50 protein-coding genes and 5 pseudogenes (1 of these 55 cut by a window edge) are annotated in these 56839 nt (G+C 70.8%); 29 read left to right on the top strand and 26 right to left on the bottom strand.

Going from position 1 to position 56839, the window contains the following annotated elements:
- Positions 1-1233 carry the 3' portion of a sensor histidine kinase gene (locus tag LN042_RS28775; RefSeq protein ID WP_230054329.1) on the top strand. Its footprint begins 162 nt before the window's first position, so only the last 1233 of its 1395 coding nucleotides appear in the window; the start codon falls outside the window, past its left edge; it ends in the stop codon at positions 1231-1233.
- Here LN042_RS28775 and LN042_RS28770 read toward each other — a convergent pair.
- On the bottom strand, positions 1173-1910 hold the full coding sequence (locus LN042_RS28770) for a response regulator transcription factor (RefSeq protein WP_230054328.1): 738 nt from the start codon (positions 1908-1910) through the stop codon (positions 1173-1175). The two genes, LN042_RS28775 and LN042_RS28770, sit on opposite strands and share 61 nt — an antisense overlap.
- A 154-nt stretch (positions 1911-2064) precedes the next feature.
- Here LN042_RS28770 and LN042_RS28765 point away from each other — a divergent pair, with 154 nt between their 5' ends.
- The gene (locus tag LN042_RS28765; RefSeq protein ID WP_230054327.1) at positions 2065-3321 is read left to right on the top strand and encodes a CaiB/BaiF CoA transferase family protein; all 1257 of its coding nucleotides are present in this window, start codon (positions 2065-2067) and stop codon (positions 3319-3321) included.
- Positions 3318-4367, top strand: coding sequence for a bile acid:sodium symporter family protein (locus LN042_RS28760; protein WP_230054326.1), 1050 nt, complete (start codon positions 3318-3320; stop codon positions 4365-4367). The genes LN042_RS28765 and LN042_RS28760 overlap by 4 nt, the downstream gene beginning before the upstream one ends.
- Positions 4368-4399: 32 nt before the next feature.
- On the opposite strand, the pseudogene LN042_RS28755 reads toward LN042_RS28760, so the two are convergent.
- A pseudogene (locus tag LN042_RS28755) lies at positions 4400-4687 on the bottom strand (BlaI/MecI/CopY family transcriptional regulator); the annotation flags it as partial.
- Between the two features lie 257 nt (positions 4688-4944).
- On the opposite strand from LN042_RS28755, the gene LN042_RS28750 reads away from it, so the two are divergent.
- From LN042_RS28750 to LN042_RS28735, 4 genes are all read left to right on the top strand, one after another.
- Entirely contained in the window at positions 4945-5589 is a 645-nt protein-coding gene (locus tag LN042_RS28750) for a phosphatase PAP2 family protein (RefSeq protein WP_230054325.1), read from the top strand.
- A gap of 359 nt (positions 5590-5948) precedes the next feature.
- On the top strand, positions 5949-7619 hold the full coding sequence (locus LN042_RS28745; protein ID WP_230054324.1) for a penicillin-binding transpeptidase domain-containing protein: 1671 nt from the start codon (positions 5949-5951) through the stop codon (positions 7617-7619).
- A 227-nt stretch (positions 7620-7846) separates the two neighbouring features.
- Positions 7847-8386 (top strand): Chromate resistance protein ChrB, encoded by a 540-nt coding sequence (locus LN042_RS28740; RefSeq protein WP_230054323.1) that lies wholly within the window; start codon positions 7847-7849, stop codon positions 8384-8386.
- Between the two features lie 33 nt (positions 8387-8419).
- The gene (locus LN042_RS28735) at positions 8420-9031 is read left to right on the top strand and encodes a cation diffusion facilitator family transporter (RefSeq protein WP_230054322.1); all 612 of its coding nucleotides are present in this window, start codon (positions 8420-8422) and stop codon (positions 9029-9031) included.
- Positions 9032-9278: 247 nt separating this feature from the next.
- On the opposite strand, the gene LN042_RS28730 is transcribed toward LN042_RS28735, so the two are convergent.
- Together LN042_RS28730 and LN042_RS28725 are read right to left on the bottom strand one after the other, a co-directional pair.
- Positions 9279-9503 carry a hypothetical protein gene (locus LN042_RS28730; RefSeq protein ID WP_230054321.1) on the bottom strand — a complete coding sequence of 75 codons (225 nt, stop codon included), beginning with the start codon at positions 9501-9503 and terminating at the stop codon, positions 9279-9281.
- A 60-nt stretch (positions 9504-9563) separates the two neighbouring features.
- Positions 9564-9767, bottom strand: coding sequence for a hypothetical protein (locus LN042_RS28725; protein ID WP_230054320.1), 204 nt, complete (start codon positions 9765-9767; stop codon positions 9564-9566).
- A 315-nt stretch (positions 9768-10082) separates the two neighbouring features.
- Between LN042_RS28725 and LN042_RS28720 the strand changes: the two genes are divergently transcribed.
- The gene (locus LN042_RS28720; protein WP_230054319.1) at positions 10083-12203 is read left to right on the top strand and encodes a transglycosylase domain-containing protein; all 2121 of its coding nucleotides are present in this window, start codon (positions 10083-10085) and stop codon (positions 12201-12203) included.
- Between the two features lie 103 nt (positions 12204-12306).
- On the opposite strand, the gene LN042_RS28715 is transcribed toward LN042_RS28720, so the two are convergent.
- Positions 12307-12825: a MarR family winged helix-turn-helix transcriptional regulator gene (locus tag LN042_RS28715; RefSeq protein ID WP_230054318.1), complete on the bottom strand. Its 519-nt coding sequence runs from the start codon at positions 12823-12825 to the stop codon at positions 12307-12309.
- A 245-nt stretch (positions 12826-13070) separates the two neighbouring features.
- Between LN042_RS28715 and LN042_RS28710 the strand changes: the two genes are divergently transcribed.
- From LN042_RS28710 to LN042_RS28685, 6 genes are all read left to right on the top strand, one after another.
- Positions 13071-14462, top strand: a complete 1392-nt coding sequence (locus LN042_RS28710; protein WP_230054317.1) for a SulP family inorganic anion transporter — start codon at positions 13071-13073, stop codon at positions 14460-14462.
- A 116-nt stretch (positions 14463-14578) separates the two neighbouring features.
- The gene (locus LN042_RS28705; RefSeq protein ID WP_230054316.1) at positions 14579-14968 is read left to right on the top strand and encodes a BlaI/MecI/CopY family transcriptional regulator; all 390 of its coding nucleotides are present in this window, start codon (positions 14579-14581) and stop codon (positions 14966-14968) included.
- 4 nt (positions 14969-14972) lie between these two features.
- On the top strand, positions 14973-15908 hold the full coding sequence (locus LN042_RS28700; RefSeq protein WP_230054315.1) for a M56 family metallopeptidase: 936 nt from the start codon (positions 14973-14975) through the stop codon (positions 15906-15908).
- A gap of 182 nt (positions 15909-16090) precedes the next feature.
- Complete coding sequence (gene lgt, locus LN042_RS28695) at positions 16091-16948, top strand: prolipoprotein diacylglyceryl transferase (protein WP_230054314.1); 858 nt, start codon at positions 16091-16093, stop codon at positions 16946-16948.
- Positions 16945-17784 (top strand): phosphatase PAP2 family protein, encoded by an 840-nt coding sequence (locus tag LN042_RS28690; protein ID WP_230054313.1) that lies wholly within the window; start codon positions 16945-16947, stop codon positions 17782-17784. The genes lgt and LN042_RS28690 overlap by 4 nt, the downstream gene beginning before the upstream one ends.
- Positions 17781-18200 carry an arsenate reductase ArsC gene (locus tag LN042_RS28685; RefSeq protein ID WP_230054312.1) on the top strand — a complete coding sequence of 140 codons (420 nt, stop codon included), beginning with the start codon at positions 17781-17783 and terminating at the stop codon, positions 18198-18200. The genes LN042_RS28690 and LN042_RS28685 overlap by 4 nt, the downstream gene beginning before the upstream one ends.
- A 223-nt stretch (positions 18201-18423) precedes the next feature.
- On the opposite strand, the gene LN042_RS28680 is transcribed toward LN042_RS28685, so the two are convergent.
- On the bottom strand, positions 18424-19872 hold the full coding sequence (locus LN042_RS28680; RefSeq protein ID WP_230054311.1) for an MFS transporter: 1449 nt from the start codon (positions 19870-19872) through the stop codon (positions 18424-18426).
- Positions 19873-20043: 171 nt separating this feature from the next.
- On the bottom strand, positions 20044-20217 hold the full coding sequence (locus LN042_RS28675; protein ID WP_230054310.1) for a hypothetical protein: 174 nt from the start codon (positions 20215-20217) through the stop codon (positions 20044-20046).
- A gap of 108 nt (positions 20218-20325) precedes the next feature.
- Here LN042_RS28675 and LN042_RS28670 point away from each other — a divergent pair.
- Positions 20326-20622, top strand: a pseudogene (locus tag LN042_RS28670) (IS982 family transposase); the annotation flags it as partial.
- A 135-nt stretch (positions 20623-20757) separates the two neighbouring features.
- On the opposite strand, the gene LN042_RS28665 reads toward LN042_RS28670, so the two are convergent.
- Positions 20758-21198 (bottom strand): nuclear transport factor 2 family protein, encoded by a 441-nt coding sequence (locus LN042_RS28665; protein ID WP_230054309.1) that lies wholly within the window; start codon positions 21196-21198, stop codon positions 20758-20760.
- Positions 21199-21321: 123 nt separating this feature from the next.
- Between LN042_RS28665 and LN042_RS28660 the strand changes: the two genes are divergently transcribed.
- The gene (locus LN042_RS28660; RefSeq protein ID WP_230054308.1) at positions 21322-21894 is read left to right on the top strand and encodes a TetR/AcrR family transcriptional regulator; all 573 of its coding nucleotides are present in this window, start codon (positions 21322-21324) and stop codon (positions 21892-21894) included.
- A 168-nt stretch (positions 21895-22062) separates the two neighbouring features.
- Here LN042_RS28660 and LN042_RS28655 read toward each other — a convergent pair whose 3' ends face one another.
- From LN042_RS28655 to LN042_RS28650, 3 genes are all read right to left on the bottom strand, one after another.
- On the bottom strand, positions 22063-22698 hold the full coding sequence (locus LN042_RS28655) for a class I SAM-dependent methyltransferase (protein ID WP_230054307.1): 636 nt from the start codon (positions 22696-22698) through the stop codon (positions 22063-22065).
- A 30-nt stretch (positions 22699-22728) separates the two neighbouring features.
- Positions 22729-22860: a hypothetical protein gene (locus LN042_RS37435; RefSeq protein ID WP_283843938.1), complete on the bottom strand. Its 132-nt coding sequence runs from the start codon at positions 22858-22860 to the stop codon at positions 22729-22731.
- Positions 22861-22953: 93 nt separating this feature from the next.
- Positions 22954-23421, bottom strand: a complete 468-nt coding sequence (locus tag LN042_RS28650; RefSeq protein ID WP_230054306.1) for an OsmC family protein — start codon at positions 23419-23421, stop codon at positions 22954-22956.
- A gap of 758 nt (positions 23422-24179) precedes the next feature.
- Between LN042_RS28650 and LN042_RS28645 the strand changes: the two genes are divergently transcribed.
- From LN042_RS28645 to LN042_RS28630, 5 genes and pseudogenes are all read left to right on the top strand, one after another.
- Positions 24180-24671, top strand: a complete 492-nt coding sequence (locus tag LN042_RS28645) for a beta-class carbonic anhydrase (protein WP_230054305.1) — start codon at positions 24180-24182, stop codon at positions 24669-24671.
- A gap of 426 nt (positions 24672-25097) precedes the next feature.
- Positions 25098-25268 (top strand): annotated as a pseudogene (locus LN042_RS37430) (universal stress protein); the annotation flags it as partial.
- Positions 25242-25730, top strand: coding sequence for a universal stress protein (locus LN042_RS38105; protein ID WP_372495840.1), 489 nt, complete (start codon positions 25242-25244; stop codon positions 25728-25730). The pseudogene LN042_RS37430 and the gene LN042_RS38105, both read left to right, overlap by 27 nt.
- A gap of 420 nt (positions 25731-26150) precedes the next feature.
- A complete protein-coding gene (locus LN042_RS28635; RefSeq protein ID WP_230054303.1) occupies positions 26151-27695 on the top strand; it encodes a Na+/H+ antiporter in 1545 nt (514 codons plus the stop codon).
- A 1009-nt stretch (positions 27696-28704) separates the two neighbouring features.
- Positions 28705-29910 carry a YVTN family beta-propeller repeat protein gene (locus tag LN042_RS28630; protein ID WP_372495838.1) on the top strand — a complete coding sequence of 402 codons (1206 nt, stop codon included), beginning with the start codon at positions 28705-28707 and terminating at the stop codon, positions 29908-29910.
- 41 nt (positions 29911-29951) lie between these two features.
- On the opposite strand, the pseudogene LN042_RS28625 reads toward LN042_RS28630, so the two are convergent.
- Positions 29952-31534 (bottom strand): annotated as a pseudogene (locus LN042_RS28625) (multicopper oxidase family protein).
- A 358-nt stretch (positions 31535-31892) separates the two neighbouring features.
- Between LN042_RS28625 and LN042_RS28620 the strand changes: the two are divergent.
- Complete coding sequence (locus tag LN042_RS28620; protein ID WP_230054302.1) at positions 31893-33275, top strand: SulP family inorganic anion transporter; 1383 nt, start codon at positions 31893-31895, stop codon at positions 33273-33275.
- A gap of 549 nt (positions 33276-33824) precedes the next feature.
- Here the strand turns inward: LN042_RS28620 and LN042_RS28615 are convergent.
- A complete protein-coding gene (locus LN042_RS28615) occupies positions 33825-34064 on the bottom strand; it encodes a DUF6296 family protein (RefSeq protein ID WP_230054301.1) in 240 nt (79 codons plus the stop codon).
- A gap of 328 nt (positions 34065-34392) precedes the next feature.
- Between LN042_RS28615 and LN042_RS28610 the strand changes: the two genes are divergently transcribed.
- Positions 34393-35691, top strand: a complete 1299-nt coding sequence (locus LN042_RS28610) for a chloride channel protein (RefSeq protein WP_230054300.1) — start codon at positions 34393-34395, stop codon at positions 35689-35691.
- Between the two features lie 224 nt (positions 35692-35915).
- Here LN042_RS28610 and LN042_RS28605 read toward each other — a convergent pair whose 3' ends face one another.
- Both LN042_RS28605 and LN042_RS28600 read right to left on the bottom strand, forming a co-directional pair.
- Entirely contained in the window at positions 35916-36404 is a 489-nt protein-coding gene (locus LN042_RS28605) for a nitroreductase family deazaflavin-dependent oxidoreductase (RefSeq protein WP_230054299.1), read from the bottom strand.
- 79 nt (positions 36405-36483) lie between these two features.
- A complete protein-coding gene (locus tag LN042_RS28600) occupies positions 36484-38175 on the bottom strand; it encodes a chloride channel protein (RefSeq protein ID WP_230054330.1) in 1692 nt (563 codons plus the stop codon).
- Between the two features lie 1205 nt (positions 38176-39380).
- Here LN042_RS28600 and LN042_RS28595 point away from each other — a divergent pair.
- On the top strand, positions 39381-39905 hold the full coding sequence (locus tag LN042_RS28595) for a hypothetical protein (RefSeq protein WP_230054298.1): 525 nt from the start codon (positions 39381-39383) through the stop codon (positions 39903-39905).
- A gap of 157 nt (positions 39906-40062) precedes the next feature.
- Here LN042_RS28595 and LN042_RS28590 read toward each other — a convergent pair whose 3' ends face one another.
- From LN042_RS28590 to LN042_RS28560, 7 genes are all read right to left on the bottom strand, one after another.
- Positions 40063-40704 (bottom strand): vitamin K epoxide reductase family protein, encoded by a 642-nt coding sequence (locus tag LN042_RS28590; RefSeq protein ID WP_230054297.1) that lies wholly within the window; start codon positions 40702-40704, stop codon positions 40063-40065.
- A 20-nt stretch (positions 40705-40724) separates the two neighbouring features.
- Positions 40725-41510, bottom strand: a complete 786-nt coding sequence (locus LN042_RS28585; RefSeq protein ID WP_230054296.1) for a thioredoxin domain-containing protein — start codon at positions 41508-41510, stop codon at positions 40725-40727.
- Positions 41511-41656: 146 nt separating this feature from the next.
- The gene (locus tag LN042_RS28580; RefSeq protein ID WP_230054295.1) at positions 41657-42313 is read right to left on the bottom strand and encodes a hypothetical protein; all 657 of its coding nucleotides are present in this window, start codon (positions 42311-42313) and stop codon (positions 41657-41659) included.
- Positions 42314-42413: 100 nt separating this feature from the next.
- Positions 42414-42962, bottom strand: coding sequence for a DUF5134 domain-containing protein (locus tag LN042_RS28575; protein WP_230054294.1), 549 nt, complete (start codon positions 42960-42962; stop codon positions 42414-42416).
- Positions 42963-43108: 146 nt separating this feature from the next.
- Positions 43109-44059, bottom strand: coding sequence for a cytochrome c oxidase assembly protein (locus LN042_RS28570; RefSeq protein ID WP_249801600.1), 951 nt, complete (start codon positions 44057-44059; stop codon positions 43109-43111).
- Positions 44060-44381: 322 nt separating this feature from the next.
- Positions 44382-45050 carry an SCO family protein gene (locus LN042_RS28565; RefSeq protein ID WP_230054292.1) on the bottom strand — a complete coding sequence of 223 codons (669 nt, stop codon included), beginning with the start codon at positions 45048-45050 and terminating at the stop codon, positions 44382-44384.
- A gap of 201 nt (positions 45051-45251) precedes the next feature.
- On the bottom strand, positions 45252-46007 hold the full coding sequence (locus LN042_RS28560; RefSeq protein WP_230054291.1) for a hypothetical protein: 756 nt from the start codon (positions 46005-46007) through the stop codon (positions 45252-45254).
- A 252-nt stretch (positions 46008-46259) separates the two neighbouring features.
- On the opposite strand from LN042_RS28560, the gene LN042_RS28555 reads away from it, so the two are divergent.
- The 3 genes and pseudogenes from LN042_RS28555 to LN042_RS28545 all read left to right on the top strand — a co-directional run bounded on the left by LN042_RS28555 (position 46260) and on the right by LN042_RS28545 (position 48812).
- Positions 46260-46901 (top strand): thioredoxin-like domain-containing protein, encoded by a 642-nt coding sequence (locus tag LN042_RS28555; protein WP_230054290.1) that lies wholly within the window; start codon positions 46260-46262, stop codon positions 46899-46901.
- A 74-nt stretch (positions 46902-46975) separates the two neighbouring features.
- Complete coding sequence (locus LN042_RS28550) at positions 46976-47488, top strand: MarR family winged helix-turn-helix transcriptional regulator (RefSeq protein ID WP_230054289.1); 513 nt, start codon at positions 46976-46978, stop codon at positions 47486-47488.
- Between the two features lie 104 nt (positions 47489-47592).
- A pseudogene (locus LN042_RS28545) lies at positions 47593-48812 on the top strand (PP2C family protein-serine/threonine phosphatase).
- Positions 48813-49654: 842 nt separating this feature from the next.
- Here LN042_RS28545 and LN042_RS28540 read toward each other — a convergent pair.
- Positions 49655-49822: a hypothetical protein gene (locus LN042_RS28540; RefSeq protein ID WP_230054288.1), complete on the bottom strand. Its 168-nt coding sequence runs from the start codon at positions 49820-49822 to the stop codon at positions 49655-49657.
- 439 nt (positions 49823-50261) lie between these two features.
- Between LN042_RS28540 and LN042_RS38100 the strand changes: the two genes are divergently transcribed.
- Together LN042_RS38100 and LN042_RS28535 are read left to right on the top strand one after the other, a co-directional pair.
- Positions 50262-51164 carry a DUF2752 domain-containing protein gene (locus tag LN042_RS38100; protein ID WP_372495837.1) on the top strand — a complete coding sequence of 301 codons (903 nt, stop codon included), beginning with the start codon at positions 50262-50264 and terminating at the stop codon, positions 51162-51164.
- 628 nt (positions 51165-51792) lie between these two features.
- Positions 51793-52842 (top strand): beta family protein, encoded by a 1050-nt coding sequence (locus LN042_RS28535; RefSeq protein WP_230054287.1) that lies wholly within the window; start codon positions 51793-51795, stop codon positions 52840-52842.
- A 54-nt stretch (positions 52843-52896) separates the two neighbouring features.
- Here the strand turns inward: LN042_RS28535 and LN042_RS28530 are convergent, their stop codons facing one another.
- From LN042_RS28530 to LN042_RS37420, 3 genes are all read right to left on the bottom strand, one after another.
- The gene (locus LN042_RS28530) at positions 52897-54030 is read right to left on the bottom strand and encodes a hypothetical protein (protein WP_230054286.1); all 1134 of its coding nucleotides are present in this window, start codon (positions 54028-54030) and stop codon (positions 52897-52899) included.
- Positions 54031-54345: 315 nt separating this feature from the next.
- Positions 54346-55491 (bottom strand): site-specific integrase, encoded by a 1146-nt coding sequence (locus LN042_RS28525; RefSeq protein ID WP_230054285.1) that lies wholly within the window; start codon positions 55489-55491, stop codon positions 54346-54348.
- A 730-nt stretch (positions 55492-56221) separates the two neighbouring features.
- The coding region (locus tag LN042_RS37420; protein ID WP_283843937.1) for a tyrosine-type recombinase/integrase at positions 56222-56839 on the bottom strand (618 nt) is incomplete at its 5' end.

Genomic DNA, 56839 nt, shown 5'->3' with positions numbered 1-56839 from the left:
GGTGCGGTGGTCCTGCTGCAGCGGGACGCGATCTGGGTGGCGGCGAAGCTGGGCTCACGGCCGACGCTCGGCCCAGAAGCGTTGGCAGGCTTGGAGGAGCTGTCGCACGGCGTCGCGGTCGGCTTGTACACGCCGGTCGGCCGGCAGGTCGCGGGAGACGGTCCGCCGGCCTCGCCAGTCGCCGCGCGGGCCGGGGACGGCGGGTTGCACCAGGGGATCGAAGCGGGTCACCTGGCGGTCGCGGCACCGGTCATACGCGGCAGGCGGGTCGCGGTGACCGTGCGGGTGTGGATGCCGTGGGACTCGGTGACCGACCGCCGGACGCGGGCGTGGCTGCTGCTCGCCTCGCTGGGTACGGTGGTGGTCGCGCTGTCGGCCGTCCTGGCCTGGCACCTGGCGCGGCGGGTCGCGGTCCCACTGGAGCGGCTGACCGGGATCGCCCGCGCCCTGGGGGAGGGCGACTTCACCGTTCAGGCGCCCCGGACCAGGATCCGCGAGGCGGACCTGGCCGGGCAGGCGCTGGCGGCGACGGCACGACGGCTGGGAGCGGTACTGGAGCGGGAGCGGCGGTTCACCACCGCGGTCTCACATCAACTGCGCACCCCGCTGACGGCCCTGGTGCTGGGGCTTGAAGCGGCCCAGACGGCGCCGGAAGGGGTTCGGCGGGAGGCGGTGGCGACGGCGCTGCGGCGTGCCGAGCACCTCGCCGAGACGGTGGAGGAACTGCTGCGACTGGCGAGGGAGACGCACCATGGCGGCATCGCGGTGGACGCGGCGCTGCTGGCCGAGCGAGTGGCGGACCGTCACCGCGCCGCCGTGCTGGAGGCCGGACGACGACTGATCGTGCGGTGCGAGGACGGGCTCGCCCCGGTCCGGGGCTCGGAGGCGGCCATCACACAGATCCTCGGCACCTTGCTGGACAACGCACTCACGCACGGCCACGGCGAGATCCGGCTGACCGTCGCCGACGTGGGCGCCGGTGTGGCGATGGAAGTCGGCGATGACGGACCCGGCCTGCGCGCGGGCGACGAGGCAGCCTTCACCGGGCGGCTGCCCGGCGCCCGGCACGGCATCGGGCTGCCGCTGGCCCGCTCACTCGCGGAGGCCGAGGGAGGGCGGCTGGTGCTGCGCCGGGCCGCGCCGCGCCCGGTGTTCAGCCTGCTGCTGCCCGTTCATGACCCGGACGGTGACGGGATGCGCACCGCCGTGGGGGAGGGGAGCGGCAGCTCGTAGCGGTAGCCCCGGCCGCGCACGGTCGTGATGACCTGGTCGGCGTGCGGGACGGCGTCGGCGAGCTTGCGGCGCAGGGCGGAGACGTGGACGTCGAGGGTCTTGGTGGAGCCGAACCAGTGCTCGTCCCACACTCGTGCCATCAGCTCCTCCCGGGAGACCACGGTTCCGGCCTGCTCGGCCAGGGCCACCAGCAGGTCGAACTCCTTCGGGCGCAGGGCGACTTCGCTGTCCGCGACGTGCACGCGGCGGGCGCGGGTGTCGATCTGGGCGGATCCGATTCGGATGACCGGCACCCCGGAGGTGGCTTCGCGTCGACGCAGGTGGGCGCGCAGGCGAGCGAGGAGTTCGGTGAAGCGGAACGGCTTGGTCAGGTAGTCGTCGGCGCCGGCGTCGAGGGCGACGACCACCTCGAACTCGTGGGTGCGGGCGGTGAGTACGACGATGACGCTCTCCACGGGCAGCAGGGTGCGCAGGCGTCGGCACAGCGCCACGCCGTCGATGTCCGGCAACCCCAGGTCGAGCAGGACCAGGTCCGGCCGGTGGTCGAGGACATGGGTGAGGGCGGCCGAGCCGCTCGCGGCGACGACCGCTCGGTAACCGTGGCCGGTGAGCGCCTGGAGCAACTCGGCGGCGATGTCCGCGTCGTCCTCCACCACCAGCAGATCAGCAGGAGCCATACCCGCATTACACAGCGTCCCGGCGCAGAAGCCGAAAGTTAACGACCTCTTACGCTCCGCTGAGTGTCCGCTCGCCGCGCGCTCCGTAGGTTCGTGGACACGCCTTCGTCCACCCCCGGCGGCGTCCGGGGCCTGACACCCACCGGGGAGACCGATGGACACGAATGCAACGGACACGGAGAAGGCCGGCCTCCAGCCCGGGCCGTTGAGGGGCTTGCTCGTCCTCGACCTGTCGCACGCGCTGGCGGGCCCGCAGGCGGCGATGATGCTGGGCGACCTGGGTGCCCGGGTCATCAAGGTCGAGGCGCCGCGAGGCGACGAGACCCGCGGCTGGGGGCCGCCGTTCGCCCGCCCGGCCCGCCCCGACGCGGCTGAGGAGTCCACCTACTTCCTGTCCTGCAACCGCAACAAGGAGTCGGTCACCGCCGACCTCAAGAGCGACCAGGGCCGTGAGTTGGTCGAACGCCTGATCCGCCGCGCAGACGTGCTGGTGGAGAACTTCCGCCCCGGCGTCCTGACCCGGCTCGGCCTCGGCAGCGAGCGGCTGCACGAGCTCAACCCCTCCCTGGTCGTGCTCTCCATCAGCGGCTTCGGCCACGACGGCCCGCACGGCGACCGTCCCGGATACGACCAGATCGCCCAAGGCGAGGCCGGACTGATGAGCCTGACCGGCGAGCCCGGCGATCCGACCAGGACCGGCGTGCCCATCGCCGACCTGCTCGCCGGCATCTTCGGCGTCTGCGCCGTCCTCGCCGCCCTCATCGAGCGCCAGGCCACGCGGCGCGGGCAGACCGTGCGCACCTCCCTGCTGTCCGCACTCGTCGGCATCCACAGCTTCCAGGGCACCCGCTGGACCGTCGCCGGCCAAGTCCCCGCCGCCACCGGCAACCAGCATCCGGCCATCGCCCCCTACGGCCTGTTCCACTGCGCCGACGCCGACATCCAACTCGCCGCCGGCAGCCAGAACTTGTGGCGCGCCCTGGCCGCCGTCACCGGCCTCGACCCCGACGAACCGCACTACGCGACCAATGCCGACCGGGTGCGCAACCGCCACCTGCTCGAAGCCGACCTGGAGAAGCGGCTCACCCAGGACCCCGCCGACACCTGGCTCGAACGCCTGGCGGCGGCCGGCGTTCCCGCCGGGCGAATCCGCACCCTCGACGAGGTCTACCGCTGGGAGCAGACCCACCAGCAGGGCCTGCTCGTCGAAGTCGACCACGCCACCCTCGGCCGCATCACCCTGCCCGGCCCACCCTGGCACTTCGACCACCAAGCCCCCACCCAGCACACCGCACCCCCCACGCTGGGCCAGCACGACCAGCCGGTCCGCGCCTGGCTCGACCGACTCGACCGGCACGCCCCGACGGCGGTACCCGTGCCCACGACGCAAGCGCAGGGAGCCACCCGATGAGCAACCCGCCAGCTCCCGGCGCCGACAAGCCGGCACGCCGACGCCTGCCGCAGGCCGTCGACCCCTATCTCCTGGCCCTCACGGGCTGCGTGGCCCTCGCAGCCCTGTGGCCCGCGACCGGCCGCGCCCAACAGGAGGTGAACCGCGCGGCCGACGCCGCGGTCGGGCTGCTGTTCTTCCTCTACGGCGCACGCCTGTCCGCGCAGGAGATGATCGCGGGCCTGCGCCACTGGCGCCTGCAACTCGCCATCGCCGCCAGCACCTTCGTGCTCTTCCCGCTCCTCGGGCTGCTCATCTACCCGATCCTGCCCGCACTGGTCGGACCGCGCCTGGCCACCGGCGTCCTCTTCCTGTGCCTGCTGCCCTCCACCATCCAATCCTCGATCGCCTTCACCTCGATCGCCCGCGGTAACGTGCCCGCAGCCGTGTGCGCCGGCACCTGCTCCAGCCTGCTGGGCATGCTCCTCACCCCGCTGCTGGCCGCGACCGTGCTGGGTACGGCCGTGCACTTGGACACCACGCGCCTGGCCGCGCTGGCCACCCAGATCCTGCTGCCGTTCGCCGCCGGACAGGCCGTCAACCGCTGGATCGGTCCCGCCCTCGCCCGCCACCGGCGGCAACTGCGCCATATCGACCGGGGGTCGATCCTGCTCGTCGTCTACACCGCCTTCAGCCACAGCACCGCGAACGGCCTGTGGCAATCCCTCACCCTCGCCCACCTGCTGGCCCTGCTCGCCGTTGACGCCGTCCTCCTGGCCACCGTCCTGCTCACCATCGCCACCACACTCGGCAACATGCCCACCTTCGACCGCGCCGACCGGATCGCCCTGGTCTTCGCCGGCTCGAAGAAGAGCCTCGTCAACGGGATGCCCATGGCAGCGGTCCTGTTCGGCGCGAGCGCAGGCGCGATCGTCGTCCCGGTCATGCTCTTCCACCAGACGCAGTTGCTCGTCTGCTCCGTCATCGCCAAGCGGTGGTCGCACCCGCACGACCCGCCGCTTGCCGGCTTCCGAGCCTCAGTTTCCGCGCCCGTCAGCAGCGGCTGAGTCGACCAGCAGGTGCATCACCGGCATACCGGTCAACACCGGTCCGGCAGTTCGGCGCCGAGGAGCCGGCGCAGCAGCCGCTCGTCGGTGGGGGACAGGTCTTCGAGGTGCCGGGTCAGTACGGTTCGGCGGTCGTGATCGTCCTCCAGCACCTGCCGCATGCGCCGTGCGTGAGCTCGTAGGAGTCGGTCACCGGGGGCGCGCGTAGGCGCGGCCCTGGCAGCGCGGGAGAGCACGTCCGTGTCGTGAAGCCGGGTCAGGACGGTCACCACCGGGCTGTAGGCGAGGTCGGTGCTCAGATGCTTCCGCAACTCGGCTGGGACGAGCGGACGGTGCGTCTACATCAGCAGGTCGAGGGACTCGGCCTCCAGGCGTCGATGGCGATGCGCCCGTCGTCTGTAGGTGGTTCGGCGTTCATGGTTGGGCTCTCCGGCGTTCATCGTCTACAGTCCTGTAGACACATCTACAGCGTGTAGAAGTTGGCGAGCGACGAAGGTCCTGGCTTCGACTTCTACGTGACTGTTTACGAGCCTCCTGGCCCCATCGGCCACCCCATTCACCCAGGGACGCCCACGCGATGACCGCTGCCCAGACCACGCTTGCCTTCGACGGCTCGCGCATCGACGGTGCGCTGTTCACCACCGTCACCGACTTCGCCCGCGACACGAAGTGGCTCAACACCCCGCTCATGCTGTGGACCAACGCCGGTCTCGGCGTGTTCGCCGTGCTGATGCTGATCGGCTGGTGGAACGCCCGCCGCAAGGACAGCGTGACCATGACCCTGGCGCTGGCCACCCCGGTGGCCGTGATGGTGGCATTCGCGGTCGCTGAGGTGGTCAAGAAGATGGTGGGTGAGCTGCGGCCGTGTCACTCGATGCCGCAGGACTACTTCGTCGACTCCTGCCCCGCGCCCAGTGACTACGCGTTCCCCAGCGGCCACACCACCGTCGCCGCCGCGACGGTGGCCGCACTGTGGCTGCTGGACCGGCGGTTGTCCGCGATCGCCGCCCTGTTCGCCGTCTTCGAGGCCTTCACCCGCGTCTACGTCGGTGCCCACTACCCCCACGACGTGCTCGGTAGCGCGATCCTCGCACTGCCCGTCGGCCTGCTGATCAGCTGGCTGCTCGGCCGTTTCGCTCCGCCGTTGGTGGCCAGGTTGCGCACCGGTGCGCTCAAGCCGCTGCTGACCGCCGAGCCGGCGGGCGCGCACGCCGCCCGCTGACCCCACCGTCCTGCCCGAGGGTGTCTCGCTGGCCGTTGTCATCATCGTGCCCGTCGTTGGCGCACCCATTCGGTCCAGTCGCGCCACGCGACCACGAGCTGCGGGCAGTAGCCGGTAAGGGCCTCGCTCAGCTCATCCTCCAGCCGTGATCGGTGGATCAGCGCAGAGGCATGGTCAATTCGTGAGCCCCGCTCGGTTCATCGACTGCTGGCGGCCAGACCGCCCCCGTGTGTAGCAACCACGTCACAAAGGACCGAGCGCTCCCCGGTTGGGGCGGGATGCTCATGCTGGACCCCTAATCTGCTCGCTAGCAGAGATATTCGGATGCAGAGCAGTCGGCTGCCAACAAAGGGGTACTGGTGCGCAAGAGCGTCGGGGTCGGCATTGCGGTCGTGTGTGGCGCGGCAGTTGCGGGGGCGGGCTATGCGGCGTACGGCCTGACCGGCGGGAGCGGGGCGACCCCTTCGGGGAGCCGGCCGGCGGCCACACCGCCGCGGACGGTACTGGCGACGCCGCCCACCGCCGCCCAGGCGTCCGCCGGCGCCAAGGCCTTCCTCGACGCCTGGGCCTCCGGCGATCCGCAGCAGGCCGCCGCGCTGACCGATGATCCGACGGCGGCGGCCACCGCGATCGCGGCCTTCCAGGACAAGGTCAAGCCCAGTTCCCTCGCCTTCGCCCCGGGTGAGTCCCCTGCCGTCGCTTCGGCTTCTCCTTCCCCGCAAGCCTCGCCCGCGGCCGACCAGCCCGGGGCGGTGCCCTTTCGTGCCACGGCTCAGTTCGCCCAGGCCACCGGGCCCTGGCAGTGGAACGGCACCCTCGACATGGAGGCGATGAGTGACGGCACCGCCGCCGTGCACTGGGCGCCGAGCGTGATCAACCCGCAGTTGAAGCCGGGGACTTCGATCTCCGTCCAGCCGGTCGCGGCACCCGCGACTGGTGTCGTCGATCGCAACGGCAAGTCGCTGGCCGGATTCCCCTCGCTGGCCCCGCTGATGGGCCAGTTGAAGGCAGCCGGGCCAACTCCTCCGGGAGACACGGGCAGTGCCGTCGAGATCACCGACGACAGCGGCAAGAGCGACCCGGTCACGCTGTTCGCCGTCACCCAGCCCAAGCCGCAGCCGGCGCTCAAGCTCACCCTGGACGCCACCTTGCAGGCGGCGGCGGAGAGCGCGGTGCAGCAGCAGTCGCAAGGCGGCACCCGCCCTGCATCGCTGGTCGCCGTCGAGCCGAGCACCGGGAACATCCTCGCGTTCGCCGACTCCCCCTCCAACGGCCTGAACCGGGCATTCCTCGGCGCCACCGCGCCCGGCTCCACCATGAAGGTGGTCACGGCCACCGCCCTGCTGGAAGCCGGTGACACCCCCGACACCACGGTCGCCTGCCCCAGCCAGACCACCGTGACCGGCCTGCCGCTGCACAACGACTTCACCGACGCCCGGCCCGACTACAAGCTCCAGGACGACTTCGCGCAGTCCTGCAACACCGCCTTCATCAACGAGAGCACCCGGCTGCTCAAGCCCCCCACCCTGCCCTCGGTGGCCAAGGACGTCTTCGGGCTCGGCCTGGTGTGGAAGACCGGCATCCCGAGCTTCGACACGTCGATCCCGCTGACCACCGACACCGCCAGCGCCGCCACCGAGTACATCGGCCAGGGCAAGGTGCAGACCAACCCGCTGGCCATGGCCTCGGTCGCGGCCACCGTGGCGAGCGGTACGTTCCGGCAGCCGATCCTGGTGCCCGGTCTCCCGCAGGTCCAGGCCGCACGCCAGCTGTCCGCCAACGTGCTGACCGAGCTGCGCTCGATGATGAACTACACCACCCACACCGGTACCGCCTCCGCGATCCCGGGCATTCCCGGCGACGTGGGTTCCAAGACCGGCACCGCCGAGGTGGACGGCAAGACGGCCAACAGCTGGTTCACCGCCTACCGCGGCAACCTCGCGGTCGCCTGCGAGGTCGAGGGGGCGGACTTCGGAGCGCAATCCGCAGGACCGGCCGCCGTCCAGCTCCTGAAGATCGGCAACAACTGACCCGGTACGGTGCGGATCGGCCCTGGAGAGCGCGATCGCTCCCATGCTTTCTGCGGTGCACGCTGGGCTGGCGGAGAAAGGGCCGTTCAGCCCCCACGGCTGAGTCCTTCCGACCGGGCGCGGGGGCGCCGGCGGGAGTTGTATGAAAAGAGAGGCCGAAGACCGGCGAGCGGTCGCCGGACGGTCCCGGGCACGGCAGGGGCCCTGGGCAGGGGCAGACTGTGCGCATGGCGGATGCGATCGAATGGCTGCTGCTCAGCTACCGGATTCCCACTGAACCGACTCGGCTGCGCGCTGGAGTGTGGCGCCGACTCAAGGCTCTGGGGGCGGTGTACCTGCAGAACGCGGTGGCGGTGCTGCCCGCCTCTCCGGAGGCGGAGCGGGCGCTGCGGGTGCTGCGCAACGACATCGGCGAGATGGGTGGCACCGCCCAATTGTTGCGGGCCGAGGCTCTGGCAGGGCAGGACGAGGTGGCGGCCGCCTTCAATGCGGCTCGGGACGAGGAGTACGCCGAGGTGCTCGGCCGCTGCCGGGACTTCCTGGCGGAGATCGAAGAGGAGACCGCAGGCGGGCACTTCAGTTACGCCGAGTTGGAGGAGAACGACGAGGACCTGGCCAAGCTGAAGTCCTGGCTCGACAAGATCCGCGCCCGCGATCGGTTCGGCGCCACCCGTCAGGAGGAGGCTGCTGAGGCTCTGAAGGCATGCTCGGCTGCCCTGGAGGGCTTCGCCGAGCGCGTTTACGCAACCGAGACCGGCCAGATGTGACAGTGGAAAACTAACGACCGTTACTCTCATGGCGTGACGAAAGATTCATTCGAGATCGTCGGGGCGCCCCGCGTGGCGCTGCTGCGTCGGGGCTTCGCCCTGGAGTACGCCACGCTGCTGTGGAACGTGGTCGGCATCGTTGTCCTGGCCGTCGCGGCGATCGGTGCGCGGTCGGTGGCGTTGGCCGGCTTCGGCCTGGACTCGCTGATCGAGATCGGTGCGTCCACCGTCGTGATCTGGGAGTTGTCCGGCGCTGGTGAGGAGCGTCAGAAGCGCGCGCTGCGGCTGATCGGTGCCGGCTTCGCCTTGCTGGCGGTGTACCTGATGGTGCAGTCCACCTGGGTGCTGGTCAGCGGCTTCCGCCCGCACCACTCCACGCTTGGGATCGCCTGGACGGCGATCACCGCGGCGGTGATGTTCGCTCTCGCCTTCGGCAAGGCCCGAACTGGCGCCGCCCTGGACAATCCGGTGCTGAAGACCGAGGGGCGGGTCACCCTCATCGACGGCTTGCTGGCCGCCGCCGTCCTGCTCGGCCTCGTCCTGAACACCAGCCTGCAGTGGTGGTGGGCCGACCCGGCCGCCGGCTATGTCCTCGTCTACTACGCGGTGCGCGAGGTGAAGGAGATCTTCGCCGGCGACCACTGAGCCCCGAACGCGGCAGGTGGGCCGCGATCGCCATGGCATCTCTCAGTCATGCGTCAACGACAGCGGGAACGACGCCATGCCAGCCGCCATGCCAGCCGCCATGCCGGCCGGCATGGCGGCGGTGTTCTTGGACCCGTGTATGTCCGGCCAGGTGAAACCGACATCTGGGCAAGGCAGATCAGGCCCCGGTCGCCGGTGGAGCGGGCGATTTGGCCGTCGACAGCCCACCACGCTGGCGTGTGTGGGTTCAGTGGCCGATCAACAACGCGAGTCCGAAGAGGGCGGCCCCAGCAAGGACCATGCAGGGCAGCGCCACGATCACGGCGAAGACTACGAGTTCACCGGCACGTACGACGGCTGCCGTGAGCGGATTCCGTGCGGTCGACGTCGCGGGCTGCTGCACCGCTCTGCGGGTGCGGGTGCGGTGAGCCGTTCTACCGGAGGCCTGGGAACCGTTGGTGGGCAGGGGCATGGAGGGCCTCCGGAAGGCGACGCGGCGCCGCCGGGCGCGCACGGGTGTGGGGCCTCGGGCTCAGATGCGTCCGAGTGCGAATATCAGGCAGGGCAATGCGGCGAAAGCCACGGTCATCGCGGCGGTCAGCAGGGGGCGGCTGATCTGGCGCCGCACGGTAGGCGACAGCACCCCGCCGACGAGGGCGAGATCCGCCATGGCGAGTAATGCCTGGAGCGTGATGGATGCGTCGGCGTCCAGCAGGTGATGGGTTGGCGGGATCACTGCGCGCTCCACTCGGGCGTGACGGCGGGGTAGGGGCGGGCTCAAGCTACTACATGCTGTAGAACTTGAATCCGACACCATGACGGGCCGTGCCGCCTCGGACTTGAGGCTGTGCGGTCGCGGAACTGCCGATGCGTTCGATGGAGGTGGACGGGATGTCATCTTCTACAGCATGTAGAATTTCGACGCGACTGTAGACGCTGGTCCGTCGGCAACGCAATGGCAGCCGTGCGGCGTTGTCCAGATGACCCAGCGCGGCCTGCGCTTCGGCGGGCCGCCGCTCGGTGACGGCACTACGGGTGGGGAGAAACGCATATGGCACGACGTCAGGGGCGCTCGACCGCGGGCGGATCGGCGCGGCGGTCGCCGGTGGCCCGGGCGGCGCGGGGGCTCAAGTTCGGGGTGCAGTTCCTGGGGGCCAGCAGTCTGGCCGGGGTGGTGGTGGCGGGGATGGCGCTGCCGGCGGTCGGCAGCGTCGGTGTGGGGGCGAAGTCGGCCGCGCAGGGCTTCGACAGCATTCCGGACGACTTCAAGGCGCCGCCGCTGTCCCAGGCGTCCACGATCTACGACGCCTCGGGCGGTGTGATCGCCAGCGTCTTCGACCGCGACCGCACGGTGGTTCCCAGTGACCAGATAGCCCCGGCCATGAAGTCCGCGCTGGTGGACATCGAGGACAACCGGTTCTACCAGCACGGGGCGATCGACCCGAAGGGCGTGCTGCGCGCACTGAAGAGCAACGCGGCGGCGGGCGGCACGGCGCAGGGCGCCTCCACTCTGACGCAGCAGTACGTGAAGAACGTCTTCGTGGACGAGGCGGGCAACGACCAGCAGAAGGTGCTGGAGGCGCAGCGGCAGACCATGGGCCGCAAGCTCCAGGAACTGCGGTACGCGATCGGTGTGGAGAAGACCCTCACCAAGGACCAGATCCTCACCAACTACCTGAACATCACCTTCTTCGGCGAGCAGGCCTACGGCATCGAAGCCGCAGCCGAGCGCTACTTCAGCGTCCACGCGAATGATTTGACGTTCAGTCAGGCCGCCTTGCTGGCGGGCATGGTGCAGTCGCCCACCAACTACGACCCGATCCTGCACATGGACGCGGCGACGAAGCGCCGGGACACCGTGCTGCAGAAGATGGCGCAGTACGGCGCCATCACCCAGGATCAGGCGAAGCAGGCGATCGCCGATCCGATCAAGCTGCACGTGACCGGGGTGCAGGAGGGGTGCATCACGGCTCGGCAGGGCGAGGGCTTCTTCTGCGACTACGTGCACCAGATCGTCCTCAGCGACCCGGCGTTCGGGCGCAGTCAGGCCGAGCGTCAGGCTTTGTGGAGCCGGGGCGGTCTGCAGATCCACACCTCGCTCGACCCCAAGGCGCAGCAGGCGCTGCAGGATTCGGTCACGCAGCACGTCTACCCGGGCGACCGGCCGGCCACCGCGATGACCGTCGTGCAGCCGGGCACCGGGAAGATCCTCGCGATGGCGCAGTCCCGTCCGTACGGCCTCGGCGCGCATGAGACGCAGCTCAACCTCAACGTGACGAAGGCGATGGGCGGTGGGAACGGCTTTCCGACCGGTTCGACCTTCAAGCCGATCGTCGCCGCGGCGGCGCTGGAGAACGGCATCGGCCCGGACCGCAGCTACCCGGCCCCGGCCAGCATGCCGTGGCCGGCGATGACCACCTGCCAGGGCGGCAAGCTCAGGGAGCAGGGCGAGGTGCGCAACGACAGCCCCGACCAGAAGGGTCCGTTCGCGATGCCGCAGGCGATGGCCGACTCGGTGAACACCTACTTCGCCGCACTCGAGGCCGACGCCGGGCTGTGCACGGTGGTGCAGACGGCCAACAAGCTCGGCATCACCGAGCAGGCCGACGGCTCGCCGATCGCGCAGGTGCAGTCGATGACGCTCGGCAGCAACAACCTGACCACGCTGGAGATGGCGAACGTCTACGCGACCTTCGCAGCCCACGGCACGTACTGCTCACCGGTCGCCGTCACCTCGGTCACCGGGCCGACCGGCAAGAGCCTGGACGTGCCGAAGGCCGACTGCCACTCGGTGATGTCGACGACGACGGCCGACACCATCACCGCCATGCTGCGCGGCGTGGTCCAGGACGGCACGGGCCAGCAGGCCGGCCTGACCGACCGCGACAGCGCCGGCAAGACCGGTACCACCAACAACGGCGCGCAGGCCTGGTTCGTCGGCTACACCCCCGATCTCGCCGCCGCCACCGTGGTCAGCGACACCGACAAGTACAACTCCCTGGAAGGCCAGTCGATGGGCGGTCACCGCATCGACCAGGCCTTCGGCGGGCAGGTCGCCGGGCCGATCTGGCGCGACGCCGTGGAGGGCGCCCTGGCCGGCACGCCCGCGAGCACATTCACCGCAGTCCAGCTGCCGCAGAGCCCTTCACCGAATCCGACCGCCACTCCATGACGACGGCCGTCGCTGACCTGCCGGTGCCATCGAGTCGGTAGCGGCATCCCCTCGAAGCACCGGAGCCGCCGACTCGGTGGGCTCCGGTGCTTCGAGGGGTTTCTCAATCCCGGCTGGAGGCCGGTGCGGGGAGCGCGAGTTCGCCGTGCAACTCTTCGACGAGGGCGGCCATCGCGGGCAGTGCGGCGCGCAGGGCCGCCCGCTGCTCGGGCGCCAGGGCGTCGAGGGCGGTGCCGATCCGCCGCTCGTGGGCGTGCTGCCAGGCCGCCAGCGCTTCGACTCCCGCCGTGGTCAGGCGCACGGCGGCCCGACGCCGGTCGGTGGCGTCCGTGCCCCGGTCGACCAACCCCGCCTCCAGCAGCCGACTGATCAGCCCCGAGACCGTGTTGGGCGCCAAGCGCAGGCGCTCGGCCAACTCACCCGCACGGGCCGGCTGCGCCTCGCCGAGCGACTGCAGGACCTCGACCTGCGCCATCGGGAGGGTCTCCCACGGGTAGTCGGAGCGTATTGACGCGCGCAGGGCACGGCGCAGCCCGGTGATCGCCTCCGTGAGCAGCCGGGTGTCCGAGCCCTGTTGTTCAGCGGTCGTGGCGGTGGGGGTAGGGATCGACGGGCTTGCCATGCACCAACCCTAATGCCCCCGCAAACCCGGGAAGTTTGCCTGCGGGGACACGACCTGGCTAGGGCGCATGTAGGGCATTCCGGTCGGCGACACGCCACGGACCGTCTGTCGCCACTCGAACGGCCCACGCCGAGCGGGGTCAGCGTGGCGAACCGCGCGGTGCTTCTGGTGACCTGGAGGGCGGTAGGCCGCCGGCCCTGACGGGTCGTCGGCGGGTTCGACACCGCCGTCCTGGGAGGCGCGAGGTGGATGATCTCGATGCGGATCGGGTGGAGACGGGCAGCGCGCGCATCCCGGCGGCGAGGGTCGCCGGCGACGCGGCGACGCCCGGCGAGGCGGCCGGGCCCGCCAACAGTCGGCTCGGGTGGCTTCCGCGGCTGAGCATGGCGGATGTGGCGGCCGGGCTGATCACGGCGCTGTTCAGCGTGCCGGAGGGGATGGCGTACGCGGCGATGGCGGGTTTCCCCCCGGGCTCGGGGCTGTACACCGGGGTGTGGCCGGCGGTAGTGGGCTCGCTGCTCGCCCAGACACCGCTCATGGTCACAACGCTGACCAGCGCCATCGCCCTCACGTCGCGCGGAGCGCTGCGGCACGCCCATGTGGATCCGGCGCTGCCGGGCAACGTCGCGGCGCTGACGCTGATGGTCGCGCTGGCCATGGCGCTGTTCGCCCTGCTGCGGCTGGGCTCGGTGCTGCGGCTTGTTTCGGCCGGGGCGATGACCGGGTTCACGGTGGGCATCGCGCTCCAGATCATCACTGGGGCCCTGCACGACGCGACCGGCTTCCGGGCCCACCACCACAACCGGCTGCTCCGCGTGCTGGTGTGGGCCGCGCATCCGGGCGGGTGGTCGGTGGCGGCCACCGCGGTGGCGGTGCTGACCATCGTGATTTGGGCCTTGGCACACGCGCTGCCGGGTGCGCACTCGCTCGCGGTGCTGGTCGCGCTGGTGGTCGCCACCGCGCTGGTGCACGCCTGCGGGCTGGCGGTGCCGCTGGCCGGCTCGCTCGGCCGGATCCCGGACGGTCTCCCGCCGTTGACGGTGCCCGCCTGGCACGTGATGCCCCATCTGGTGGGTGGGGCCTGCTCGGTGGCGCTGGTCGCGCTCGCCCAGGCCGCCGGGATCGCCCCGGTACGTCCGGCCGCGCCGGGCGGGCCGGCGGCGGGCCGGGCGCGGGACATGCTGGCGCAGTCGGCGGCGAACGCGGCTGGTGCGTTCTGCCATGCGCTGCCGGCCGGCGGCTCGCTCTCCCGCACCGCCGTGTCCACCAGCGCGGGCGCCCGCACCCGCTGGGCCGGGGTGGCGTCCGGCGGTGTGCTGGCTCTGCTGCTGTGCGGACTGGGGAACGGGGTCGGGCTGATCCCGCTGCCGGTGATCGGAGCCCTGCTGATCGTCATCGGGGTCAAACTGATCGCCGGCCGGGCGCCCGAGATCCGCGCCGCCTGGCAGGCAGGTGCTGGCGAGCGGGCCGTGATGGTCGCCACCTTCCTGGCGGCCACCCAACTGCCCCTGCAGTACGTGCTGCTGCTGGGCCTGCTGCTCTGCCTGCCGCGTCTCGCCGCCGACCGCCGCCGCATCGTCCCCCGACCCGCCGACACCACTCCCCGGCCGACTGCCGGGCCCCCTGGGCTCTGGTGACCGGACGCTGGGCCGGTGATCGGCGGAGTGGACCGAGAGCGAGGGCGGGGCATACTGGCGGCAGTCGCCGCACCGAACAGCTCACGGGCGGTGCGGGACGTCGGCGGATGAGGTGGATGACGAGCGTGAACGGCGTGGAGCAGTCGAACGGCCGCCGGTCGGCCGGTCAGCTGGAGAACAACGTGCTCGCGGTGCTCTGGGCGGCGGACGGCGAGCTGACGGCCGTCCAGATCAACGAACGGCTGCCCGGCGGCCTCGCGGTCACCACCGTGCTGACCATCCTGTCCCGCCTGATCGCCAAGCGCCAGGTGCAGCGGCACCGGCAAGGTCGCAGCTACGTCTTCGCCCCGGTGCGGGACGAGGCTGCGTACACGGCAGACCAGATGTTCTCACTGCTGGATCGCGGCTCCGACCGGCAGGCGGTACTGGCCCGCTTCGTGTCCGGGCTCAGCGAGGAGGACGAGCGGCTGATGAAGGACCTCCTGCAGGACCGGGAAGGCCGGTAGCCCGATGCCGCTGTCCGTCGCCGTCCCGCTGGCCGTGTGCGTCCTGCTGGCCGTGACCGCGCCGCGGCTGTCCCGCGCCCTGGTGCCGCGGGTGGCGGCATGGATGTTGACCTGCGCCGCCGCCGTCGGCGCGGCGCTCTGGACAGGCGCCCTGGCGCTGCTCGCGTTCGCCGGACTCGGCCGGGTCCGCGCCGTCGCGGCGCTAGGGCCCTGGTCGGTGTCCTTCCTGCACACCCAGGACCCCGTGAGCACCCCACTCGCGTGCGCTGCCGGAACGGTCTTGGCCGGGTGTCTGGCCTGGGCTGCCGTGACCGCCTACCGCCGAGGCCGGGTCCTGACCGCGGCCTACCGAAAGGCCGCGCGGCTGCCCGACGACCGCGAACTGATCGTCGTCGACGCACCACGCATCGAGGCCTTCGCGCTGCCGGGCCGCCCCGGACGCGTGGTGGTCTCCACCGGCATGCTGCGCTCGCTGGAGCCAGCCGAGTGGGAGGCGGTGCTCGCCCACGAACAGGCCCACCTGCGCCACCACCACCACGCCTTCCTCCACGTACTGCACCTGGCCGCCGTGCTGTGCCCGCTCATGCTGCCACTCGCCCGCGAAGGGGAGTACGCCGTGGAACGCTGGGCGGACGAGGAGGCCGCCGAAGCCGTCGGCGACCGCACGCTGCTGGCCCGCGCACTGGCAAGAGCCGCACTCGCAGGACAACCCGCCCACCCGGCGCCAGCGGCCACCGGCGGCCCGGTGCCGCGCCGGGTCCGGGCGCTGCTGAGCCGGCCGCCCGCGCGCCGCAGGACCGGCTCCCTACTGGTGGTGACCCTGCTGCTCCTGCTCGGCCTGGCAGGCCTGGGCCAGGCCACCGCCGACACCAGGGCGCTCTACGAGCAGGCCCTGCACACCTACGCGGTGCGCCACTGCGGCGGGCATCCCTGCAGGTAGAAGCCCCGGGCGGGCGTCCGGCGGAGATGGGCGTCCGGCGCGAACTACTACACGCTGTAGAATGATCCGGTCGCGCCGCTGCCCACCTCGTGCACGGAGGCCCGATGCTCCCCCGGGCTGCGGTCCGGAAGTGCAGCGGTCTGCCGCGGCCCCTCCTGCCCCGCACGGAAAGCGGCCTCCGCATGCAGCTGCTCGCCTACCTGCCCAGCCCCTCCCAGGGCGTCTGGCACCTCGGACCGGTGCCCATCCGCGCCTACGCCCTGTGCATCCTGACCGGCATCGCCGCAGCCGTCTGGCTGACCCGCAAGCGCTGGGCGGCGCTGGGCGGCAACCCGGAGGCGGTCGCCGACATCGCGGTCTGGGCCGTGCCGTTCGGGATCCTCGGCGGGCGCCTCTACCACGTCATCACCGACCCCGAGCTGTACTTCCTGCCCGGCCGCCAGCCGATCCGCGCCCTCTACATCTGGGACGGCGGCCTGGGCATCTGGGGCGCGGTGGCGCTCGGCGCGGTAGGTGCCTGGATCGGATGCCGACGCCGGGGCATCCGCCTGTCCGCCTACGCCGACGCACTCGCCCCCGGCCTGGTGCTGGCCCAGGCGATCGGCCGCTGGGGCAACTACTTCAACCAGGAGCTCTACGGCAACCCCACCCACCTGCCCTGGGGCCTGCTGATCGACCCGGCCCACCGACCGGCCACCACCCCCGACATCGCCACCTACCAGCCCACCTTCCTCTACGAGTGCCTCTGGGATCTCGGCGTGGTGCTCCTGCTGCTGTGGGCCGACCGGCGCTTCACCCTGCGCCCCTGGCGCCTGTTCGCCCTGTACGTCGCCGCCTACACGGCCGGCCGCGGCTGGGTGGAGGCCCTACGCGACGACCACGCCAACCACATCCTGGGCCTGCGGCTCAACGACTGGACCTCACTGATCGTCTTCACCGCCGCCTGCGCCTTCCTGCTGCTCACCCGCCGCACCACCGAGCCGGATGCTCCGGCGCAGGCCGCCCAGCCCGTCGCCGGCCTCGCGGAGGAACAGTCGTGAGCCCCACCCCCACGCGTCAGCACACCACCGTCGAGACACGGCCCGCCGCCGCACCGACCGCCGTCGCGCCCCGGCGCGGCCTGCTTCCCGCCCGCTGGATCCGGGTCGGTCGGCCCGCGTGGTGGGCCGAGCTGGTACTGATAGTCGCCGGCTGGATGCTCTACAACACCACCCGCAACGCCGTGCACAGCCAGCGGGGTGCGGCGCTGCGGCGGGCCGGCGAGGTGCTGCACTTCGAGAAGAGCCTGCACCTGAGCTTCGAGCAGGCGGCCAACCACGCAGCCGACAAGATCACCTGGCTGATCGTCGGCATGAACTACTACTACGCCACGCTGTACATGGTCGGCCTGATCGGCGTGCTGCTCTGGCTCTACTGGCGCTACCCTGGCCACTACCGGGCCGCCCGCACGGCACTCTGCGTCACCTCGGCCACGGCCCTGCTCGGCTTCTACTTCTTCGCGCTCGCCCCGCCGCGGTTCCTGACCAGCGCGGGCTTCATCGACACCGTGGTGGTCCACCACACCTGGGGGTCCTGGGCCTCCGGCTCGGTGGACAGCGTCTCCAACCAGTACGCCGCGATGCCGTCCATCCATGTCGCCTGGGCCACCTGGTGCGGCGTCGTGATGTTCCGGCTCGCCAAGAAGCCGCTGGTGCGGGCGTTGGGCGTCCTGTTTCCGCTCACCACCTTCGCGGTGATCGTGTGTACCGGCAACCACTTCGAGGCCGACGCCGTCGCCGGTGCCCTGATCGCCGCCACCGGTTTCGCGGTGCAGCGCCTGCTCACCGGCCGTCCCACCCTGCCCCGTCCAACTGCCGCAAGGAGGATCCGCGCATGAGTGACTCCACGGTCCCGTCCGTGCTGTTTGTCTGCGTGCGCAACGCCGGCCGCTCCCAGATGGCCGCCGCTCTCCTCGAACACCTGGCCGGCGGCCGCGTCGAGGTCCGCTCGGCGGGCCCCTCGCCGGCCCGCGCGGTCAACCCGGCCGTGGTCGAGGCCATGGCCGAGGTCGGGATCGACATCTCCGCCAGGAAGCCCCGGGGCCTGACCACCGAACTGGTCGAGGCCGCCGACGTGGTGATCACCATGGGCTGCGGCGATGCGTGCCCCTACTTCCCCGGTAAGCGCTACCTGGACTGGCCGGTCGACGACCCGGCCCGCAAGGAACTCGCCGACGTCCGTCCGATCCGCGACCAGATCGCACGCCGGATCCGCGGCTTGCTCGGCGAACTCGGCATCGAGCCCACCGCCTGACCGCGGCCGATCCGGCCCGAGGCGTGCTGCGGTGCGTGGGCGCCCCTCCGTGGGGGGAGGGGCGCCCTCGCGCCGCAGCACCGGCGGCGCAGCGGTCGGCGGCGACTCACCCGTCCGGGGACCGAGGTGCAGTCGTGTTGTGGTGGCACCGTGGACGCCTGGCAGTACCTGTCGGTGCCGGCCGGGTGGTTCGTGCTCGTGGAGCCGTGGGCGGTCGGACCGGTCACTCGTCCTCGCCGGTCGCCGGGCGCCGGGACTGGAACGTGGTGACCAGCGCGAGGATGGCGAAGGCCAGCAGGGCCAGGACGGCCGTGCGCGCCCCGTAGGTGTCGCCGGCCAGGTGCAGGCCGAGAGTGACGACGGCGACGCCGATGGCGGTGCCGAGCCCGCGGGTCATGTTGACCATGCCGCCGCCGACGCCGGCACTGCTGCTCGGGATCGCCTTCATGACCAGCGTGTTGTTGGCCGGGATCAGGACGCCCAGGGAGAGTCCGAGCAGGGCCAGGGTGTAGGGCAGGGTGGTCGCGTGCTGGGGTAGGGCAGCCAGTAGGGCCAGGGCGGCGACGCACCCGAACGCGCCGGCCTGGCTGCGGCGCGCGTTCCCCCAGGTGGCCGGGAGCAGGCGCTCGGCGCTCGTGGCGGCCACGGCGAACCCGACCGGCAGGGCGGTCAGCACGAGTCCGGTGGTCAGTGCGCTGGTGCCCTGGCGGGTCAGTTCGACCGGGACCAGGACGAGCGGGCCGAACAGCACCAGGTAGCCGCACAGGCCGGCCAGCAGGCCCGGCCCGAGACGCGCCGAGCGCAGCAGCGCGAGGTCGATGAGGGGATCGGGTCGCCGGTTCTGCCGTCGCAGGAAGGCCCAGCCGGATCCGGCGCAGACGAGTGCGGGCAGGACGGCGGTCCAGGCGGGCAGGCCCAGGCCGGAGGCGACGGACAGGGTGAGCAGCAGTGCGGTGGTGGTGCAGCCGAGCAGGAGGACGTCGAGCACGTCGATGCGGGCACCTGCCGTGCCCTTGCGGGTGCGGGGCAGCAGGTAGTGGCCGGCGACGAGGGAGAGGATGCCGATGGGGACGTTGACCCCGAAGACCCAGCGCCAGCCGAGGCTGGTGACCAGCAGGCCGCCGACGGTCGGGCCGAGCGCGAGTCCGACGGCCTGGCCGGCGGCCTGGATGCCGAGGGCGGCGCGCATCTTGCCGGGCGGCGCGCTGGTGGCGACCAGGGCCACGCTGTTGGCCTGCATCATCGCCGCGCCGAGCGCTTGCACCACGCGGAAGACGACCAGGGTGGCCAGTCCGGGGGCGAGTCCGCAGGCGGCGGAAGCGGCGGTGAAGACGGCGAAGCCGTAGAGGTACATCAGCTTGCGGCCGTGCAGGTCGGACAGGCGCCCGACGGGGACCAGGAAGGCGACCAGGGTGAGCAGGTAGCTGAGCGAGACCCACTCGACACCGGCCAGGGTGCTGTGGAACTCGGTGCGCAGCGGCTGGTAGGTGAGTGTGACGATACTGGCGTCCAGCTGGCCCATGAACGCGCCGAAGCAGACCGTGGCGACCGCCAGCCGCCAGGCGGCGGGGTGGTCGCGGATGAACGTCGGGCGCGGGCGCTCGGTGGTGAGCAGCGCGCGGAGGTCGGCGGTGAGGTGCGCGCGGCGGGTGGGGTGTTCACGGACCGGCATGCGGGACTCCCCCAGGACGGCCGGCGCGCGGCTGGGCGCACCGGGGTGACCGGACCACGGTGGGTTCGGCGTACAGAACGATTATATCCGCTACCGACATAATCGGATGCCGATGTGGTCGACGTGCGACGAAAGGCGGACCTTCCGGGTGCGGGAGCATGCCGGTGCCGTTCAGGCGGAGGGGTCGACGGCTGCGGGCTTTCCACGGGCCGCGATCAGCAACGGCGCCCAGGCCGCGCCCGTGAGCAGGACTGCGAGCAGCAAGGCGTACCGGAGCGTCACCTGGACCTGGGCGGTCGGCGGGGTCTCCCACGGGTAGTCGGAACGTATCGAGGGGCGCAGCACGCCGCAGGCCGGTGACGGCTTTGGCGGGCAGGAGGGTGTCCAGTGCGGCCGGTCCGACGTGCTCGGACGCGCTCGGTCGGGCCGGGGCAGGAATCGCCATGCAGCCGCTACTTCGGCCGCGACTTCGAGGACCAGTTGGCGGGCGGGGCATCCGGCTGCTGCGCCCTGCCCGCAAGGGCGAGCCCGAGCGGGCTGGGGCACAGCTGTTCAAGCCGCTGCGGCAGGTCATCGAGTCGATCAACGAGACCTTCAAAGGCCAGCTCGACCTGGAACCACCGCGCTTGCACTCCCGGCGGCGTGATCGTCCGCGTGCCCCAGCGGATCCTCGCACTGACCGCCGCCATCTGGCACAACCACCGCACCGGCCGGCCCGTCATGCGGTCGCTGACCGCCTATGACCACTGACCAGTATTCAGACCGCCGGCACTGCGGGGGCTGGAACGGTTGCCTTCACGGCGAGTTCGGTAAATGACGCTGCTGACAAACACGCCACAGGCCCGAACCGTTGGAGCTGGCCTCGGCTGGCTGCCCGCGCTCGTGCTACCGGCCTTCCAGTGCCGCCACCAGCTGCGGCAGTTCGCCGCCGGCCACGACGAGGGTCAGGTGGTCATGGAAGTCCCTGCTATGGACGATCAGGCCGTCGCGCACCCGCAGCACCTGGATGTTGGCGGACTCGAAGTTCTGCCCGGTCACTCGGTGGTGCACCCGGTAGTCCCATTCGGCGACGATCACCTCCGGGTCGTCGGTCTCCCGGATCACCACGTTCGCCGGGGTCAGTTCCACGGGTGAATGCGCGGCCACCGCCGCGAACCGCTCCGCGAGTGCTGCTCGCCCCTCGCTGCGGCGCGGCCCGACCGGCTCGAAGACCGTCTCCACCACGGCGTCCTCGGCGTAGAGGTCGGCCAGTTCCACGTACCGGGCCGCCTGGATGCCTTCGAGCAGCTTCTGGAAGACCCCGCGTGGTGACAGCGTCTCGGACATGCCCAACCCCGATCGGTCACGCCGCTATAATATGAGTAGCGGCTCATGTTGCATGACGATACGGACTGGCCGCTCATGTTGTCCAGCATGGCTTCGCCGTGCGGCGGGGAAGGAGTGGCAGGGGTGAGCAGTGCCCAGGAGCGCCCGCTGCGGGCGGACGCGGCCCGCAACAGGGCCAGGCTGCTGGACGTCGCCACGGAGGTGTTCACCAGTCAGGGCACCGACGTGCCGACGGAGGAGATCTCCCGGGCCGCCGGGGTCGCGGTCGGCACGCTCTTTCGGCACTTCCCGACCAAGGAGGCGCTGCTGGTGGCGGTGATGGTGCGCAGGCTGGAGGCGATCGCCGCCCGGACCGAGCAGCTGGCCGCGGAATCCGAGCCCGCCGATGCCTTCTTCGCATGCTTCCGCCTGGTCATCGATCAGTCCGCAGGCAAGGACGAGTTCACCCGGGCGCTGGCCGCCTCCGGGGTGGACGCACACGCGGCCCTCCAGGAGTCCAGCACGGTGATCCAGAACCGGCTGGCCGAGCTGCTGGCCGCAGCGCAGCGGGCCGGGGCGGTCCGCCGGGAACTGGGCCTACCGGAACTGATCGCCCTTATGATCGGCACCGGCGTGACAGTGGAGCACCTCGAAGCTGACCCGATCGCCCGTGAACGGATCTTCGAGGTGGTCTTCGACGGACTGCGGCCACGCTGAACCGAAGGCCCCCGGACCCCCACCCAGACCTTCCACGACGGAACACGGCCAGCTCCCGACTGACCCGTTGGAATTGATCATCCAGGCTGGCCCACCGGTATGGTCCCCGCCACCGACCCGCCGGCCGGCCCGGGTCCCGTGGTAAGGCCGATGGCGCGGCCGGGCGGCTCAGCGGGGGCGTTCGAGACGGACGAGTGCGTCGATCGCCTCGACAGGCGGGCCGTCCGGACGCGGCACGGGCCGGCGGACGCGTTCGGCGCACACGGTGGTAAGCCCGAGGCCGGCAAGGTCGTTCAGCACGTCGTCCGGGGCGAACAGGACACGGGCGTCCTGAGGACCGCCGACGCCGTCGGTGAGGTTGCTGGTGTCGTGCCCGACGACCAGCAGCGTGCCGCCGGGGGCGAGGGCGGCCGCAGCGTTCCGCAGCGCGGTCGCGCGCTGTTCGGCCGGCAGCTGGAGGTAGGCGACCAGGACGAGGCCGAAGCCACCAGGTTCCGGACGGTACGTCAGCACGTCGGCCCGCACCAGTCGGAGGCGGTCGGCGATCTCGGCCGACTGGGCGGCGGCGAGGTGGCGGGCGCGCTCCAGCGCCACACCGGAGAAGTCGACGGCTGTGACCTGCCAGCCCCTTGCCGCCAGCCAGATGCTGTTGCGGCCCTCGCCCGCGGCCAGGTCCAGGGCCCGGCCGGGCGGCAGCCGGGCGGTCTCGCGGACCACCCACCGGTTCGGCTCGACACCCCACACCGGCTCAGCCGCCGAGTACCGCGCGTCCCAGGCGCCGCTGTCCGCTCCGGTCCCACTCATCGCTCCGACTCCTCTCACCCTGGTGCCCGTTCAGGCCGCCTCGGCGGCGATCCTGCGATGCACCTCGGCCATGTCGATCGCAAGGATCCGGCGGATGACCTCCTCCGGCGCGCCCTCCGGCAGGGCGCCGACGCGGGAGAAGAGGACGACGCCGTCGCGCACCGCCGGCAGCGTCGGGATGGACGAAGTCCGGAAGGCCGCGGCGAGCTCCTGCTGCGCCTGGGTGCGGGTATCTCACGGCAGGTCGGCGGTGGGCTATTCCGCCGTGCCGGACCGGCACAACCCAATCTCGACCGTCGGCGGCTGGTGGAGTGTGTTGTGGACGGTGCAGTGGGAGGCGACGGCGAGCAGGGCCTCGTGGCGGGACGGGTCCAGGCCGTCGGGAACCTCGATCGACACCGTCAGCCCGGACACCCGGGCCGGGCGGTCAGTGGCCATCGTGAAGCCGGCGCCCACCCGCAGCCCCTGGGGATCGACGCCGTGCCGGGCCAGGTACCGGCCGGCGTAGAAGGCCACGCACGAGACGAGCGAAGCGGCGAACAACTCCGTCGGCGTCGGTCCGGTGTCCGTTCCGCCGTCGCCGACCGGCTGGTCCACCACCATCCGGTGGCCGCGCACCGCCACCGCGAAGCTGTCACCGGACACGTGCTCGACCACGATCCGGCCCGGGGGAAGCGGCGCGTCAGCGGGGGGCGGCGGGGTGTGCTGCGCGGGATCGGTCATGCCTCTGCTCCTGTTCCGACCGGCCGCCGAACGAGGAACGATCGATGGTGCGTCAGGTTCGGTCTCCGGTGTCTCTGGCTGAGGTATACGCCATGGGATGCGGACGGATCGAGGACGACACCAGGGAGGTTCGGCCATGCGGGGCAGAGCAGCGGCGCGTAGCACCCGTTCCGCCGTCCTGCCCGGCGGCACGTTCCACCGGCACGGAAGAGCCGTCCTGTCTGCGGCCGGCTTCACGGCCCCGGACGACAACAACATGAGCCCGTTCGACGCGCGGGTCCTTGCAGGTCCTGACTCCGCAAGGAGGCCCGGATGGGCCTTCCCGGACGCGTCCCTGGCTCCTCCCGGCTGGCCGGGACCAGCTGACGGGCTGCGGTTCCGGGCTCAGCGGCCGAAGCCGTACCAGGCGGATTGCCCGGCTGCAGGCTGTGGGCCGCGCTGCGGCGGATCGGCTCGGCCAGGTCGTGCTCGCCCCGGTGGTCCAGGATCGACAGCACGTGCGCCTTCGCGGCGGTCCCGGGGCACAACCACTGCACGCCTCGCGTGCCCAGGGCGGCGCCCTCTTGGCGCCGCAGCCGACGAGTTCGCGGAGGCGATCGGCGGGGTGATTCCTGATGAATTGCGGCCCCGGCACCTGTTCAGCCCCGGGCGTTCGCCGCGTTCCGCGAGTTTAATGAGAAGCAGAACTCGTGACCTCGCCGGAACCGGGTGACGAGCGCGCCGGCCCTCGCTGGCACTCACAGAGGAAGAAGGTCCCGGTGTCGGCCATCGACCAGTACTTGAAGAACAACGAGGACTACGCCGCGACCCGTTTCCCGGGCCTCCTGCCCAGATCGCCCGCGAAGCACATCGCCGTCATCACCTGCATGGACTCCCGCATGGACATCTATGCCGTCCTGGGCCTGCAGCCCGGCGATGCCCATGTCATCCGCAACGCTGGCGGGATCGTCACGGACGCTGAGATCCGCTCGCTCGCGATCAGCCAGTGCGTCCTGGGCACCAGCGAGGTCATCCTGGTCCACCACACCGACTGCGGGCTACTCAAACTCACCGGCGACGTCTTCAAGGAGCAGATCCAGTCCGACGCCGGGTTCAAACCGAGTTGGGTGGAGCCGTCCTTCAACGACTTGGCGGCTGACGTCCGCAGCTCGATCGCGCGGGTCAAGCTGTGCTCGCTCCTTCCGAACCGCAGCATGGTGCGGGGTTTCATCTACGACGTCAGAAGCGGGCGCCTGAACGAGGTCACCTGAGATCCCGCAACCGCTGCCGAGGAATCCACCCCGCCCCCGGCACCACCGGTGCCTGCGCTCACGCCTTCGCGCGGGCACCGCGGGGACGGTGCGACCCGAGCCGGTGCCACGCTGGTGGTGAGGTGGGAATACACACCTGCATCACGATGGCGATGCGGTCCTCGCGTGGGAGCGTAGGCCACAAGGACAGGAAACGATCATGAAGCTTCGGGCGGTACACCCGATTCTGGTGGGGGTCGACCCAGGACCCGAGGCCGAGTTGGTCGTTCGTTTCGCCGCTCATGAGGCAAGTCTTCATGGCGTGCCCCTGCAGCTCTACCACGCCCTGGGCCGTGGCCGGAACATGACCGCCGGTTCCTCGGAGCCGCTCACAGCCGTCGAGGCTGTGCTCAGGCCGTACGCGGAGCTTGTCCGCAGCGATTTTCCGCGGGTGACGCCCAGATCGTGGCGGACTCGGGTGAACCCGCCGCCGGGCTGGTCGAACGGTCGGCGGAGTGCGCACAGATCGTGCTGGGCCGTCGCGGCAGCGGTGGATTCGCGCACCTGGCCCTGGGGTCCGTCTCGATGAAGGTGGCTACGCACGCCGACTGCCCGGTGACAGTGGTGCGGGGCGGCCCGCCGCGGGACGGGTTCGTCGTCGTCGGTGTGGACCAGCCCGGGGAGGACCAGGCGGCACTCGAGTTCGCGGCCACTGAAGCGGTGCTGCGCGACGTCCCGCTGCACCTGATCCATGCCGATGTCCGCCCCCAGGTTCTACCGCTGGGCATGGCGGCGCCACCTGGCCAGGCAGACCAGGCGGGCGTCCTGCGCGCCGAGCAGAGGGCGCTGGAAGACGTGGGCCGCCGGTGGCGGGAGCGCCAGCCCGGTCTTCGAACCAGCGCTGACGTTCTGTGCGTCGCTGCCGCGTCGGCGGTACTGGTGAAGGCATCCGAGAACGCCAGGCTGTTGGTCGTCGGCTCGCACCAGCGCAACCCGCTGGCTCGTGTCCTGCTCGGGTCGGTCTCCGCGCACCTTCTCCACCACGCGGAGTGTCCCGTCACCATCGTTCCCCGGGGGTGACACGACCGCGTGGGGGGCAACGGCAGGTGACGCAGAGCCTGCGGACACGGGCCGCCACCAGCAGATGCGCGCCGGTGGCGGCCACACGGTTCAGCAGGTCGGCCGGGGCGACGCCGGTCAACGCCCGGCTCGTGTACATCGGGGGAAGGAGCGCATGTGAGGTGACGACCCGCCGTGACCGGTGGATGCTCCCGTTGGGGGACGGCAGGGAGTGGGCTGGGGCGGCATGGCGGGGGTCATTGGTGCGGGATTGTCATCGGGGGCACAGCTATGTTCTGCCCTGCGCTGCCATCTGCGGCCTGGCGCTAATGTTCCGATAAAATTGCCAGCGGTGTGCCGGGAAGCCTGGTCGGCTCGGGGGGCGACTGCGGCATTCGCGCAGCAGTGACCCCGATTCTTGTGATGGGGTTGCTTCCGTAGATGCGCGCCGTGGGGATCGTTCTCTTCCTGGTGGTTCTGGCCACTGTTGTGGCCACTTTCGCCCGGCGCTGGCGGGTTCCCGCCCCGTCGTTGCTGGTGCTGGCCGGGATCGGGGTGGCGCTGATACCCGGGGTGCCGGCGTTGCACGTGCCGCCACAGGCGATCGCGCTGGTGGTGCTGCCGCCGCTGCTGTACGCGTCGGCGGAGGAGTTGTCGCTGCGTGATCTGAGGGTGGTGTGGCGGCCGGTCACGATCCTGGCGTTCGGGCTGGTCTTCGCCTCTGCGGCGGCGGTCGGGTTCGCGGCGGTCGCGCTGACCGGGCTGCCGCCGGCGATGGCGTTCGTCCTGGGGGCGGTGCTGGCGAGCACCGATCCGGTGGCGGTGTCGGCGCTGGGGCGGCGTCTGGCCCTGCCGGGGCGGGTGCAGGTGCTGGTGCAGGCGGAGAGCCTGTTCAACGACGCGACCTCGCTGGTGCTGTTCAAGGTCGGCGTCGGGATCGCGGTGGCGGCCGGTGGGTCGGTGAGCCTGGTGTCGGCGGGCGGGGAGTTCCTCCTGCTCGGCGGGGGCGGGAGTCTTATCGGGGCGGCGGTGGCGGGGGCGGTGTGGCTGATCCGGCGCCGCACCACCGATCCGGTGCTGGAGACCGTGATCGCGCTGGTGACGCCGTATGCGGCATACGTGCTGGCCGAGTCGGCGCATACCTCCGGGATCACCTCGGTGGTGGTCGCGGGCGTGCTGCTGGGCCGCTCGGGACACCGGCTCAGTGACGCGCACATCCGGTTGCAGGTGCAGGCGGTGTACGCGGTGGTGGTGTTCCTGCTGGAGAGCGTGGTGTTCGCCATCGTGGGGCTGGAGCTGCTGGCGCTGGTGCGCGGGCTGCCGAAGGGCAGCAGCTGGTGGCCGTTGCAGGCGCTGGCGCTGGCCGGCGTGCTGATCGCGGTGCGGGTGGCGTGGACGCTGCCGCTGACGAGGGCGGTCAAGCCGAGCCGGGGCCGGCTGTCCTGGCGGGTGGCCGGGGTGGTGACCTGGGCCGGCACCCGGGGCGTGATGCCACTGGCCGCCGCCTTGTCGATCCCGCTGGCCGCCAGCGGCGGCGGGGCGCTGGCCGGGCGTGCGCTGGTGCTGGTGCTGACCACCGCGGTGGTGGTGTTCACGCTGGTGGTGCAGGGGCTGACACTGGCCGGGGTGGTCAACCGCTCCGGGCTGGCGCTGGAGCCCGAGCACACCGCGCGGGAGGAGGACGGAGCCCGGGACGCCCTCAACCGCGCCGCGCTGGACCACGTCGAGCATCTGTCCGGCCTGGAGGCGATGCCGCCGGTGGCGATCGACCGGGTCAGGCGCGGCCTGGAAGCCCGGCTGGACCGCACCGAGGACGAGGGCGGTGTGACCTCCGACGACTCCTACCGAAGCCTGCGGCACGAGGTGATCGCCGTCCAGAACAGCGAGCTGCACCGCCTCTATGAGGAGCACCTGATCAGCGACACCACCCGGCGCCGGCTCCAGCACGACCTCGACCGGGAGGAAGCCGCGCTCGGCATGCGCTGAGGGTGCGGGTTCGCACGGTCCGGTCAGTGGCTGCCTGCGAGCTCGCCTCTGAGGCGGTCGTGGAGGTGGGCGCCGGAGCCGATGATCTCGACAGACTTGGCGATTCGCTACTCGGCCCGGACGGCGTCGAGGGTGGTCGCGGGGGAGGTGACCCGGATGTGGGCGCCGGAGAGAACAGCCCGACCTTCCGGATCGGCACCCGCGACCACGGAGAACCCGGAGAGGCGGTTCGATCCGGGTGGAGATTCTGCGGCTCGCGGCCCGGCTTGCGCGGCGATGGGCTGGGCGCGGTTATTGTTGCACAGTGCAAATTGTCCTGGGTGTGATCCCGGGACCCGCGCATCCGACGTCTCCGAGCGTCGTCACCGCAGCACCCCCTCTTGGGAGGTCCGCATGCCGCACCAGGTTCCGGATGACGTCCGCCGGGCGAGGTTCGTTCACGCTTGCCTGGGCGCAGGCATACCGCCTGCCGGGGCTCGCAGCATGCTCGCGGCCCACGACGCCCGGCACGGTCACGGGCGGGAGCCGAGTTCGGCGAGCACGCAGGGGCGCGACTACGCCACGCCCAAGCCCGAGGCCGCTGCCGCCGACCAGGGAGGGCGCAATGGTTGACTCCTGCCGTTGGCTGTCGAGGCTTCCAAGGCCGTCGAACTGCCCGCTGCGTCACCGGACGGCGCCTGGGGTGGCAGTCGTGCAACCGTCGTCCTGCCACGGCCAGAAGAGGCGCGCCTGCGCGAACGGCCCTCTCCGGCGGCAGCGACTCGCGCGCGTGTCGTGGTGACGTCCCAGAGCTGCCGGTGCTTCCCTGGTGAGTGCACGCCCACGGCGGCGCCCGGAACGCGCCTATGCGCCGATGCTGTAGCACAGCTGTGCCGGACGCGACGCGCCTCCGAACGGTGGTCAGCCATCACCTCGGATACCCAGGCGCCGTGACCGTGCTTCCCGCAACCCTCGACGTCCTTCAGACACGCCTGCTGCGTGCCGTGACGATCTCGGAGCTTCTCGACTGATGCACATTCAACTCATCTTGCACAGCCGTGCCTTGAGCGTGCTGGCGGTCCTGCTGGCCGCTACTGCCTGCTCCTCCCCGGCCAACACTCGTGCCAAGGCGGTCGCCGCGCCGAAGAGTGCGGCCACCAGGTCACCGGGCGCCGCCGGCTCACCTGCCCCGTCCTCCTCCTCGAACCTGCTGCCCGGCATGCCGGTGCCCCTCGACCCGCGCGACCTGTACGCCGCCGACCGACCCGGCCAACTGTCCAAGGCCGTCCAGGGATTCCCCTCGCGGGTGTACGTACCCAACACCGAGTCCGACACGGTCAGCGTCATCGACCCCGCCACGTACCAGGTCATCGCCACCATCCCCGTCGGCCACCAGCCCCAACACGTCGTTCCTTCCTGGGACCTGAAGACCCTGTGGGTCAACAACGACCTGGGGAACACCCTCACCCCCATCGACCCCGCCACCGGCCGTGCCGGCCAGCCGGTCGACGTCCACGACCCCTACAACCTCTACTTCACGCCCGACGGCAAGTACGCGGTCGTCATGGCCTCCAAAGACCGGCAACTCGTCTTCCGCGACGCCCACACCATGGCGGTCGTCAAGTCCGTCCCGGTCGACTGCGCCGGCGTCAACCACGCCGACTTCTCACCCGACGGCCGCTACTTCATCGTCTCCTGCGAGTTCTCCGGCGAGCTCCTCAAGGTCGACACCGCCTCGATGACCGTGCTGGCCAAGCAGAAGCTCCCGTTCGACGGCTCCATGCCCCAGGACGTCAAGATCTCTCCCGACGGACGGACCTGGTACATCGCCGACATGAAGGCCGACGGCGTCTGGGTCCTCAACGGCGACACCTTCGCAGCCCCCACCCTGCTGCCGACCGGCAAGGGTGCCCACGGCCTCTATGTCAGCCGCGACTCCAGCAGCCTGTACATCTCCAACCGTGCCGAGGGCTCCATCTCCGTCCTGGACTTCGCCACCGGCCGCCTCACCGCCACATGGCAGCTACCCGGCGGCGGCAGCCCCGACATGGGTGGCGTCTCCGCCGACGGCACCGTCCTGTGGCTCAGCGGCCGCTACAACGCCGAGGTCTACGCCATCTCCACCCACGACGGGCACCTGCTGGCCCGGATCAACGTCGGCGCCGGCCCGCACGGCTTGTGCGTCTACCCCCAGCCCGGCCGCTACTCCCTCGGCCACACCGGAGTGTTCCGCTGAACCGGGTCGGGAGTTGAGTGAGGGGGACCCTCCGGGAGCGGTCAGGTGGTGTAGGCGAACAGGCCCATCATCCCGGCTTCTCCGTGGTAGACGTTGTGGCAGTGGACCAGCCACTGCCCGGGGTTGTCGGCATCGAAGTCGCAGGTGACGGTCCTGCCCGGCAGCACGATGACGGTGTCCTTGCGCGGGCCGGTGGCGCCGAGCTGGAAGGTGTGGCCGTGCAGGTGCATCGGGTGCCACATGTCGGTGGTGTTGGTGAACTCCATGCGCACCCGCTGTCCTTGGCGGATCAGGAACGCCGCGGCGGTCGGGTCGCGCATGTCGAAGCGGCGGCCGTTGATCGACCAGTCGTACCGGGCATTCCACCGGTGAGGTTCACCTGGTGGGTGACGTCCGGGGTACGGGCGGGCAGCCGCACCTGGTCGCAGGCGCGCAGCTGATCGGCCGTCACCAGTCGGCAGTCCAGTTCGCTGGGACGAACCGTGGAGCTCGGCGCCTGGCCGTAACCGGTACGGATGAGGGCGAGACCGGTGGCGTTCTTGCCCTCGGCCAGGGCGACGAGGGGAAAGACACCGTCCTTGAGGGTGACCAGGACGTCGTAGCGCTCGCCCATGCCGAGCAGCAGGGCGTCGGTGTCCTGGTGGGCGACCGGGTAGCCGTCGGTGTGGGTGATGGTCATGGTGTGCCCGCCCAGCGCGAGACGGTAGGCGGTGTCCCCGCCCGCGTTGATGATCCGCAGCCGAACCCGCGCACCGGGCTTGGCGCGGTGGACGGCGGGAGCGGTAGCGAGGCGGCCGTTGACCAGGTGGTACGGGTACTTCACGTCGCCCGCGTCGCCGCCCAGCAGCGGGCTGGTGGCGCCGGTGAGTGTGAACGTGCCCGGCTTGGGGCTGCTGGACGGTGAGGCGGAAGGCCCCATGGCCGTGCCGTCGATCCTGGTCGCGGTGCCCGTGCCGGGCGTCCCGCTCATCCCACCCGTGCCCATCCCGCCCATGCCGTGGGAGAGTTCGGCCAGAGCCTCGTCAGGGGTGCCGGTGACTCCATCGAGCCAGTCGTCCAGCACGACCACCCACTCGTCGTCGTACGACAGCGGCTCGTGTGGATCCTCGACGATCAGCGCCCCGTAGAGCCCGCGGTCGCGCTGCACACCGACGTGCGAGTGGAACCAGTACGTGCCCGGGACGCCGCCGGTGAACTGGTAGGTGAACGCGCCACCGGCGGGAACGGCACGCTGGGTGACCGGCGGGAACCCGTCCATGTCATTGGGGACCGCCATGCCGTGCCAGTGCACGGAGGTCGCGGCCGGGAGGTTGTCGACAAGCTCGGCGACCAGGGCGTCGCCGGCGGTCATCCGGATCTCCTGGCCCGGCAACTGTCCACTGAAGGTCCAGGTGTTGACGCTCATCCCGCCCAGGTCGACAGGAGCGGCCGCGGCGACGAGCTTGACGGTGCGCTCGCGGCCGTCATGTGAGCGTCTGTGGTCGTGCTCGGCTACGGCAGAACTTGAGGCGCTCACCAGGGAGGGGCTGCCGGCGGCCGTGGCCCCGTCGCGAGCGTCGAGAGGCGCGGTGCCAACTACGCCGATGCCGGCCAGCATTAGCGAGCGTCGAGTGATCACGGTCATGAAGGATTGTCCCTCTGGTGGGCACGGGCACGATGGAGCCACGCAGGCGAGCGAGGACTCGGCCACCGTGGTGGCGGTACGCGTTACACGCAGCCGGTGTTGAGGTCAGCACCCCAGGATTGCTCCCGGGCGCATCTTCGGGCTGAAACCCGGCCCTTCGCAGCCGCGGGCATGGGGGCTGGTGTCCATAGGGGAGTGGGTCCGGCGACACGCCGTCGATGCCGCGCATTGCACCTGGTTGGCCTAGCAACGGGTGCGGGCTTTCGCGGCGCGGGTCCAGTTCCTGCTGACCTGGAGGGCGGCAGGCCGTCGGCCCGGGACGCAGCGCGGGCGGCAACCCCGGCATGGGAGGCGAAAGGTGGATCATCTCGACAAGGACCGGGTCGAGGCGCCCGGCCGACGCATCCCGGCGGCGCGGGCCGCCGTCGAAGCCGCACCGGTGAGTGCCGGGCGGCGAGGTCGGCCGACCAAGGCCGGCGCGGTGGACGTGGTGGCCGGGCTGGTCACGGCACTGTTCAGCGCGCCGCAGGGCATGGCGTACGCGGCGATGGTGGGCTTCGACGCCGAAACCGGACTGTACGCGGGGGTTTGGCCGTCGATCGTGGGATCGCTGCTCGTGCGGACTCCGCTGATGGTCACGACCTTGACCAGTGCCATCGCGTTGACCGCGCGAGGGGCCCTGCGACATGCGCACCTGGATCCGGCGGCGCCGGGCAACGTCGCCGCGTTGACGTTGATGGTCGCGCTGGCGATGGCGCTGTTCACGGTGCTGCGGTTGGACGCGCTGCTGCGCTTGGTGCCGGGCGGGGCGATGGCCGGGTTCTCGGTGGGCTGCGCGGTGCAGATCATCGCCGGGGCCATGCACGAGGCGACCGGCTTCCGGACGCACCACCACAACCGGCTGCTACGGGTGCTGGCGTGGCTCGCGCAACCGGGGCAGTGGTCGACGGCGGCCACCGCGGTGGCGGTGCTGACGGTGCTCGTGTGGGCACTGGCCCATGCGGTGCCGCGCGTGCGTCCGCTGGCGGTGCTCGTCGCGCTGGTGGTCACCGCCGCGTTGGTGCGCCTCTCGGGGGTGGCGGTGCCGCTGGCGGGTTCGCTCGGCCGGATCCCGGACGGCGTTCCGCCACTGACGATGCCGGCCTGGGGGGTGATGGCGCACCTGGTGGGCGGGGCCTGTTCGGTGGCGCTGGTCGCGCTCGCCCAGGCCGCCGGGATCTCACCGCAGCGGGCCGCCGGGGAGGGGCATCGCACGGCGGACCGTACGCGGGACATGCTGGTGCAGGCGGCGGCGAACGTGGTCGGTGCGTTCTGTCACGCACTGCCGGTCGGCGGTTCGCCGTCGCGCACGGCGGTGTCCGTCGGCTCGGGTGCCCGCACCCGTTGGGCCGGGGTGGTGTCGGGGTGCGTGCTGTTGCTGTTGCTGTGGTGCGGGCTGGGGGAGGAGGCTGGCCTGGTTCCGCTGCCGGTCGTCGGGGCCCTGCTGATCGTCATCGGGGTCAAGCTGGCCGTCGGGCGGGTGGCGGCGCTCCGCGCGGCCTGGTGCGGTGGACTGGGGGAGCGGACGGCGCTGGTCGCCACGTTCCTGGCGGTCACACAACTGCCCTTGCAGGACGTACTGTTGGCGGGGCTGCTGCTGTGCCTGGCACGCCTCGCCGTCGACCAGTGCCGTCAGGTCGCGGCTGACGCCGGTGACGGTGCGCGCAGCTCGGCGGTCGAGTACTCGGACCCGTTGAGCTGACGTCGCGGAGATGGTCGGGTCGGGGCGTGAAGGGAGGACTGGTGGAAGGGCACGGGCCTTTGGCCAGTCGTCTTGCGGTCCTGGGCGACAGCTCACGGGCCCCGCGGGGTCATGACGTGCTGTGTCAGGCGGATGGCGACGTCTTGGTGGCGGCGTAGGACGCCGCGTAGCGCCTCTGAGCCAGGCTTCCTACGGTCTGACGCCCGCAGTGCGGACAAGGAACCGAGCCGCTCTGGCTGAACGGTGGCATCACCGGCCGTCCGTGGTGCTGATAGTAGTCCCGATCTTCTCCGTCGGGTGTCTCGCCGTGTACGACCTGGTACTCGTGCTCCCACTGCTGGGAACACCTGGGGCAGACGAACCGTACGAGGTCGGTGCTCAGTTCGGCCGTCATGCTGTCCTCCCTTCATCGAGGTGGACGGGTCATCAGTGGCTGGCTGTCCGTCTCGTGCTCTCCCCGTGCCAGCGGCACTGTGCACAACACACCACCCTTCCAGTCGGTCACCCGGAACGGGCGCCCGACCGGCAGGCCTTGCGGCAGCTGATCCGTCACGGAAGGGGGACCGCGTGCAGACACGGATGCCGGTCGTATCCGCCCGGTGCCGCCAGCAGCATGGCGACCTCGCGCGTGATTTCCATCCGGAACCGCCCGGTCGCGTCGGTCCAGACACGGCCCCCGTCATCGCCGACGTCATCGGTCGGGTGCACGATGACGACCTGCGCGGGGCTGTGCGCGCCGACCGCTCCCGGAAGGGCTACGGCGTACCGCTCGGTCGCGTTCACTGTCATGCTCTCCCGGTCTCCTCGCCATGCCGCATCGAGTGGTCAGGGCGCCGAACCGGCCACCTTGCACCGCCGAACACCCCACGGAATGAGCTTGATGCGGAGCCGCATGCGCTCTGTCCACATGCCGCTGTGCATACCACACCCTGTCGGCGGAAAGCGTTCATGCGGACGCCGACCGACTGCGGCCCGTCCACTCTCCATTGTATTGCTCTGTGCAAAGAAAAGCTGCTGCGATTGGCGGGGTGTGGGCTGGGTATTGTCCGTGTTCGGCTGCTGAGCGTGGTTAACCTTGCACGGTGCGAAGGTCCTGTGTGAACCGCCGCGGTGCACGATGAACGCGGGCCGGTCCGGCTTGGCCGGGCTTGCTGTGCTGGTGGGCGCGGCGGCGGCCGGCGGGGCAGTCGTCTTCCGCTGGCTGATCCGGATCTTCACCCTGCTGCTGTCGGGCCACGCGGACTACGCGGCAGCCGATCATGCGGCCAATCCCCATCTGTCGTGGCTCGGAAGGTGGTTCGTCGTGCTGGTGCCGGTGGTCGCCGGGCTGGTCTACGGGCCGCTGGTGCACTTCTTCGCTTCTGGGGCGCGCGGCCTGGGCGTGCCGGAGGCGATGGACGCGGTCATGCACCGGGGCGGGCGGATCGGGCTGCGGGTACCGGCGGTCAGAGCGCTGGCCTCAGCGGTGTGCATCGGCGGGGGCGGTTCCGTGGGCCGCGAGGGGCCGCTGGTCCAGGTCGGTGCCGCGCTCGGCTCGGCCGCGGGGCAACTGGCCCAGCTGCCCGCGGCCCAGCTGAGGATCCTGCTCTGCTGCGGGGCCGCCGGCGCTACGGCCGCTACGTTCAATGCGCCCCTGGCCGGGCTGTTCTTCGCGGTGGAGCTGCTGCTGCGCGAACTCAGTGTCGAAGCCTTCGCCCCGCTGGCGCTCGCCACCGTCACCGCGACGCTGATCGGCCGGGCCGTGTACGGCACGGCGCCCGCCTTCCACGTGCCCGCGTTTGCCGTACCGTCCCCTTCCACCTACCCGTACCTCGTACTTCTGGCCGTCCTGGCGGGCCTGGCCGGTGTGGCCTTCGCCCACGTCCTCTACCAGGTCGAGGACGCCTGCGACCTCCTCTGGCGCGGACCGGAATGGGCCCGCCCGGCCGTCGGCGGGTTCCTGCTCGGTGGGTTGCTGCTCCTCATGCCGCAGCTGTACGGGGTCGGCTACCTCGTCATGGAGAACGCGGTCAACGGCAGGTACGCCACCGCGTTCCTGCTGGCGCTACTGGCCGGGAAGATCGTTGCGACCTGCCTGACCATCGGCATCGGCGGCCCCGGTGGGATCCTCGCGCCCACGCTGTTCATGGGCGCCACGCTGGGCTCCGCCTTCGGCCAGGCCGTGCACCAACTCCAGTCCGGCCAGACGGGGCCGACCGGGATGTACGGCCTCATCGGCATGGCGGCCGTCTTCGTCGGCGCCGCCCGCGCCCCCGTCACCGCGATCGTCGCTCTGCCCGAACTGACCGGTGACTACGAGCTGGTTCTGCCCCTCATGGCCGCGACCGCCCTGACCGTCCTCGTCAGCAAGGCGCTGTCCGGCGGCACCGTCTACACGCTCAAACTGCGGCGCCGCGGAACCGAAGTGGCTGACTGACGCCCAAGCGGCTGACAGGGCACAGGACTTACCGAACTGCGCCGCCTGTATGCGGCACATCCGGGCAGCGACACGACGCGGCGCCGGCTTCCGTGTGACCTCGGCCGGGAGGAGACCGTATTCGGCAGCCGACAAGCGGGTGCGAGCGATCGCCGTTCCCCGGGATGCCGAAGCCTCACTGATCGTTTGTCAGGACCGATGTGCTTGTTGCGGGGTACGGCCGTTCAGGGCTGGGTCGGGTAGACGGCGACGAAGGGGATGTGGTCGCGGCCGACGGCGTAGTAGTCCTGTTCGCTGCCGTCCACGCTCAGCCCGCACAGGGCGGCCAGTTGACGTGCGAGGCGTGGGTGTCGTTTGGCGTACGCGGCCATCAGGCGGCCCGACTCCTCCGGTCCGAGGGGTTGTGCCAGGGCTGTGCTGCGGTGTTTGCCGATCTGGATGGTCACGTGCGGGTCGGCCAGGATGTTGCGGTACCACTGGGAACGGGGGCCGAAGCCGGAGGCGAGGTGGTAGGCGCCGGTGGCGCGGTCGCGGCCGGCGATCTCCAGGACGACCTGCCGCTGCTGGCCGCTGCTGCGGCCGGTGTGGGTCAGCAGGAGGAACCGCTTTCCGAGGGCCCAGCCCAGGTGCCAGTGGTAGAGGCGGATCGGTGCGCGTACGACGGCACGGCGAAAACCGCTCGGGGAGGCGGGGGTTCTGACCAGGCGGGGCATGGGCGGGTCCTTCCCTGGGCTGCGGGCGGACGGCGGCGGGTGGGGCGGCGCGGCCGCCGCACCCGCGAAGTCGTCCTGGTCAGGCGGTGGTTTGTGGCTGACTGCGGTGGAGGGCGGTGAGGACGGACTGGTGGGTGAGCCAGCCGGTCAGGCGGGTGTGGCCGGCGTCGAGGACCGGCAGGCCCATGCCGTTGGCGCTGACCAGCAGGCCGAGGGCGTCGGCCAGTTGGGTCTCGGCGGTGATGAGCGCCGGGCGGTGGGTGATGGCGCTGATCGCGGCGTCGTCGTGTTCCGCGTCGGCGAGGAGTTCGGCTGCTGAGCTCGCGGTGGCGATGCCGAGGTAGGCCCCGTCTGCGGCGACCACCGGCAGCGCTCCGTGCGGGGAGGCGGCGAGGACGTCGGCGGCTTTGGGGAGCGGGGTGGTCTCGTTGATGGCCGCGGGCAGGGGCTCCATCGCGGCGGCGACAGTGAGACCGGCGAGCGGCGATGTGGCGGGCTTGTGGTCGAGGTCGATGCCGCGGCGGCGCAGTTTGAGGCTGTAGATGGTGTCGTCCGACAGGGCGCGGCTGATCAGGGTGGCGACGACGATGGCGGCCATCAGGGGCAGGATGATCGTGTATTCGCCGGTGAGTTCGAACAGGATGATGACGGCGGTGATGGGGGCGCGGGCGGCTCCGGCGAAGACGGCGCCCATGCCGATCAGGGCGTAGGGGCCGACGGGGCCGGCGGTGGCGGGGGCGAGGTGCTGGACGGTGGCGCCGAAGGCGGAGCCGAGCATGGCGCCCATGAACAGGGACGGGGCGAAGACGCCGCCGGAGCCGCCGATGCCGATGGTCAGGCTGGTCGCGGCGATCTTCCCGACGAGGAGCAGCAGCAGGAAGCCGATGACGTACTTGCCGTTGACGGCGTTCTCCAGCACCGGGTAGCCGACGCCGTACATCTCGGGCAGGGCGAGCAGGACCAGGCCGAGCAGCAGACCGCCGACGGCGGGGCGGGCCCACTCCGGTCCGCGCCAGGCCCAGTCGCAGGCGTCCTCGATCCAGTACAGGATCCGGGTGAAGCCGACGCCGACGATGCCGGCGAGCATTCCGAGCAGGGCGAACAGCAGGTACTGGGAGAGGTGGTGGACGCCGAAGGCGGGCAACTGCAGGAAGGGGGCGTCGCCGAAGGCGGCCCGTCCGATGACGGAGGAGGTGACGGAGGAGAGCACCACCATGCCGAAGGCCTCGGCGGTGAAGTCGCGCAGGATCAGCTCCATCGCGAAGAACACCCCGGCCAGCGGCGCGTTGAAGGTGGCGGCGATGCCGCCGGCCGCGCCGCAGGCGACCAGGACCTTCATCCGACCCTCCGGCACACGCACCACTCGTCCGAGGGTGGAGCCGAGCGCGGAGCCGATCTGCACGATCGGGCCCTCGCGGCCGACCGAACCGCCGCCGCCGATGGTCAGTGCGGAGGCCAGTGACTTGACCAGCGCGACCTGCGGGGCGATCCGCCCACCGCGGCGGGCGACGGCGAACATCACCTCGGGCACGCCGTGGCCGCGCGCCTCGCGGGCGAACCGCTGGACCAGCGGCCCGTAGAGCAGGCCGGCCACGACCGGGGCGAGCAGTACGAACCACCGCCCCAGCCACGGCACATGGGGGTTGGCGGCATGCCCGGCAGCCGCGTAATCAGCGTGCCCGGACAGCAGAAGCGTGAATGTCTTGATCAGCCAGCGGAAGGCGATGGCGCCGAGGCCGGCGCCGGCGCCGACCAGCAGGGCCAGGACCAGGAGGCCGCTCTTGGTGCCGCGCAGCAGGTCGGGGAGGGCGCCCGGGCCGCGGCGCACCGGTATCGGAGCGCCGGGGTGAGCGTCGGGAGAGGCGGGGGAGGGTTCAGCAATCACCTTTGCATTATGCAAATAATATGGTCGTACCGCACGGGGATCTCTCTGATTGAGATGGACGACACGGAAGCACGCGGTTCCCTGTACATGCGCCTGGGCGTGTGCGCCGGGGTGGGAGCACGGCAGGGAGCGCACGTGAAACGGGCGGCGGTCACGGCGGCCGACCCCTGTCCGCGTTGGCTGTCCAATCGCATTCGCGGGGCTGTCCCGGCGACCGCTGGACCTGCCGGGCCTTGGGTGCCGTCGGGCCAGTGACCGCAGATGCCGGATGGCACGAAGGGGGGTCCGCCTGGCGGATTCCGCCGTGGCCGACTCCCCGTGCCGGTCCGGCCGAGGGTGAACGGTGGCGAGCAGAAGCGCCAACAGCAGTGCCGGGGTGATGGAGGCGACCAGGGCGGCGCTGAGCAGGAGGCATGCCGTGGTCGCGGGTCGGCTCAGGTGTAGGGCGCGCGGTGCCGCATTGGCGGTTCCCGCGCACAACAGCACGGCGCCGCCCAGGAGGGCCAGGGGCGACGGTGGGTGCTCCTTGCGGAGCCGGCGCTCCTCTGCGGTCGCCTCAGTGCGGACGGCGGCGTCGGAGTGTGGTGTGGGTCTTGGCATCGTGTTCATTCCGCTGGTGGCCTCGGGGACCCGAAGAGCAGCGCGACTTCATTGCATACAGCAAAGGTTTCATGGAAAGCTGACAACCACAAGCGGGCGCGAGAAGCGGTCGCCCAGTCGATCTGGCGAAGAACGCCGCGCAGAAGCGCCTGGCCCAGTCGATGGTCAACGCCCAGACCTCGGAGATCCAGCTGATGACCGACATGCTCACCGCACGTTGTGCCAAGCCGCTGTCCTGACAATGCGGTCGACAGGGTCGCGGGAGCGGCCCGTGCGACCCCCACTGGCCGTACGGACCGCCATCCGAGGCGGCCACGCCTTTCGGCGGGGAGCGGGCGCGCCGCCCCACCTCGCGGGCGCTGTCGGCGACGAAGCTCGGTGGGGCCGACATTTGCGAGGTTCTTTGCATTATGCAATACAGTTGGCGCATGGGCCAACCGGCAGCGAGGCGCACCCGAAGGCCGTAGTTCCTTGGGATGGGAGGTGGAGTGATGGTGCTGCAGAGCACTTTTCGCGGTGGTGCCGGGCGGGCACTGGAGTACGGGGCCGCGCTGTGGCTGACCACCGGCGTCAGCCTTCTCCTGTCGTTCCTCGATTCCTCGCACCCGGTCCCGGCGGCACTGCTGGTTCTCGGCGCGGGTACGGGGCTGCTTGTGACGGCCGTCCGGCTGCGCATACCGATCCCGACGCGTGCCGCCTCGCCCATCGAGGCCGCCGCGGCACTTCCCCTCGCCTTGTGCCTGGTGCTGGCGCAGGTGATCTGCTGGTGGGGCGGCACCCAACCGGTCGGAGTGGTCCGGGCATGGGCCGCGGCCACCGCCTTGGCGATGGCCCTGCTGGGTGTGGGGCGGGCCTGGGTCGGAGCCACCTCCGCCGCTTGCGCGGCCGGCGCACAGGCCGGCCTCGCTCTGACCATCGCGGTCACCGGCACGGTACCGGCCGCGGCGGCGCTTCCGAGTACCGCGGTCGGGCTCACCTGCTGTGTCTTCGCCGCCTTGACAGCCCTCACGGCCTGAGGGTGAAACCGCCTGCCGGCTGTGGCAGGCAGACACAGGCGCGAGGTTTCCACTGTGGAATGTGGTGCCCTCGTTGCTCCGGGAGGTCACCGTGGAGGGATCCGGCGGTCCCACTCGCGGGGACCACCGGATCGTGGCAGGAGTGCGGGGAAGGGGCTTACAGCAGGGTGCGCCAGTAGTACCAGAAGCGGTTGAGGATCAGCAGCGCGATCACGAAGTACCAGGCGACGGGGACGACCCAGTGGTAACGGGTGACCTGGTCAACACCCGGGCGCCAACCGGCGGGCAGCGGAATCACCTGACGGCGCAGGTTGTGCAGGGTGGTGTACCAGAACAGCGCGATCGTGCAGATCCACACCACGATGCAGTACGGGCACACCGCACCGATGTGATAGAGCGTCTGGTCCATCAGCCAGGTGATGAAGCCGACGCCGAACAGGGTGCCCGCTTGCAGGCCGAGCCAGAACCAGCGCGGCAGGCGGGCACCGGTCAGCACGGTGACCCCGACGGTGACGACGACGGCGAACGCGCCCAGGCCGATCAGCGGGTTGGGGAAGCCGAAGGCGGCGGCCTGCGTGGAGCGCATGACCGAGCCGCAGGCGATGACGGGGTTGATGTTGCAGTCCGGGACGTAGGCCGGGTTCTCCAGGACTTTGAACTTGTCCAGGGTGAGCACGGCCGAGGCGGCCAGGGCGATGGCTCCGGTGAGGGTCAGCAGTATGGCGAAGGCGCGGCTTGTGCTGACGGCATCGGTGAGCCGTCTGGTCGTTGACGGGCGGGGAGCGGGTGCTGTGGTCATGGTGGGCGGTCTCCCCGGGGTTACTTCGCGGTGGCGTTCTGCTGGATGAGCTGGGTGTACTGGGCCGGGGTGATCGTGGTGCCCTGGTTGTCGAAGACGGTGAGCTGTTTGCCGTTGAGCTTGAGGGTGGGAGTGCCTGTGACGCCGCTGGCGTTGAAAGCGTCGCTGACCTTGCCCGCCCAGGTCTTGTAGGTGCCGTCCTTGACGGCCTTGGTGAAGTCGGGGGTGACCAGCCCTGGGACCTTGGCGGCGAGGTCGAGCAGGTGGCCGGTGTTCGCGAAGGCGTCGGTCTCCTCGGACGGCTGGTTGGCGTAGAGCACGTCGTGGAACTTCTTGAACATGGCCGGGCTCTCGTTGAGCGCCGCGCCGAGCGCGGCCACCGCGTTGTGCGAGCCGCTGCCGCCCATCCTGGCGTCCAGGAAGGTCGCCAGGTGGTAGTGGATCACGTAGCTTCCGCTGTCAGCGAGTTGCTGGACGGTGCTGCCGTCGGTCTTCTCCAACTCGTCGCAGATCGGGCAGCGCGGGTCCTCGTAGACGTCCAACACGTTCTTGCTCGCCGGATTGCCGTAGACGATCACGGTGCCGTTCGTGCCGCTGCTGTTGGCGGGCAGCACCAGCGGGCCACCGGCCTCGCCGTTGCCGGCCAAGGCGATGCTGACGCCGGCCGCGCCGACGACCACGGCTGCGGCCACGACACCGATGGTGATCCGGCGCCGCAGGGCCGTGGTGCGCTCCTGGCGCTCGCGCTCGGCGCGCATCTTCTCGCGGGCGTTCTGCTTGGCGGTCTGGTTGTTGCGCTTGCTCATGGGGACGTCGTCTCCTGTCCCCGGCCACGGCGACGGAACGCGCGTGCCGGGAGGCTCGTGCGGCTTCGGGGAAGGATGCGGTGCGAGGTGCGCGAGGGCACGGCACCGCCCGGGAAGCGGCCTCACGGGGCGTCGGTGAGCCCCGGTCAGGCAGCGGGCACGAGCGCGGGAGGGCCGCGGCGCTGGACGGCGCGCCGCAGGACGTCCTTGGGCTTGGGGTGGTCCTGCTCGGGCAGGACGACCAGCGGGCCGACCGGGGCGGGTCCGGCGGTGAGCAGCCAGGCGAGCAGGATCCGCACCGGGCGCAGCGCGGGTGCGGCGAGTGCGGACAGGGTGCGGAAGACCGCCTTCTCGCCCAGCCGGAGCCAGATGGCTGCGGTCAGGGCCGCGGCGAGGTGGAGGAACAGCACCAGGAGCAGCTGGGTGGTGGTGAGTTGGCCCGGTACGGCGGGCTGGTCCAGCACGGGGCCCAAGCCGCGCACGGGACTTCCGCCGCACAGCAGATCGGGCAGCAGACCGGTGGACGTGCCACTCGTCCCGCTCTGGCAGTTGCTCTGGCCCACGTTGTAGAGCGCGTTGAGGGTCAGTTCGAGCGGGACCAGCACGGCCGCTATCGCGCCGAAGCGGCACTCGACCACGGGCAGCAGCATGGCCACACCGAACACGGCGACACCTGCGGCGGCCACCACGGCCATGGGCAGCGGTGTTCCGGTGAGGAGGATGTGGCCGCCGGCGGACAGCGTCAGCAGCAGCGCGGCGAACACGCCTGCTCGCGCTGTGCGGATCGCCGCCCCTGCTTCCATGGTGACCGAGTATGGCGTTCGACTTCCGTCCGGGCAATGGCGGGTGACCAGCCGTTTCACCCCAGGGTGGCTGCTGCGGGTCGGGCCCGCCCCGCAGGATTCACAGCGTGAGCAGCATGGTGAACATGCTGATGCCCAGGACGAGATGGCACGCCTCTTTCACTTGGGGTGCCCACAGGAGGTCGCCGCTGCCGGTGCGGGCTGCCGCCGGGATGAACAACCGTGTGCAGCTGACGGCGGACGCGGTGGCGAAGAACAGCATCAGGACAGCGGTCAGCCACGCCGGCCCCTGCACCGCTGCCATGTCGGGCATGCCCGCCATCTCGGCAGAGCTGGAAACACGGCTGTACATCGCAACCGCCATGTACAGCATGGCGAGATGGCCGACGGTGTGCTCGATGCGGTGGCGGCGATGGACGGAGGATCGCAGTACCCCTGACGCGGACCAAAGGGCGGCTGGGACGAGCACGACCGGCCACAGGAGTTCGGGCACGGCCCGGCCGGCCCCGAAGGGCAATGCCATCGCCGCCATGCTCAGCCCTTTGAGCGCGGTGGACGCGTCCAGGTGCCGCTCCTCACGGGTGGTACCGGGGGCGAGGTGGCACCGCAGGGCGCAGTACAGCCCCGTGGCGGCCGTCAGAAACGTCATGACCCATGCCACCAGGGGCTGTTGGTGCATACGTGTGATCCCCTTCCGCGTGCTCGTCGGCCGCTCCACAGTGGCAGGCGGCCGCGATCAGGCAAGGGCGTACGCGGGGGAGTGCGGGAGCGCGGGAGTGTCGGCCGGACGCGCCGTCAGGTACCGGTGCGCTGGGCGAGCGTGGCGAGATAGGCGTTGTAGGCGGTGAGTTCGGCGTCGTGGTCACGCTCGGCCTGGCGGTCGGTGCGGGCTGCGGTGCGCCGGTCGGAGGCGGACCACTGGGCCAGCAAGGCAAGGAGGACCAGCACGGTGGGGATCTCGCTGAAGGCCCAGGCGATGCCGCCTCCGGTGTTCTGGTCGGCCAGCGCGTCCAGGTGCCAGGCGGTCGGCGGGTGGGCGAAGAAGGTGACGATCAGGGTGTGGGACATCATCACGGCGATGCCGAAGAAGGCGTGGAAGGGCATGCCGAGGAAGAGCTCCAGCATCCGCATCAGGTGGGATGCGCGGCGCGGGGCCGGGTCGATTCCCATGATGGGCCAGAAGAACAGCAGCCCCACGGCGAGGAAGTGGAGCAGCATCCACTCGTGCCCGAGCCAGGAGCCCATGGCGAAGTCGAACAGCGTGGTGAAGTAGAGGGCGTACAGGCTGGCGATGAACAGAGGCAGGGTGAACAGCGGTGAGGAGACGATCCGGCTGAAGCGGCTGTGCAGCAGCCGCACGAGCAGCTCCCGCGGGCCGGTCCGGCCACGGCGGGCGGCGGGCAGGGCGCGCAGGGCCAGTGTGACGGGTGCGCCGAGCAGCAGCAGGACCGGCGAGAGCATGGACAGCACCATGTGCTGGACCATGTGGACGCTGAACACCTCCATGCCGTAGCCGCCGATGCCAGTGCAGGTGACGGCCGCGATGGTCGCCACACCGATGGCGAAGGCGAGCGTGCGGTGCAGCGGCCAGAGGTCGCCGCGGCGGCGCAGGCGGTGGACCGCGTACAGGTAGAGCACGACGGCCAGCAGGCAGGCGAGCGGTTCCACGGGCAGCGGCTGGGGATGCCAGGCCAGCAGCCGGGCGAGGGTGGGCGGGTCGGCGGGCATCCACATCGGCCCGCCCATGGTGGGGTGCGTGCCACCGGTCATGCCGGGCATGGACGGCATTCCCGGCATGCCGGTCGGGGTGAGAGCGGTGCTGACGCTGGTGTGCACGGTGCTGTGGTCCTTGCGGGGGGTTGGATCGGTGGCTGCGGTCGGCTCTCAAGCGGGTGCCGGTCGGCGCGCTCGCCCGGCTGGGCATGGCGGGGCCCGGCCGCGTGCAGGCTTGCGGCGTGCAGGTGCCGCTGGCACTCGGCTGCGGGCTGCGCCTGCGCACCGGTGGGCGGTGTGCGGGCGCAGCCGGAGAGTCAGCGGAGCAAACCTGGGAGGCGGATGGGGCGGTGGGTCACAGCGTCGCGCCGCGGGCGATCGCCGGCAGCGCGTCCTGGTACTGCGGCACCGAGACTCCGGACGGGAATCGGGCGTGGGCCTTGTCGTCCGCGGCCGAGAAGACCAGGACCTCGGCACTGGAGGTGGCACGGTAGCTGCCGTCGGTCTGCTGGACCGGAGTTGAGACGGCGATGCCCACGCTGCGGGCCGCGCTCTGGATGGTCGTGAAGTCGCCGGTCAGGCCGACGAAGGTCGGGTCGAAGGCACCGAGCCACTGGCGCAGGCGCTGGACAGTGTCGCGGGCCGGGTCGGTGGTGACGAACACCACCTGCAACTTCGCGCGCTCGCCGGGCGGCAGGCTGCGGGCGGCGTCGGCGATGTCGGTCATCGTCGTCCGGCACACGTCGGGGCCGTGCGTGTAGTCGAAGTACAGCAGCGTGGGCTTGCCCGCAGTCTGCTTCGCCAGGTCGTACGGCTGGCCGTCGTCATCGGTCAGGACCAGGTGCGGCTTGGCGAACGGCTGCGGCAGCGCCACCGCACCGTCGGGGGCCGAGGGCAGCGTGGAAACCGCCGGAGCGGCCTGCGGGCCCCCGGCCGGACCGCCGCAGGCGGACAGGGACAGGGCCGCGGCAGCCGACAGGGCGATGGCGGCAGCCCGCCGCGCAGAGCATGCGAAAGGACGCATCGGAGAAACTCCCAGCACAAGGAGCCGCACCTCGGCCTCGTAGGGCGGAGGGCGGGCAGGGATACAGGGCACCGCACGGTCTGCCGAGCGGCGAGGCGGCATCAACGCGCCGCGCACGCGGGCACCGAGACGGTGTGACGACCTATCGGCAGCCCAGCACCCGAACGCCACCGCACCGCGAGTGCGGGAGACACCTCATGCTCAAACCGCCGGCGCCGAGCACGGCGGACCCCGCCGGATGACGCAACTGCGCAACAGCAGCCCCGGCCGTGCGGGCCCGGCCACCTCCCAGACGGCACACGCGGCACCGACCCGGCGCACCAGGCCGGCGAGCAGGGCCAAAGTACCCAGCACACCGAGCAGCACGGCCATCGGCCACGCGGCGGCGACGCGATCGGCGACCCGGGCGGACAGCCGCACCGTGCGCCACAACGCCATCTCCCCGCGCCGCAGCACCCAGCCCATCATTACCGCGGCCGCCACATGCACACCCAGCATGGAAGCGGTGAACGACCCGGTCACCGCGTCCCAGCCGCCCATCGCCGCCATCTGCGGCACGGGCGGAGTCGGCAGGCCCGCCTGCTGCGCCAATTGCGCGGCGATGCTCGCTGCCGGATGTGACCCGCTGTCAGTGCAGAGCAGGCGTGCGCCCAAGTCGGCGAGGCTCGCGGCTTCGGCAGCCCGTGCCGCGGCGGCCTGTGCAAGGCAGAACAGCAGGTGCAAGCCCAACTGGCCGGCCAGCAGGACCACGGCGATCCCCGGCAGGTGCCGCTCACGTCCCGCCAGCGGTACCGCGATCGCCGTGACCGCACCCCAGCCGACTGCCACGGCCCACCAGGGAATCTCCATCCCGGAGGCCGACACGTGTCCGATCGTGGACAGCCCGACGCAGACCGCGGAGAACATCCCTGCTCTCAGCAGCCTCAGATCGGTGGCAGCACGCACAGGACCCGGCATCGCCGCTCATCCTCGCACCCACTCACCCAGCCCCTGACCACCGGGCCGCGTTCGCCCGCACCACCCGACCGTCCAACCGCCCCCGCCCCCACCCCCACCCCCGCACAGCGTGACCCGACAACTCATTGCACAGAGCAAAGAGTCCATGGAAGACTGTCCACCGCGCACGCCACCCCTTGCGTGCGTCCGCCGCGCCCGGTGCCACGGGCCGTAGGATCTCGTCCTCTTGCCCGCTCGCCGACAGGATTCGCCGTGGCCCCCGAAGGCTCCACCTCCACCGACCGGCGCGCCCGGATCGCCCAGTTGCGTGCCCAGGAGGAAGCCCGCGAGCGCCGCAACCGCATCCTGGGGATCACCGTGGCCGCCGTCGTGGCCGTCGCCGCGGCCGGCGGCGGCGCTTACGCGGTCACCCGCGCCGACCAGCAGCACAAGGCCCGCCAGGCCGCCGCAGACGCGCCGATACCCGGTGTGAAGACCTTCGGCACCTTCAGCCGCAACCACGTGACCCACCCCGTCCAGTACCCGCAGACCCCGCCCGTCGGCGGCGACCACAACCCGGTCTGGACCCCGTGCATGGGCAACGTCTACGACCAGCCCGTGCACAACGAGAACGCCGTCCACTCCCTGGAGCACGGCGCGGTGTGGGTCACCTACAACGGCAAGGCCACCCCCGCCGACATCAAGGTCCTCTCCGACAAGGTCAAGGCCACCCCCTACTCGTTCATGAGCCCCTACCCGGACGAGCCGGGCACCATCACCCTCAGCGCCTGGAGCACCCAGCTCATCGTCGACAGCGCTACCGACCCCAGGGTCAACGAGTTCTTCACCAAGTACGTCCAGGGACCCCAGACCCAGGAACCCGGCGCATCCTGCAGCGCCGGCTCCATGCAGTAACCCGGGGCCGGGCCAGTTGCGTGAGGACCCGCCCGGATGCGGCACCGGATGGCCGTACGCGATAGAAAAGAGGCATGCCGTCCGAGTCAGCGTCCAACGAAGCCGCCCAGTTCGCCTCGACCAGCACCGAGGAGGACCTCGTCACCGCGGTACTGACTGCCTCGCGCGTCCTGGTGGCCATCTCGGCGCGCTCGCTGGGTGAGGTTGAGGACTCCCTCACCCTGCCGCAGTTCCGGATGCTGGTCCTGTTGCACAGCCGTGGCGCGATGAGCCTGTCCCGGCTGGCCGAGCACCTCGCCGTCAACCCCTCCACCGCGATGCGGATGATCGACCGCCTGGTCGCCTCCGGGATGGTCGTCCGCGAGACCAGTAGTCAGGACAAGCGAGAAGTCCGCATCATCCTCACCGAGGACGGCATCGCCACCGTCACGGACGCCACCGAACGCCGCCGTGCCGAAATCGCCCGCGTCATCGCCAAGATGCCCACCCGGCAGCGCACCGGCCTCATCAACGCCCTGCGCGCCTTCTCCGAAGCCGGAGCCGAGCCCGCCGCACCACAGCGTCAACCGGATCTCCTCGGCTGGTGACCACGTCCGCCGCTGGTTGATTTCTGTCTCGGGTGCACCACCGGTGCCCAGGCACGCCGGGGTGTAGTGGGGCTGGGTCGGTGTGAGACTGAGGGGCGGAAGGGGTGATCCCCGTGTCGGAGCCACCACCCGCGTCCGCCGGTCCCGAGGCCGCCGTCGACGAGGCCCTGCTGGACGAGCTGCTCGCCGAGGCGCAGACGGCCCTGCCGGTCGAGCTGCCGGAGCTGGCTCATCGGTGCGGCTCGGTCTTCGGCCTGGACGCGGTGCTGATCTACCTCGTCGACCTGCAGCAGCGGGTGCTCGTCCCACTCGACGAGGCGTTGGAACGACTGCCGGTGGTCGACTCGCCCGCCGGATGGGCGTACCGCACGGTTTCGCCGCGTGTAGCCGACGCCGACGACGGCGTGACCGTCTGGCTGCCCCTGATCGACGGCGAGGAACGGCTGGGTGTGCTGGGGGTGCGATGTGCCTCGCCCGACGAGGCCCGGATGCGCCGCGGCCAGATGCTGGCCCATCTGCTCGCCATGCTGATCACCTCCAAGCGCGCCTACAGCGACTGGCTCGCCGGCCTCACCCGCACTGAGGCCATGCGGCTGCCCGCCGAAATGCTCCGGGCGTTCCTGCCGCCACGCACCGTCGGTAGCAGCAGGTGCGTCTCGACCGCGGTCCTGGAGCCCGCGTACGACATCGCCGGCGACGCCTACGACCACGTGGTGGTCAAGGACGCGCTGCACACCATGATCCTCGACTCCATGGGCCACGATCTGACTGCCGGCCTGACCACGTCGGTCGCCATGGCGGCAGCACGCAACGCCCCCGCCGCGCCGGCGGCGACCTGGCCGACATCGTCGGCTCCGTCGACCAGGCTCTCGCCCAGTGGCAGCCCGACCAGTTCTGCACCGGCGTGCTGTGCCTGCTCGACGCGGAAACCGGGGTACTGCGCTGGATCAACTGCGGTCACCCGCCGCCGCTGCTCATCCGTGCCGAGCGGGTGCTCACCGGTGTGCTGGACAGCCCCCCGCAGCCACCGCTCGGTCTGGCGCTTGAGCTCGCCCCTGCAGCTCGCCAGGTCCACGAGACGGCCCTGGAACCGGGCGACCGCGTCCTGCTCTACACCGACGGTGTCGTCGAGGCCCGCGACAGGGACGGCGCGGAGTTCGGACTCGACCGGTTCACCGACTTCATCATCCGCTCCACCGCTTCTGGTCAGCGCCCGGCCGAGGCGCTGCGCCTGCTCATCCACGACATCCTCGACCACCAGCGCAACCAGCTGCGCGACGACGCGACCATCGTGCTCTTCGAATGGCGCCCGCAACGCCGGTGACACTTCGGCATCCGGCCGTTCAGGGTGCCGGCCCCGACTGGCGGCGCGGTGGCAGCGGGATCCCGCTGGCGTCCTTGTCGACCTGCAGTCGGGCTGGCAGTGCAAGAGCCACTCGCCGTTCTACTCGCACCCTGGGAAAGCACGCCGCCGGTGCCGGGGGCGGCCTGCTGCCCGTTGCGGATTGCAGCCGAGTGGGCCTCAGTCCTCAGCGGTGCCGACGGCTTCCGGTGGTGTCGGCGCTTCAGTGCCGCTGAGCCGTCGAGTCATCAGGCGACCTCGCACCGGAGAGCCGCAGGCTCGACACGGTGGGGCACCGCAGTCGCTGTAGGGAGGCATCACCGGTAGACCGTTCAGCCGGTAGTACTCCCGCATCCCGCCGCTCGGCAGGTGGCACAGCCGCAGCTCGTACTCGCGTACCCACCGCCGAGGGCACCGCGCGCAGATGAACTCGACTGTCTCGACGCCTGGTTCGACAACCATGTCGTGCCCTCCGGACGAACTGCCCGATCTGCAAGGATTATTGCACTAGCCAAAAGTATGACAGTGCAAAGAGTCCTTCAAGCTTCGGTATGCCGCTCCCGCGATCATTCGTGTCCGAGCGTCGACAGCTCATGCGGAGGTGTTGTGGCGGCGGACGGCGATCTCCCGTGTCGCAGGGGTACCGTCTCTGGCTGGCTGGCTGCACGCCCGCCCGCTGCTCGTGGTCCGGGTCGCCCCCGCTGATGGCGGCTCGGTCATTGTCGGGGTGGAGGGGCAGGCGGCCGGGCCGTGTACCTCAAAGGGGTCGCTTTCGCGGAGGCCGCTTTGCGCTCAGCCGAGCTGGAGGCGCTGCCCTGCTGTGCTCAAGGGCCATCCTCCCCCGGGGCGGCGCGGGTCTGGGGCTCTCGATGAGGGTGAACGTGCAGGTGCTCACCGGCTGCGGCGGCACATGTCAGGCGTTCGCGCAGAGTGGGCAGGTCGACGGTTTCCGTCGCGGCCGGCGCGCCGGCCTCGTCGTAAGTGGTGATCATGAAATGCATGGCAGCTCGCTTCCGTGTGAACGGCAGGGCAGGACTACGCGCTCCGTGCCCGCGGGTGGTGCTCTGACGGCGTCGCTTGAGCGCGCTGCGGTGCCGGGTGCGTCAGCCGGCCTCCCGCTGGGCCGAGCCCTCGTTTCCTGTCGGCTTTGCCATCAAAGGGGAAGGCTCCGGCCGCGGTCCGGCGGTTGCCTGTTGACCAGTGCGACGGTGGCCCCGGCCGGCGACCATGAGCGGCAAAGGGGGTGGCCCGAGGCACCGCTGGACTCGGGTCCCATGGGCCAATTGTCCCCGAAGGCTTTGCATAGTGCAATAATGGGGTGGAACGGTCGGCCGACAGTCCGTCAGGGTTGGTCGCGGCGGGCGAAAGGAATGGTGCCATGGGTCTCGGGGCGGCTCAGTGCCTGTGGCTCGTCTGCCCAAGGCGCTCCCGATGCACCTGCGGCCGGGTTGTCATGCGGGCCGCGCCCGCCAGGACGTCACTTCGGCATCGGCTCACCTCCTTCGGGTTCCCGGACTCCGCCGCTACCGGTTCGTTCGAGCACGCGCAGCGGTGGGGCCGTTTCGCTCCCAGGCTCGCCTGGACCGGTGCTCCCAGCACCGTCGGACCGTTCGACCTCCTTGCCACCGCCCGCTCGTGGCGCCGGATGGGAGGGCGATGACTCGGAGCCCTTGGAGGCCCTGGGCTATGCCGCCCTGCCGGTTCGCCTGGGAAACTGTGGACCGTCACCGTCGGCTCGGGACCGTTGCCGCCATCGGCTTGTTCCTGGGTGCGGCCCTGGCGGTTTTCGGGCTCCCACCGGTGGACCTGCACGGCCCGCAGCACTACGTCGGGATCATGGCTCCCACGTGTGGCGGCACCCGGGCCGTCCGTGAGGTGCTGCTCGGGCACCTCGGCCTCTCGTGGCGCTACAACCCGCTCGGTCCGCTGGTCGTGCTCGGCGGCGTGGCCGTGCTCGCGCGTGAGGCGCTGGGGCGGGTGTGTGGCAGGTGGGTGAACGTCACGACAGTTCACCGGCCCACCGTGGCAGTGTTCCTGTCCCTGGCATCCGGTGCCCTGGAGGCGAACCAGCAGGCGCACGCTGCCTTGGTCGGTCCCCGCGACGGAGCCTCGGCACCGGGCTCGCCGATCCTGTACGGACTCGCAGTGTTCCTCGTAGTCGGCGGGGCTTGCGGGCTCTGGCTCCACAGGAGCCGGGCCGCCAGCGGATCCGCCCGGCAGCCGAATGCAGCCGCGAGCAGAACCGCGCAGCCCCGTACTGAAGCGAGGCTGAACCGGGGAGCCGATCACGAGGCGACCGCTGTGCCTCGAACTCCGCCGTGCGACACCCCATGAGCGTGGCGCACCTCTCGCAGTTCGCATGGGGCCGCCCGACAGCCTCATCCGCCGTCCCGGGGATCTGATCGCAGGTCACGGAGCCACAGTGGGCCGAGGCCGAGGAGCACTGGCAACCGTCCGCTCTCGACGAGCGAGGACGGGTGGGTCACCTCGGCAGCGTCGGTCGCACCCTGTGTCGCCCGAAACGTTGCTGCTGGTCCGCTCGTTGAACCGACTGGTCGTCGCCTCGTCAGTACGCCGACCTTGTGCTGAACGGCCGACGGCGAACTGAGCCCTCCGTTCTGGCAGAACGGCCGCCGCGGCGACCGGCCAAGGCCGGTACGGCGGCGAGCAACAGGGGAGACGGTCACCGACAAGCTGGTGCGGGGCTCGCTCACCAGCCACGTGCCAGGACGCTGTGGGCCTTCGGGACGAGGGCTGTCGCCAGCCGCGACTCGGACAGGACGTGATCTGCGCCGGCTCCGGTGCGGGGCGCCTGCCCCTGGTGCTCCGGTGGACTCTGGTGGTGAACGCAGGCCCTGCTGCGCCGTGTGCGCGCTCTGGTGTAACGGCGGCGAGCGCCGCACACTGGCGGGGCGACAGCAACCCGGGCAGCGCACGCACGACCGTCAGCAGGGGGATGCCGATGGAGTACGTACCGATCCTGCGCGGCAAAGCGGGCGAGTTCATCGCCCTGCGCAACACCAGTGCCGACGTGCAAGCACACATCCGCCCGCTCCTCGAAGTCCACCCCGACCAGCGCCTGGCCGACATCGTGCGGACCTTCGCCAGACACGCCGGCGAGCACCTGCCGGGCAACCTCACCGTGACCGTCGACTGTGGGCAACTCTGGCAGCACGGCGTCGTGGGAACCGGCTTCCGCGGCCACGCCATGCGCTGGCTCAGCGACGCCTTCGGCGACTGGCTCCACACACTCATCCCCGCATTCCGCACCACCGACCCGGCCGGCTCCCTTGACGAGATAAGACAGACCCAGCTCGCACATGGCGCGGGAGGTTGCCTGCGCATCGACCTGCACCACCTACCCGACGGCCCCCGGGCAATGACCGAAGACGTGCTCGACGCCCTTGCCGCCGTCGCGCTCGAGCCGCAGGACACCGACCTTCTCCTCGACGCCGGATACCTCCCCGACACAGACACGGTCACCGCCCTCGTCCCACGAGCACTCGAGGTCCTGATCTGGGCACACACACTGCCCTGGCGTCACATCGCCCTCGCCGGCGGGGCGTTCCCCCCGACACTGCGCCGCGTCACACCCCACGTCCTGACCGCTCTGCGCCGCTACGACCTGGACCTCTGGGAACACGTCGCCCGACGATCCGCAGGCCCGCCGCCCGATTTCGGCGATCACGGCGTCACACACCCCGACCCGCCGGCCGCTGCTCGCGTGCGAGCCGCCCCGGCCAACCTGCGCTATACCAGCGGCCGCCACTGGCACGTCGTGCGAGCCGTCGGCACGGCAGGCGTCGACACGCTTCGGCTGTGTCGCCAACTCACCCAGGCCGACGTCTGGCGCGACAGTCACACCGACCTGTCCTGGGGAGACGATGAAATCCGTATCCGAGCCGTTGGTCTCGCGGACGGCCCCGGGGGCCCCAGCCAGCGGCGTGCCTGGGAGACCTCCCACCATCTCGCCGCCGTCACCCGATCCATCGCAGAGCGGGGTAGGCCCTGATGGTGCCGCTTGCACGTGGGATGCCGCCGACGACGCGGTCCATGGGTGTTCCGCTCAGCCGTTGGCCTGTTGGCGCCCGGCAAGCGTGGTGGTGAGTTCGACCGTGGCGAGGTACCACCAGAAGATCCAGTCGAGGAACGCCGGATCATAGTCCTCCTGCTGGGAGGCGTCGCGGTGACGGATCTCGAACTTGTTGGCGATCATGAACAATGCGCCGTCGTCGGGTTTGCCGAGCTCGGCTCGGATGAGGTCGCGCCGCTCCTCAAGGATGCCCGCCAGGGCGATGATCGCTGAACGCTTCTCCTCGATGGCCGCACCGCGGCCGCGGTACAGGGCGATGGCGTGCGCCGTGCGCTGCTGGATGTCGGGGTCGGCGACGGCCAGCACCCGGTGGACGAGGTCGGCGCGGGCGTCATCCGTCACGGCCACGAGCCGGCCTTGGTCCTCGCCTTCGTCCGCGAGCCGGTAGTGGAGTCCGGCACCGGCGAGGAGCCGGTTCAGCCGCCACCGGTACAGCACCCGGGCGGGGCCCGTGTGGAACTCCTGGTGGTGCCAGCCGCACTGGTTCCAGTTGTGATAACTGCGGTCGCGTGGGCGGGAGACGAGGTCGTGGAACACCTCGACCAGGCCGAAGAAGGTGTCCTCGTCCCACTCCTGCGGCTTGAGGGGCCACAGCTGTCCGATCCCCAGACGCAGTTCCAGGACCTCGGCCGGATCGGGCAGCACCTCGTCGACATCGACGCACTCCTCGCCGAAGTGCTCGACGAGGTAGCCCTTGCCCTCCAGCTCTGTGATCAGCCGGGCGAAGCCGAGGCGGACCGAGTCCGGACGCGCGGGTGCCGCAGGGCTGGTGACGGCTTTGCGCTGCGGCCAGTAGGGCCGGGGCTCGGTGAACTGCCGGATTTCTGTGGCCCGGTCGATCAGCTCACGGAACCAGGCGTGCTGCGTGAGGACCCGGGCCTGCCCCCAGGCATTGGGAGCTGGTTGGCCCCAGGGGTCGTCGCTCTTGGGCGCCTCGGTGGGAAGGTCGTCGAAGTCCGAGCAGGCACTCGATCCCTGGAAGGCCTCGGTGAGCAGCCACTGTGCCCTGGACATCCAGTCCCGCCGCCCGGATGCCGCGATGTGGTTGCCCTCAGCGATGAAAAGGTCCGCGGGCCAGACCAGTTCGTAGTTGCTCAGATCTATCACGAGGGTCCCTCCGCGCCAGAGCCTGTCGGTCAAGCGCTCGACGTGCCGACCGTAGCGGGAGGATACCGGCGGACCCGGACAGGGCGGTGTGAAATTCCCCGGCTTCCCTTCGTCCACTGGTGCCAGTCTGTGTCGCGGGGTGCGCGGTTCACCGCAGGCCGAACTGCGCGGCCAGCGAGGGGCGCCGGGAGAGCAGGGTCTCCAAGTGGCTGTCGGGCCACAGCTCGAGGGCCGGAAGGATCCGTTCATTCTTCCTCGACGCGAGCAGCAGAGCTGATGCTCGTTGGCGGGCTGACATCGACATGTCCCGCGCTGTCAGGCCGCGAGAGGAAGGGGACTTTCTGACGCCCCGCGCTCGGCATCGGCCCGGTCGAGGGCGGCGGCGAGGGCTTTGACGGCTTCGTCGGCGGAGTCTTTGAGGAGGTGGCCGTAGAGGTTGATGGTGATGGCGAGGGTGGTGTGGCGCAGGGTCTTGGAGACGACGGCGATGGGGATACCCATGGCGATCATGATGCTGGCGGCGGTGTGTCTCAGGTCGTGAAGGCCGATCTTGGGCAGGCCGAGTTCGGCGGTGCGCTTGCGGAGTTGGTCGAGGACCCACTGGGGGCGAAGCGGCAGACCGTCCGGCTTGGCGAATACGAGTCCTTCCAGCCGTCCGTCGGGGTGGGCGGCCACCTGGAGGGCGGCTTGGCGGTGGAGGGCGGCCATGACTCTGGGGGAGAGGCTGATCCAGGCGCGGCTGGCCTCGGTCTTGGGCTCGCGGAAGAGGCTCTCGTTGTTGTTGACGGCGGCCAGGGTCCAGCGGACGTAGAGCTTGCGGTCCATCAGGTGGACGTCGGACCAGTGCAGGGCGAGGACTTCGCCGCGGCGCATGCCGGTGCCGAGCATGACCTCGAACAGGTCGGTGAGCCGGTCGGCGTAGTGCTCGGCGTTGTGCCGCAGGAACGCTGCGGCCTCATCCGGGGTCCAGCAGGTGCGCTCGGCGGCGCGGGGCTTGGGCGGGACGGAGTGCTTGGCAGGGTTGTAGCGCAGTCGCCAGGAGCGGACGGCGGCGTTGAGCGCGTTGCGCAGGGTGGAGACGACCCGGTAGATCGTCACGCGGCCCCGCCCGGCGTCCTGCTGGGCGGCGACCCAGCAGTCGATGTGCTTGGGGCGCAGGTCAGGGAGGCGGTGATGGCCGAAGGCGGGGATCAGGTCGCGCTCGACGCAGTCCGCGTAGCCGGCGTAGGTGTTCGGCGCGAGCCGCTCCTTCGCCGCAGCCAGCCACTCCCGTAGGTAGCTCGCCACGGTGGTGCGGCGGTCCTCGTACACCCCGCGCAGCTCACCGTCGAGCACCGCCTTCATCTCACGAGCCGCCTCCGCGCGGGTGGCGAAGCCGCCCCGCCGACGGGTGCGGCGCCTGCCCTCCTCCCGGGCCAGGTCGACGCAGTACGTCCACTTCCCGTGGTTCGCCTCTGCCACCAACCTCAGGCACCACGGACCCAACTGCTTCCCGTGCTCGTCCGTGCAGCCACACCGCCGGTACACCCGACCACGCTGCGCTCGCTGTCCCATGGGCTTCCTCTCTCGATGAGCGGTTGATCTCCTGGGACCAAGGTTCGCTGGGCGGCTGTGCGTGTCGGCAGAGCGTGAGGTCAGGGGCGCGAGGCACGGCGGGACCGACCGGGCAGGACACGCTCCAGACGACACACCGCATGGAAGATGACGATCCGTAGCCAGTGGGTAAGCGACCATGATCCGCCCACAGCCGTAGCGCCGGAGCGTCGCCCACCTGCACTGTCGTCTCCGCGGCCACCCGCGCCTTGCCGCAGCGGTTCCTGAAGGACCGACAGATCCTCGTCACCGGCAGTAGCCGGAGTGGGGTCTATGGCTTGGGGACCACTTTGGGACCAGGTCCTGATGGCCCAACTCCGCGCCCACAGGCCGAATCGGGCAATCGTGCGCAAAGTAACAACTGGCAAACGGTCAGCTCGTTCGGCGGGTGTCCTTGGGGTGGAACGCCAACTCATATGCATCTCAAGCTAGTTGGGCAACAAAAAAGCCGGAGCGGTGACGCTCCGGCAGCTGACAATATGTAAACCCCTTCTGGGGGTCAAGGGGTCGCAGGTTCAAATCCTGTCGTCCCGACTGTGAAGTCGGTTGTGAGAGCGGGTACTTGGGAAACCGGGTGCCCGCTCTTCTTGTTGTTGCGTTAGCTGGTGGTCGCATGGTGGTCGCCGGGCCACATCGGCCAGGGCGTCGATGGTTCGTCTGTTCGTGCCTGCTGATATGCGGGCAGTTTCCGGTGGGGGCGGGGGTGCTGGCGCCAAGGGCGCCGGGCGCGGCAGACGGGGCGTCCGAGGACGGCGTGGTCGGCGTTGTCGAGGATCCAGGCGACGGCGTCGACGGCCGCGCGGGCGGCGAGGCGGGTGAGGTCGGCATAGATGTTCGCGCTGGTCGACAGGGTGCGGTGACGCAGAGTCTTGGAGATGATGGGCAGCGGGACGCTGGCGGCCAGGGCGAAGCTGGTCATGAGGTGACGCAGGTCGTGGAGGGCGATGCGGGGGACGCCGGCCTTGTCGCAGAGCAGGTGGAAGTGGTCGAGGACGTTCTTGGGGTGCAGGGGGCGGCCGTGGCGGTGGAAGACGTAGCCGCCGTTGTCGGTGATGTTGCCGAAGGCGCGGGTGTCGGCGCGGTCGTCGAGGGCTGAGGCGACGCGGTCGGAGAGGGCGACCCACATCCTGCTGTCCCTGGTTTTCGGAGTGGTGAGCAGGAGTTGGTTGTTGTCGACGGCGGAGAGCGTCGCGCGGACGAAGAAGATGCGGTCGGG

The organism is Kitasatospora humi, from assembly GCF_020907985.1.
Classification (GTDB): Bacteria; Actinomycetota; Actinomycetes; order Streptomycetales; family Streptomycetaceae; genus Kitasatospora; species Kitasatospora humi.
Note: the sequence above shows the minus strand (reverse complement) of the source record. Positions and strands in the feature narration are given on the sequence as shown.

Coding starts and splice junctions, on each gene's coding strand:
- LN042_RS28535 (WP_230054287.1), top strand. CDS start 51,793: ATGGAGTACGTACCGATCCTGCGCGGCAAAGCGGGCGAGTTCATCGCC.
- LN042_RS28770 (WP_230054328.1), bottom strand. CDS start 1,910: ATGGCTCCTGCTGATCTGCTGGTGGTGGAGGACGACGCGGACATCGCC.
- LN042_RS28560 (WP_230054291.1), bottom strand. CDS start 46,007: ATGCCGGGTCCTGTGCGTGCTGCCACCGATCTGAGGCTGCTGAGAGCA.
- LN042_RS28575 (WP_230054294.1), bottom strand. CDS start 42,962: ATGACGTTTCTGACGGCCGCCACGGGGCTGTACTGCGCCCTGCGGTGC.
- LN042_RS28595 (WP_230054298.1), top strand. CDS start 39,381: ATGGTGCTGCAGAGCACTTTTCGCGGTGGTGCCGGGCGGGCACTGGAG.
- LN042_RS28590 (WP_230054297.1), bottom strand. CDS start 40,704: ATGACCACAGCACCCGCTCCCCGCCCGTCAACGACCAGACGGCTCACC.
- LN042_RS28615 (WP_230054301.1), bottom strand. CDS start 34,064: ATGACAGTGAACGCGACCGAGCGGTACGCCGTAGCCCTTCCGGGAGCG.
- LN042_RS28740 (WP_230054323.1), top strand. CDS start 7,847: ATGGCGGATGCGATCGAATGGCTGCTGCTCAGCTACCGGATTCCCACT.
- LN042_RS28565 (WP_230054292.1), bottom strand. CDS start 45,050: ATGCGTCCTTTCGCATGCTCTGCGCGGCGGGCTGCCGCCATCGCCCTG.
- LN042_RS28685 (WP_230054312.1), top strand. CDS start 17,781: ATGAGTGACTCCACGGTCCCGTCCGTGCTGTTTGTCTGCGTGCGCAAC.
- LN042_RS28715 (WP_230054318.1), bottom strand. CDS start 12,825: ATGGCAAGCCCGTCGATCCCTACCCCCACCGCCACGACCGCTGAACAA.
- LN042_RS28665 (WP_230054309.1), bottom strand. CDS start 21,198: ATGTCCGAGACGCTGTCACCACGCGGGGTCTTCCAGAAGCTGCTCGAA.
- LN042_RS28760 (WP_230054326.1), top strand. CDS start 3,318: ATGAGCAACCCGCCAGCTCCCGGCGCCGACAAGCCGGCACGCCGACGC.
- LN042_RS28765 (WP_230054327.1), top strand. CDS start 2,065: ATGGACACGAATGCAACGGACACGGAGAAGGCCGGCCTCCAGCCCGGG.
- LN042_RS28720 (WP_230054319.1), top strand. CDS start 10,083: ATGGCACGACGTCAGGGGCGCTCGACCGCGGGCGGATCGGCGCGGCGG.
- LN042_RS28700 (WP_230054315.1), top strand. CDS start 14,973: ATGCCGCTGTCCGTCGCCGTCCCGCTGGCCGTGTGCGTCCTGCTGGCC.
- LN042_RS28680 (WP_230054311.1), bottom strand. CDS start 19,872: ATGCCGGTCCGTGAACACCCCACCCGCCGCGCGCACCTCACCGCCGAC.
- LN042_RS28630 (WP_372495838.1), top strand. CDS start 28,705: ATGCACATTCAACTCATCTTGCACAGCCGTGCCTTGAGCGTGCTGGCG.
- LN042_RS28585 (WP_230054296.1), bottom strand. CDS start 41,510: ATGAGCAAGCGCAACAACCAGACCGCCAAGCAGAACGCCCGCGAGAAG.
- LN042_RS28580 (WP_230054295.1), bottom strand. CDS start 42,313: ATGGAAGCAGGGGCGGCGATCCGCACAGCGCGAGCAGGCGTGTTCGCC.
- LN042_RS28705 (WP_230054316.1), top strand. CDS start 14,579: ATGACGAGCGTGAACGGCGTGGAGCAGTCGAACGGCCGCCGGTCGGCC.
- LN042_RS28540 (WP_230054288.1), bottom strand. CDS start 49,822: ATGATCACCACTTACGACGAGGCCGGCGCGCCGGCCGCGACGGAAACC.
- LN042_RS28605 (WP_230054299.1), bottom strand. CDS start 36,404: ATGCCCCGCCTGGTCAGAACCCCCGCCTCCCCGAGCGGTTTTCGCCGT.
- LN042_RS28550 (WP_230054289.1), top strand. CDS start 46,976: ATGCCGTCCGAGTCAGCGTCCAACGAAGCCGCCCAGTTCGCCTCGACC.
- LN042_RS38100 (WP_372495837.1), top strand. CDS start 50,262: ATGCACCTGCGGCCGGGTTGTCATGCGGGCCGCGCCCGCCAGGACGTC.
- LN042_RS28750 (WP_230054325.1), top strand. CDS start 4,945: ATGACCGCTGCCCAGACCACGCTTGCCTTCGACGGCTCGCGCATCGAC.
- LN042_RS28650 (WP_230054306.1), bottom strand. CDS start 23,421: ATGACCGATCCCGCGCAGCACACCCCGCCGCCCCCCGCTGACGCGCCG.
- LN042_RS28570 (WP_249801600.1), bottom strand. CDS start 44,059: ATGGGCGGGCCGATGTGGATGCCCGCCGACCCGCCCACCCTCGCCCGG.
- LN042_RS28635 (WP_230054303.1), top strand. CDS start 26,151: ATGCGCGCCGTGGGGATCGTTCTCTTCCTGGTGGTTCTGGCCACTGTT.
- LN042_RS28610 (WP_230054300.1), top strand. CDS start 34,393: ATGAACGCGGGCCGGTCCGGCTTGGCCGGGCTTGCTGTGCTGGTGGGC.
- lgt (WP_230054314.1), top strand. CDS start 16,091: ATGCAGCTGCTCGCCTACCTGCCCAGCCCCTCCCAGGGCGTCTGGCAC.
- LN042_RS28655 (WP_230054307.1), bottom strand. CDS start 22,698: ATGAGTGGGACCGGAGCGGACAGCGGCGCCTGGGACGCGCGGTACTCG.
- LN042_RS28730 (WP_230054321.1), bottom strand. CDS start 9,503: ATGCCCCTGCCCACCAACGGTTCCCAGGCCTCCGGTAGAACGGCTCAC.